Raw genomic sequence first — 56604 nt, forward strand, 5'->3', positions numbered from 1 at the left:
AATCCGCCGCCAAGGTCATTGGCGAGAAACTGGACCTGGACGCCGACGCCGTGGCCCGTCTGCAGATCATTCCGCTGCGCGGCAGCCTCTCCGGTGTTCCGACCGACCCGACCATCTACCGTTTCTACGAAATGATCCAGATCTACGGCACCACGCTCAAAGCGCTGGTTCATGAACAATTTGGCGACGGCATCATCAGCGCGATCAACTTCAAGCTCGACATGAAGAAAGTCGAAGACCCGGAAGGCGGTTCCCGCGCCGTGATTACCCTGGACGGCAAGTTCCTGCCTCTGCGTCCTTTCTAAGCCGATCCGCAGAACACGCAATCCTGTAGCAGCCGAACGCAGCCTTGCGCTGCTCGCCAGCTGCTACAGGGTAACGATCCGATTCAAAAGGAAATCACCATGAAAGCGCTCATCGAAGGTTTTTTGAAGTTCCAGAACGAAGCTTTTCCGCAACGCACCGACCTGTTCAAACACCTGGCCACCACCCAACATCCCGGCACATTGTTCATCACGTGTTCTGACAGTCGCGTGGTGCCGGAACTGCTGACCCAGCAAGAACCCGGCGAGCTGTTTGTGATCCGCAACGCCGGCAACATCGTGCCCTCCTACAGCCCGCATCCGGGTGGCGTGTCGGCCACGGTAGAATATGCCGTCGCGGTACTGGGCGTGACTGACATCGTGATTTGCGGCCATTCCGATTGCGGCGCGATGACCGCCATCGCCAAGTGTAAATGCATGGATCACTTGCCTGCCGTCAGCGGATGGTTGCAACACGCCGAGTCGGCCAAGGTTATCAACGAATCGCGCCCTCACGCCGATGACGCGGCGAAGGTGAGTTCGATGGTGCGCGAAAACGTCATCGCTCAACTGGCCAACATCCAGACCCACCCAAGCGTGCGCCTGGCCCAGGAAAAAGGTCAGTTGAACCTGCATGGCTGGGTCTATGACATCGAAACCGGTTCAATCGATGCGCTGGAAGCCAGTAGCCGCACCTTTGTGTCGCTGGCCGAACACCCAACGACCTGCGCCGTTTATGGCAAGACCGTTGAAGCGGCTTGATGGGTTTCAGAACGTGGCGAAAAGACGATCGACGCAGCGCTCCCGGTTTACGGAAGCGCTGCCTTTTAGACGATCGTGATGGTCACTTGTCGTCCGGTCTGGAGGACGATGACGACCGACGCTCAGAGGTTTCCTCGGCGTTGGGTGCCGTTGGAACGCTGCCTGGTGTGAACACGTGAGTGAGCAATTCCCTGGCATCGACCTCGACGACACCCGGCACCGAACGGGCCAGCGCAACGGCCTGCTCACATTGTTTATGGGTGATGACACGACCGCTCAACGCCACCGTTCCCGCATGGGTTTTGACATGGACCTGCATGGCAAGGCTGGGTTCGGCCAATGCCAGGGCCGACTTCACCCGGCCGGTGATCCACGTGTCGTGCACGACCGCTTCCAGATCATGAGAGTAATGCTGAAATGAATTAAGTTTCATGGCGAACCTCTCTCGAAACGCAGACGCAAACACACCTTAATTATAGTGCGCCTGGCGCCTGCGGTCGGAAAGTGATCAGCGTTTCACCGTCAGGTCCGTCTGGGTCATGCGACTGCGAACGGTGAACACCCCGTCGCCCGACAGAATGGCGCTACGGGCGAACAAACGGCCGCTCTCCCAGTTCGAAAGGCCCAGCTCCGGCTTGTTCAGCGCGTATTGGCCGTCGACCCAACGGGTGATGCCATTGCCGACAAATGGCGCGTTGACCGCATTGTAGAAACGCTCATGCGCCGCCGCATCCTCACTGATCAGCGACACGGTGAACTGCGGGCTGTAGCGATTGAACAAGGCGATGGCGCGGTCCAGGTCGTCGACGATGTTCAGGCTGACTTCCGGGGTTTCTTCCCATTCCCACTCGCGGCCCAACTGATCCTCTGGCAACGGCTCGGCCAAAGCTTCGGTCTGATAGCCTTCGGCGCGGTACACCTGGACGCTCGCGGTTTGCCATTCAGCCGGCAAGTACTGTTCGCTGCCCTCGACGATGTGCAACTTGCAGCCTTGGCCCCGAGCGGTGCCGGCCTGTTGCAGCGCGTCGAGGAACAACGGCACCAACTCCGAAGCGCGGTCACGCTGGATCAGGCAGACGTTCAGGGTGTTGCAGACCTTGCGGTCCAGGGAATTGCGCACCACGGCGGCGAAGCGCTCGGCGTCGGCGTCTTTATCGGCAATCAGCCAGGCGCCACCGGTGCCGTGCAGGCTGACGGCGGTGCCGGCCTGTTGGGCGATGCTGCCCAGTTGGCTGACTGCGCGCCCCGAACCACGGGCCACCGCCAGTGACAAGCGGCGGTCGGCAAACATCGCCCAGCCCGCCGCATGATTGACGCTTTCGACCAGCGACACCGCGCCGACCGGCAACCCGGCCTCGCTGAGTGCCGGGTTCAGTGCATGAGTGACAATCGCCTGGGCGGTGCCCAACGCATCGCTGCCAATGCGCAACACCGCGGTATTACCGGTGCGCAACACGCCAGCCGCGTCGGCGAAAACATTCGGCCGTCCTTCGAACACGAACGCGACGATGCCCAGTGGCGACACCACTTGCTCGACTTTCCAGCCGTCGTGCTCGACGCAACTGATGACCTTGCCGCGAGTGGCCGGCGCATCGCGCCAGGCTCGCAGGCCGGCGATCATGTCGCGGCGCATGCGCTCATCCGCCAGCAGCCGTGTGGTGGAACGACCACGGGATTTGGCGCGTTCGATGTCGGCCAGGTTGGCGGCCTCGATCAAGGCCCAGCAGTCCGGGTTCTCCAGACGTTGTGCAAAGAGATCGAAGAAGGTGCTGATTGCCTGATCCGGGACGCTCGACATCGCGGTGAACGCAGCTTCGGCGCGCTCGATCGCGACGGCTGCCGCTTGCTGGTCCACCACCGGGATCAGCAGCAACTCGCCGCTGACCTGCTCCACCAGCAAATGGTCCCCGGGCTGAAAGCGCGCAGCCAGTTCGGGGCTGACGACCGTGACACGATTACCGGCAAAAGGGATTGGCGTGCCAGCGACTAGACGTTCGAGCGCAAGAGACATGAAGCGGTTTCACCATGCAGGGGGCGGCTGGAAAATGTATAGGAAAATCCACGGAGCGTCATTAGCCCCGCCGCCCCGATTGCCTTAGAACACCGACCAGCCAATGCGCTGGCTCAACAACTCCAGCGCCGCCATCCCGGCCAGCGAGTTGCCGGCGGCGTTCAATTCCGGTGACCAGACGCACACCGTGAACTGACCCGGCACCACCGCGACAATTCCCCCGCCCACGCCGCTCTTGCCCGGCAAACCGACGCGATAGGCAAAGTTACCGGCCTCGTCATACAAACCGCTGGTGGCCATGATCGAATTGACCTGCTGAGTCTGGCGGGCGCTGAGAATCTGTTCGCCGCTGTGTTTGCAGAACCCGTCGTTGGCCAGGAAGCAGAACGCCCGGGCCAGGTCGACGCAATTCATGCGCAACGCGCAGTGACTGAAATAGCTGCGCAGCACCGCCTCGACGTCGTTGTGAAAGTTACCGAACGACTGCATCAGGTAAGCCATCGCCGCGTTACGCGCGCGGTGCTGGTATTCGGATTCGGCGACCTTGCCGTCCACCATCACCTGCGGATTGCCGGACAGCCGACGGACAAAATCGCGCATCGACAAGGCCGGCGCGGCAAAGCGTGACTGGTTGATGTCGCAGATCACCAGGGCACCGGCATTGATGAAGGGATTGCGTGGGCGACCGCGTTCGAATTCCAGCTGCACCAGCGAGTTGAACGGCTGGCCGGACGGCTCGTGGCCGAGGCGTTCCCAGATCGCTTCACCCGAGTGATCGATGGCCTGCACCAGGCTGAACACCTTGGAAATACTTTGCACCGAGAACGGCGTCTCGGCATCGCCCGCGCAATACAGCTCGCCATCGTTGCCATACACGGCAATGCCCAACTGATTGGCCGGGACCGTGCCGAGGGCAGGAATGTAGTCAGCCACCTTGCCCTGACCGATCAGCGGCCGGACGGCGTCAAGAATCTCGTTCAACAGCGCTTGCATGCCGGGTTCCGAAGTCTCGCCCCGAGGGATTGCGGGGACATGGAGGCTAGACGCCGTGGGTCGGCGCAGAATCACAGATTGCCCAAACACAATCTCAAAAAACACCGCGCCCCTGTGGGAGCGAGCTTGCTCGCGATGAGGCCAGATCAGTCAAATCAATGTTGACTGTCATTCCGCTATCGCGGGCAAGCTCGCTCCCACAGGAGATTGGTGTTGGCTATGTATCGGAGTGTGTACAGAGCCGCCTGCGACACACCCCATCCATAAAACCCCGCCCCCGCGACACATCGCAGATACACCCACTTGATGAACTGTGCCTGTCGATTGGCCTCGCCGATCAAAGCGCTCAACTCACTCAATGCTACGGAGTATCACCATGTTCAAGCTCTCGACTTCTTCCCTGACCCTCGGCCTCATCATCGCAGGCGGCCTGGCCCTGTCCAACGTGGCGTCGGCCTCCGAATCCGAGGCGTTCAGCATGAAACAACTGGCCCACGGCTACAGCCAGGTCCAGGCCGATACCGCGGAAAAACCCGCCGAAGGCAAATGTGGCGAAGGCAAGTGCGGCGCTGGCGAATAACCCATTGCATGGGGCAACGCGTTGCCCCGCTTCCCTGACAGAACGGAGACCCCGCCCATGACTTCTGCCATTTCATCGGCCGTGAAAGGCCTGCACCTGAACCTCGACCGGGCCGGTAACTGGCTCGCGCCATTGACGCTACGGCTGTTCATTGCCTGGGAGTTTTTCGAGTCGGGCCTGGAAAAATGGAACGGCGAAAACTGGTTCGCCGACATCCAGGACGCCTTCCCGTTTCCGTTCAACCACGTGCCGGCCACCTTGAACTGGGAACTGTCGATGTGGGCCGAGCTGATTTGCGCCCTGGCCATACTCGTCGGCCTGGGGACACGTGTTTCGGCAATCATCCTGATCATCGTTACGGTCGTCGCGACCGCTGCCGTTCACTGGCCAGCCGATTGGTCTACATTGAGTGAGCTTGCTCAGGGTTATGCCATCAGCAACAAGGGGCACGGCAACTTCAAGCTGCCGCTGATCTACCTCGCAGCCCTTATGCCGCTGTTGCTCTCGGGTGCCGGCAAGCTCAGCCTGGATGCACTGTTGGCCCGATTCATCTGGCGTCGCACTCACCCTTGACCGACCAGAGGCTCGGGCGCGTCCTCCACTCCCTGAAACAACGGAGCAATCGCCATGAGCCTTACTCTCTACGGTTTTGACGGCAGTACGTATGTGCGCACCGTGAAAATGCTGCTGTCAGAAAAAGACGCGGACTACGAACAGGTGCAAGTCAACGTGATCAAGGGCGAGCCCCACCTGCCCGAGCATTTGGTGCGTCACCCTTTCGGCAAGGTGCCGGTTATCGATCATGACGGATTCCGGGTGATCGAAACCGGCGCGATCGTCGCCTATCTGGACGAAGTCCTGCCCGGTCCGTCCATCACACCCGATAACGCCCACGACCGCGCCCGCACGCACATGGCCCAGGGCATTTACGATACCTATGGCTATGGCAACCTGGTGCAGGTGTTCGGCTATCATCTTTTTCCTGACTTTATTGGCGGGCAGAATGAAGAAGCGCGCCGCAAAGGCATCGAAAATTCAAAACGGGTGCTGCGCGAACTGATGAAATTAAAAGGCACCGATCCGTGTATTGCAGGTCTTGAACCCAGCATCGGCGACTTTTACCTCGCGCCGGGCTGCGCCTACATCGCGATGACGCCGGATGCGCCGCAGGTGTTCGCGGTGGAAGGGTTCGACGGATGGTGGAAACGCATGCAGTCTCTGCCAAGCTTCAAGGCCACACAGCCGCACTAAGCTTCACTCCACCTCACTTGCGAAAACAGGAGCCACCATGAGCGTGACCACCCAATGGATCGAGATCGACAGCGACGAAGGCACATTCGGCGCTTACCTGGCCATCCCGCATACTCGCAAAGGTCCTGGGATTGTGCTGATCCAGGAGATCTTCGGCGTGAATGAACACATCCGCTCGGTCGCCGAGCAGTACGCCGCCGACGGCTACCTGGTCATCGCACCGGACCTGTTCTGGCGCAACGGCCACCGCATCGAACTGGGCTACGACGAAGCCGGCTGGAAACGCGCCGTCGAGTTGATGAACGCCACTGACATCGACAAGGCCCAGGCCGACATCAAACTGGCCATCGACGCACTCGATGCGCAGCCAGGGCTGGACGGCGGCATTGCCTCCATCGGTTATTGCTTTGGCGGCTTGCTGTCGTACCTCACCGCCGCCAACGGCCTGGTGGAAGTGGCCGTCGCCTATTACGGCGGTGGCATCCAGAACCATCTGGACCGCGCCGACGACATCGAGGTGCCGTTGCTGATGCACTTCGGCGAACAGGACAGCCACATTTCACTGGAAGCCGTGGAGAAAATCGCCGAGCGTTTCGAGAACAACGACAACGTGGAAATTGTTGTGTATCCGGAAGCCGAACATGGCTTCAACTGCTCGCACCGTGACAGCTACAACCAGCGCGCCGCCGCTGAGGCCCACGGCAATACACTGATCTTTTTGGGTCAGGAACTGTAAAAGCAAATCAAAAAAAGGGGCTTCCATCGCTCGGTGGAAGTCCCTTTTTTTCAGCGTCTTTGATGGCCCCATCGCGAGCAAGCCCGCTCCCACAATGGATCTTCAGTGAACACAGCATTTGTGTTCGACAAAGATCAAGTGTGGGAGCGGGCTTGCTCGCGATGACGGTCGTACATTCAGCATGGCGGTGACGGGTATATCGCTTTCGCGAGCAAGCTCGCTCCCACAGGGGATTTTCAGTGAACACAGCATCTGTGTTCGACAAAGATCAAGTGTGGGAGCGGGCTTGCTCGCGATGACGGTCGTACATTCAGCATGGCGGTGACGGGTATATCGCTTTCGCGAGCAAGCCCGCTCCCACAGGGGATTTTCAGTGAACACAGCATTTGTGTTCAACAAAGATCAAGTGTGGGAGCGGGCTTGCTCGCGATGACGATCGTACATTCAGCATGGCGGTGCCTGGTATATCGCTTTCGCGAGCAAGCTCGCTCCCACAAGGGATCTTCAGTGTACACAGCATTTGTGTTCGACAAAGATCAAGTGTGGGAGCGAGCTTGCCCGCGAAAGCGGTGGCACATTCAGCATGGCAGTGCCTGGTATATCGCTTTCGCGAGCAAGCCCGCTCCCACAGGGGATTTTCAGTGAACACAGCATTTGTGTTCGACAAAGATCAACTGTGGGAGCGGGCTTGCCCGCGAAAGCGGTGGCACATTCAGCATGGCAGTGCCTGGTATATCGCTTTCGCGAGCAAGCTCGCTCCCACAAGGGATCTTCAGTGTACACAGCATTTGTGTTCGACAAAGATCAAGTGTGGGAGCGAGCCTGCTCGCGATGGGAGCGCCTCGGTCTCAAGCCGTTTTCAACGCCCGGTTTCTTCAGCAGTGTCGATCACACCCGGTTTCGGCTGGTCGTTGCGTTCGTGAACATGACGATGCGGCGTACGGTCGATGTTCAGGCTCAGTATTTCCGGACGGCTGTAGTGACCGCGGCCGTCCATCTGGCGTTTACGGATTTCGATCTGGAACAGATCGATGTCGGCAATCACTTCGCCCTCGCCTTCTGTCAGTGCGCCGACGACTTCACCCTGAGGGTCGATGATCGCGGTGTAGCAGCCGCCGGAGATCGGCCCGATCTCGCAGCCGGTGTCGGCCATGATCTGGGCCTGCTGTTCCGGGTACAACCACGCCGTCGAGTTGACCACAAAGCACGCTGACTCCAACGCGTGCATGCGGATGCTGACTTCCATCTGGCGAGTGAACAAAGGACCTGCGAACGAACCCGGGTACATCGAGGCGTGGATCTGTTCGCCGTCTTCGATCAAGGCGTAACGCGCCAGCGGATTGTAATGTTCCCAGCAGGCCAATTGACCGATGCGCCCGACCGCGCTGTCGGTGGCGCGCAGGCCAGAACCATCGCCCATGCCCCAGATCATGCGTTCGTGATAGGTCGGCGAAATCTTGCGACGCGCCTGAATCAGCGTGCCGTCGGCATCAAACAGCAACTGCGTGTTGTAGAGGGTGCTGCCATCGCGTTCATTGACGCCGATGGACACCACCATGTTGGCTTCCTTGGCTGCTTTGCCGATGGCATCGGTGGTTGCCGACGGCACGACAACGGCCTGGTCGAGCAATTTGTAGTGCTCGGAACCCATTTTGAAAGGGCTCTGCACGAAGGAAAAGTACGGGTAATACGGTACGACGGTTTCAGGGAAAACGGCGAACTGCACGCCCTTCTCGCCGAGTTCGCGAATCTTGTTAACGACCTTTTCTACCGTGCCTTCACGGCTGTAGAGAACGGGGGCGATCTGGACGGCAGCGGCTTTGACAATGGTCATGGCGGTGATCTCACTGAGGGAATGGGCTTCAACGAGATCTAAATTACGGCAATCATATTTTGTCTTAAATGTCGAATACGCCACCTTTTAGGACACAGGGAAAATCAAGCTCGATGGGCGCGCTGAATCACCTGCGGTGGTTGCCCGAATGCACGGATAAAGGCGCGACGCATACGCTCGCGGTCGCCAAACCCTGTGTCGGTCGCCACCACATCGATGGAATGCCGACCGGTTTCGATCATCAGCCGGGCCGCCTCCACCCGCAGGTTTTCGATGGCTTTGGCCGGGGTCTGGCCGGTTTCGGCATGGAACACCCGGCTGAACTGCCGGGGGCTGAGATGGGCCGCGCTGGCCAGTTCTTCCACCGACAGCGCCGATTTGAGGTGGTGTTTGGCGTAGGTCAATGCGGCCTGGATGCGATCGGTCTTGGGCTCGAGTTCGAGCATCACGGAAAACTGCGACTGGCCGCCCGCGCGCCGGTGATACACCACCAGTTGCCGGGCCACCTGGCGCGCGACTTCGGCGCCCAGGTCCTTCTCCACCAAGGCCAGCGCCAGGTCGACGCAAGCGCTCATGCCGGCAGCGGTCCAGATATTGCCATCGTTGATGAAGATACGGTCCTCTTCCACTTTCACCTTCGGGTACGCCCGTTGCAGCGCCGGGGCATGGCACCAGTGCGTGGTCGCCCGCTTGCCATCCAGCAGACCGGCTTCGGCCAGCGCGATAGCACCGGTGCAGATTGACCCCAGGCGCCGGGTGGTCTGGCGGGCGTTGCGCAGGAATTGCACCATGCCCGGCGATGTTGGCCGGATCAGGTTGTCGCCCATGACCAGCAGAGTATCGAACGCTCTCTTGTCGAACGCGTGGCTTGCCACGTCAAAACCGGCCGATGTCGGCACCGACCCACCGTGCTCGGACAGCAACGCAAGGCTGTACACCGGCTCCTCGGCGACGGTGTTGGCCAACTCGAAGGCGGCGCACATGGCGAGGCCCAAGACCTGGAAGCCGGGGTAAACGATGAGTCCTATGTTGTGCACGGGGCGTGTCCGTAAACGTGGCATGAGGGGATTCAAGTCATTGGATTGAACTCTACGCTTCTGCGCTTTCGGGTGAACAGTTCTTCGATCAGCGGATATCTATCCCCCCGTGTGTATTAGCCGCGTTACAACGTTCAGGTTCAACTGGAAGAACTAACATCGGGTCAAAAAACCAACGTGCTAATTGGGTCTATACCTAACGTGTAACTGTCGGCCATTCGAGGGAAAGGCCATGGATACCTCTAAGGATTCAGGTACTAACCTGGCCTTCTGGCTGCCTGGCAGTGCGGTCATCCTGAGTCTGGTGGTCTCGACGTTCGCCCTGACCCGCGAACCGTTCATGGAACCGCGTCCCATCGGCGCACAATTTCAGGCGCAACTGCCAATCGAAGCGCGATTGTGGCAAGACCCGTTTGATGCGCTGGAGCGTTATCGCAAAAAACTCAACGACGCCAAGAGTCCCGACGCCGGCCATTTATGCAACCCCTTGATCGCCCTGCCGCCCGAGGAATCCTCGGTTCCAGACATGATGGTGGCGCTGGTCGAGGGCGGCCCCTATGCCGATGAAGTCGAAAGGCGGCGGCGCATTCGTTACGCGTTGCTGGCAGGTTTCAAGAACTCGCACCGGGTGCCGGATCAAGAGCAATACATCCAGTGCCTGAAGCTTTCCGCTGATCTTTCAACCGACTCACCCAGCGAGACCAACTTCGCCGACATTCCCTACGAAATGTTTGTCGATAATCCCTTCGATCCACCGACCGATCCGCAAGACAAACCACTGCCGCCCAAACGCACGATCGTGTTCTGGCTGAAACAGGACGCACTCGGCACCACCCCGTTGCAAATGCTGGATAAATTGAACAAGACCCTGAGCGCCAAACTCCAGTTGGGGTGTTCCGCCCAAGCGTGTCCCCAACGGCCCGACGACGCCAATTTGAAAGTCATCGGCCCGGCCACTTCAACGGTCTTGCGCGGCATGTACCAGGATGAAGCCAACGCCCACGCAACACCGAACATCGAGATCTATTCCCCCCTGGCCACTGCCGACAACGAGACACTCGCCAAAAGCCTCCACCTCCCGGCGAAAGAACCGCCGGACAAACAGCCGATGAAACTGCTGCGCACCGTTAGTGACGACGGCACCATGACGCAATTGATGCTGGAGGAACTGAAACTGCGTCATGTCGATCCGGCAACCGGTTTGAAGTGCAACAAAGGCAGCTTGCGGCGGGTGGGTTCCGATTGCGCCCGGACCCGTTGGCCGCGCGCCGACCGCATCGCATTGATTTCCGAGTGGGACAGTTTCTACAGCCGTGCCTTGATCGAAAGCTTCAAGACCCAGGTCGCCGCGGATGCCGGCCTGCGCGAGAACAAGGAGAAGGCTGCTGTCGATCGCTGGATTCTGCGTTTCAGCTATTTGCGTGGCCTGGACGGACGCCTCCCGGAGGAAGCCGCCAGCTCTGACAAGGCAGCCAGCCCCGATGCCGGCAAAAACAAGGACGCCACGGCTATTGATCTGAGTCCGTTGGAAAAAGCCGACGGCAACTCCCAGCTGGATTATTTGCGCCGCCTCGCCGATCACATCGCCAGCGAAGACGCGACTTATCGACGAAACGGTGAAAGCGGCATCGGCGCCATCGGCATTCTGGGGGTCGATGCCTACGACAAACTGTTGGTGTTGCAGGCGCTCAAGAGCCGGATGCCGTACAAGCTGTACTTTTCCACCGACCTCGACGCCCGCATGCTGCAACGGGGCCAGGCTCAAACCACCCGCAACCTGATACTGGCAGCGCCTTACGGGCTGACGCTGACGCGAGCCCTGCAACAAGACGTTCCGCCGTTTCGCGACAGCTTGCAAAGCTCGGTGTTTGTCTCCGTCCTCGCGGCGCTGGCGCCACAGTCCTTCGACGCCAAGCGGGCGAAATTCGACTATTCGAAATCGGAGCTGCTATCGCCCGGCATCTACGAGGTCGGCATCAGCGGTTTCATTCCCTTGGCGAGTCCGGTGACCGGCATACGCCCGTTGAGTTGCGAAGCCCCGACACTGCTTTCGCGCTCGGACAGTGACTTGCGTCCACACGACTTGATGGCGTTGCGTTGCCTTCAAGACGCCTCGCCCCCGCCCTACCCGCAGGCCTCCCAGGCCGTGCGCGAGCAGTTCAAAGCCATTCAGTCGTTTTTCTGGGCCGGGCCGCTGACGTTCACCCTGCTGCTGATGGCCGGGTTCATTGCCTGGCGATGGATCTCGGGACCGAAGATCGACCCCGATACCAAGCTGGCCTGGGTGCGCGGCGTGCCCATGACGTTGTACATGGTCGCGGTGGCCTGTTCATTTATCGCCACGCGCTTCTGGCATGCCGAGTTTCTGTGGTTCACGTTCGTGCTGATCCTGCTGGGCATCATCTCGTCGAACCTGATCCGTCGTTCCCGGCAACAGGCCCACAGCAAAGACACGACGGCCAGCGCCGACAGCGGCTTTTACGACGCCTCGGCGTGGTACATCGTTGTCCCCCTCGTGGGGTTCATCCTCGCGTTGATGCTGGCGTATCAAATGCGCAGCACATTGACGGGCGAAGGCCTGGGTGAACCGATGTTTCTGTTTGAAGGCATCAGTGCCTGGCCGACCGTGGCGCTGCGCGTGGCCGCCGTACTGATATCGCTCTCGGCGCTGGCCTGGGGCTGGCGCAACCTGCGCGTCAACAGAGCCGAAATCGAAAGCGCCTACCATTTGCGCCAGTACATGCGCCGCTACCGGATCGGTGTATGCGGGCAGGTTCTGCGCTTTCTTCGCCACTGCAAGCGCTGGAACCTGCGGCGCAGGTGCAACGAACTGGGGAACGGCCTGCTGCTGATTTTTTTTCCGTTGATGAGTGCCAATGACGACTGGTCAAAACCCTGTCAGTCCGCTGAGGCCACCTGCGAGGACGGACGCAAAATGATCTCCATTGCACGCTTCTGGGGTGAACACTGCGTATGCGGATCGTTCGGTGCCCGACTGCTTCGCGCCCTGCTCGCCACCTGGGTTTTCGTCGTGGTCACCAGCGTGCTGTTCGTGGTGTGGCCCATGGAGCATTCTCCGGTGCGCGGCGATTCAATCGTGTGGATGCTCAGTTGGCTGATCCCCACCCTGGTGTTCCAGATGCTGGTGTTCTGGGTCGTGGATGCCAATCTGCTGCTGACGCGTTTCATCCGGCACCTGAGCGAACATCATGCGATCTGGCCCAAGTCGTTGCAGCTGGAACACCAGAAGATTTTCGGCATGCTCAAACACCCTTGCATCGACGAGTGGGTGGACATGCAGTTGATCGCCACCCGTACTTCGGCGGTCAGCCGCCTGATCTATGCACCAACGGTGGTCATGTTGATCCTGTTGGCGGCGCGCAGCAGCGTGTTCGATAACTGGCCGACCCCGCCCAGCGTGGTCATTTCGTTTTTAATCACGGCGCTGATCCTGCTCGCCTCCGCGCTGTCATTACGACGGGCAGCGGAAAAAGCGCGCACGGTCGCATTGCAACGGATCGATGCCTACCTGCTGCAAACGCCGAAAGCGCCAGGCCCCTACGAAAAATTCCAGATCATTCGCGAGCGCGTCGCGACGCTCAACAAAGGCTCGTTCTCGCGTTACTCCGAAGACCCGCTGATCCGCGCGCTGTTGCTGTCGCTGACCGGCATTGGCGGTTCGGCGATTGTCGATGCGTTGAACTATGCGAAGTTTTGAGCGCCCGGCACGGGCGCTGCGCGCCTACTTCGCCGACCCGTCATGCGGCTTGTAAAACTGGAACATCCCGGTTTCAGCCGTTTTGATGTACTCCTTGGCCCAGTCCGGTTTTACCGTGCGGTCATGGAAATACATGGCGCCACCGGTGTGGTCCGGCAACTGCTTATTGAGGGCCTTGCGCGCGATTTCCTTGGCGATCGCGTATTGGGTCTCATCCTGTGCCGTGTCCGGGCGCCCGTCGCACCACCAGGAGAACTGACATTTCTTGGTTTCGGAGCCTTGCTTGACCACCGCACACACCGTGTCGGGGAAACCTGCGTGACCGAGGCGGTTCATGACGACATTGGCGACCGCTTCCATGTCGGCGCTGTCCTTGCCTTTGGCTTCCCAGTAAATGGAGCGGGCCAGGCAGGTAATCGCCTCGTCCAACGGCGCAGTGCCGGACGGGTCGACTGCCTGGACCTCGGATTGGGTAATCTTCTCGGATTTGGGCACGGGCACGTTGTCGCCCTTCTCCGCCGCTTTCTGCTCAAGCACTTGAGCCTTGTCTTGAGCCACTTCTTTTTTTTGTTCCTGGTCGTCGGCGATGGCCTGACCGGCGAGCAGGGTCACGGCGAGTAATGCTGCGATCCATTTAACGGACATGGTGAAAACACTCCGAAAGTCGTCGATTCAGTGTAGTAGCCAAATTATGTCAAAGCTTAAGCAACAATCTGCAAAAAGCCATTGCCTTGAACGGGGTGAGTTCGCGCATTATGGGCGCACTCAGTCAAAGGGGATTTCCATGCGCGTTCCGTCATCCATTTTGCATCTTGTCGCGTTGCCGTTGGGCCTGGCATTTGCCGCCACCGCCGTGGCAACCGAGGATTCGCAACTGGTCGAGTCGATCAACGTTTACCGCAGCCAGGCGCAGCGCTGCGCCAATCAGGCCTCTTCGGAACTGCCACCGCTGACGAGCGACGCGCGCCTGGTCTTGTCGCCCACCGGTAACGTCGATCTGCAGCAGGCGATGGCCCGTGCGTCGTACCCGATGGTGAACGTACAGGCGATCAGCATGTCCGGACCGCGTGATGCGGCGTCCGCCATGGCGGCGATCAAAGAGAGCTTTTGCCAGGTGGTGCTCAACCCGCAATTCATCGACGTCGGTGTCAGCCATGAGGGGCGCGACTGGCGCATCGTGTTGGCGCGTCCACTGTTGACCGCACGTTTGGGCGACGCCACGGTAGAAGGCCAGAAGCTGCTGGAAATGCTCAACGCCGCTCGCAGCCAACCTCGCCAGTGTGGCGGTCAACCGTTCGCCGCAACCTCGCCGCTGGCCTGGAACGCGACATTGGCCGCTGCGTCCGAAAAACATTCGCGGGCGATGGCCAATAACAACTTCTTCGACCACAAGGACCGCGATGGCCGCACACCCGGGGACCGTGCCGAACTGGAAGGTTACAGCGGCCAGCAAGTCGGCGAGAACATTGCCGCCGGGCAAGACACCGTGCGCAAGGTCGTCGATGGCTGGCTGGCCAGCCCCGGTCATTGCGCCAACCTGATGAACCCGCAATACCGCGAGTTGGGCGCCGCCTACGCAGTCGATCCGAAGAGTGATGCCGGGATCTACTGGACAGCCATGTTCGGTGCGCAATAACGGCGATAGCGAGAGCGGTGATTCGCCGCTCTTACAACGTATGTTGTCTGTTGCCGATCTCTTTGGCTTTTTCGATGGCCCACTCCAAAGCGGCCTCCATGTCCAGCAGGTGTGGGGACGGATGCTCGTCCTCTTCAATTACCGAGCCGTCCGGCCGGTAAACGCCGATGAACATCTTCAGGGAGCCGTCCCTCAATATCTCGGCTGTCACCGCGATCCTGCATCCGTTGGAAAGCGTTTCCTTGTGTTCCTCATGGCGTTCAGTCATCGCTGTCTCCCTCTCGTCGTGGATAGCAGGGTTTGCCGTCATTCTTTCTGAGCGTAGTAGAACTTCGACCAGGATTTTCACTGGCCGCCGGCAGGCGGTTTACCGGCCACGAGCCTCACAGGACAGCGGCGCAATGCCACCTATACTCCATTCCACCAACCCCGCGCGGGGCCTGCACTACCAACAATAAAAAGCAGAGGTGGAACATGGTCTGGCAGCAAGTCTACGATCCCTTTGGTAACCCGGTGCTCTCAACCATCATGGCCGCAGTGCCGGTTGTGGTGATGCTGGCATCCCTTGCGTTTTTCCATATCAAGGCGCATCTGGCGGCATTGCTGGCCCTTGGTTCTGCCTTGTTGATCGCCATCTTCGCCTTCGGCATGCCCGCGAACATGGCCGGCACGGCGGCGCTGTTCGGCGCCGCCAACGGTCTGCTGCCGATTGGCTGGATCGTGCTCAACATTATCTTCCTGCACCGGCTGACCACCGAGAACGGCTCGTTCAAAGTGTTGCAGGATTCCCTCGCGCGCATCACCGACGACCGACGCCTGCAATTGCTGCTGATTGCTTTCTGCTTCGGTGCGTTCTTCGAAGGCGCTGCCGGGTTCGGCACGCCGGTGGCGGTGACGGGCGCAATCCTGATCGGCCTGGGCTTCTCACCCCTGGCGGCCTCCGGCCTGGCGTTGATTGCCAACACCGCGCCCGTGGCGTTCGGCGCCTTGGGCACGCCCATCATCACCCTGGCCAAGGTAACCGGGCTGGATGAAATGGAACTGTCGATGATGGTCGGCCGACAATTGCCATTCTTCTCGGTGCTGGTGCCATTCTGGCTGATCTGGGCCTTTGCCGGCTGGCGCAAGATGCTGGAAATCTGGCCGGCCATCCTGGTCGCCGGTGTCAGCTTTGCCGTGCCACAGTTCCTGGTGTCCAACTACCACGGGCCGATGCTGGTCGACGTGATCGCCGCACTGATCTCCATGGCCTGCCTGACCCTGTTCCTGAAAGTCTGGAAACCGGCCACGGTGCACACCTCCGCCGCGCTGTCGGGGCGTGTCGACACTTCAAAAATAGACGCCGAACATGAGCAAAAACCCGAAATCAGCGGCACCTTTGCCAGCGATGCAAAACCGGCGGTGATGCGTGCGTGGATGCCGTGGATCATCCTCACCGTCTTCGTTTTCGCCTGGGGCACCCAAGGCTTCAAAAACATGTTCGACACCCGCCCGGCAATCGACCCGGCCACCCAATCAGCCAAGCTCGACCCACAAGGCAAACCGCTGCGCGAAGCCAATCCGGTGTTCGCCCCGGCCGTGACCTTCACCACCTTGCACCTGCAAGTGGAAAAGGTTCCACCGGTGGTGCCTGCGCCAAAAACCGAGGAAGCGATCTATAAATTCACTTGGTTCACCAGCACTGGCAGCGGCATCCTCCTGGCGGCCATCGTCGGCGGACTGCTGATGGGTTATTCGATCCCGCAACTGGCCCGCCAATACCTGCGAACGTTGTGGGTGGTGCGCTATTCGCTGATCACCATTGCGGCGATGTTGGCCCTGGGCTTCCTCACCCGCTACTCGGGACTGGACGCGACCATGGGCCTGGCCTTCGCCGCCACCGGGATTTTCTACCCCATGTTCGGCACCCTGCTCGGCTGGCTCGGCGTCGCCTTGACCGGCTCGGACACGGCCTCCAACGTGCTGTTTGGCGGCTTGCAACGGGTGACTTCCGAACAACTGGGACTCAGCCCGGTGTTGATGGCCGCAGCCAACAGCTCCGGCGGGGTGATGGGCAAAATGGTCGACGCCCAGTCAATCGTAGTGGCGTCCACGGCGACTCGCTGGTACGGGCATGAAGGGGAAATCCTGCGCTACGTGTTCTTCCACTCCATTGTGCTGGCCATTCTGGTCGGTGGCCTGGTCACGTTGCAGGCGTATGTCGCGCCGTTCAGCCATCTGGTGGTGGGTGGGCATTGATGAGCCGAGGTCAGTGAGTGATCCACGCCCGGCGATCTGGCCGGGTTGTGGCGAACGATGCAGTGCGGTGTGGATGAGGTGTCCAATGCGCTAAATACTGCTTTACTGATTCAAAGCCTGGACCCATGGGAAGTGCACCGATGGAACGCCTGACCGCCAAAGACTTCGCACCGGAACTGCTTGAGCTCTACGACTATTACACCCATGGCAAAATCAACCGGCGCGAGTTTCTTGACCGGGCGGCGCTGTTCACCTTGGGCGGCCTGACGGCCAGCGCTCTGCTCGCCACCCTGAGCCCCAATTACGCGCTGGCCGAACAAGTGGAGTTCACTGACCCGGACATCCTCGCCGAGTACATCAGCTACCCCTCGCCCAACGGCCATGGCAATGTCCGTGGCTATCTGGTGCGTCCCGCCAAAGCCACCGGCAAAGTGCCGGCGGTGCTGGTCGTGCATGAAAACCGTGGGCTCAACCCCTACATCGAAGACGTCGCCCGGCGCGTCGCCAAAGCGGGATTTATTGCACTCGCCCCCGACGGCCTGAGTTCGGTGGGAGGTTATCCCGGCAACGATGACAAAGGCCGCGAGTTACAAGCGACGGTCGATCCTGAAAAGCTCATGAATGATTTTTTCGCCGCCATTGAATGGCTGATGAAACTGGATGGCGCCACGGGCAAGTTCGGGATTACCGGCTTCTGCTATGGCGGCGGTGTCGCCAATGCCGCTGCCGTGGCCTATCCGGAGCTGGCGGCAGCCGTGCCTTTTTATGGTCGCCAGCCCAAGTCCGAGGATGTGCCGAAAATCAAGGCGCCACTGCTGCTGCATTACGGCGAACTGGACAAGGCCATCAATGAAGGCTGGCCGGCGTATGAAAAAGCGTTGAAAGCGGCGGGCAAGACATACGAGGCGTATATCTATCCCGGCTGCAATCATGGTTTTCATAACGACTCCACACCTCGTTACGATGAAGCCGCAGCGAAACTCGCGTGGGACAGGACGGTGGCCTGGTTTCGTAAATACCTGGTGTAGAAGCATCTACGGGGAGCAACTATCAATTCCCTCGATCTTTTACATCATGAAGCCGAATTTTTTATTTTTCTGCGGCGTGTTCAAGATAGCGCGACTTCTAATAATTCGGGCGATAGCGTCATGAACATAAATTTTGCGTTTGCGTGCTTGATCGTTGTGTCCTTTGCCATCGCCCTGGGCCACGGCTGATAGCGCGTCCCTGGCTCAATCGTCCGCCTGCACCACTTCAAGGCCAAGCTTTCGATAGTCCCCGATATCGCCCGAGGCGACTTGCCGCTCGGTGATCAGCGTGTGAATACGATTGCACGGCGCCACCACAAAAGGCTCGACCGCCCCCAGTTTGTCTGCAGTTGTCACCGCCACCACCTGGGATGCGCTATCGAGCATCGCCAGTTTCACCGGCACCTCATCAAAATGCAGCGAGCTGATGCCGACTTCCGGGTGGATCGCACAGACCCCGGTGAACAGCAGATCAGCCTTTATGCTCTCGATCAGTCGCAGCGTTTCATGTCCGCTGGCAGACATCGTCGCCGGATTGAGTTGGCCACCGGCCAGGATCACCTTGATGCCCGTGTATTCGGCCAACGTGATGGCAATCATCGGCGATGCCGTCATGGCCGTGATGACAATGTCCGAGGGTAACGACCGGGCGATCTGCAGCGTCGTGCTGCCCGAATCGAACATCACAATCTGGCCGTTGTGCACTCGACTGGCCGCGAGTTGCGCCAGGCGGGTTTTCACCTCATCGGTTTCGTTTACCCGGGTAAAGAAGTCCTTGCCGGTGTCCTTTGGACGCGGCAGCGCCCCGCCGTGCACGCGCTGCACCAGGCCAGCCGCGTGCAGTTCCGCCAGGTCGCGGCGAATGGTGTCTTCGGAAACGGCAAAATGCTGGCTCAACTCCGAAGCCATGACCTTGCCGTCACGCTCCAGGAGCAGAAGGATTTTTTGCCGGCGCACCGAAGGAAGCTCGACTGTCGAATGCTGATCTTGCATGTTCATGCCTGTTTTTGCGTGTTTGTGCAAGATTAGCCAAGCAGCCCTGTAAACACAATCGCAACGAATTGTCTGGCGAGGAGGAAAAAGGCAGATGAGCGGTCGCGTAATACCCGGCGGATGGCCGATGTTGAACTAGCGTTATAAGTCCAAGCTGGCCAATCCAGCCCTTTTGCAGTGGTGAACTACATGGAAAAGATCGCCCGAAAGTTAGTCAACTCATCGGCGCCCCTTATAGCGTGCGCAGGACTTGGGTTAATGATTGGATTAGGGTATCCGGTCATTGCGCAGGCCGATGATGCAAGCGCCAAAAGCCTGCTAAAGAACATGTCCGACTATATGTCAGCGCAAAAAAACATATCGTTTAACTACGACACGGACCTTGAAGTCGTCACCCGAGAAAAACAGAAACTCACAGTGGCGGCGTCCGGCACGGTCATCATTAACCGGCCTGACAAAATCCGTTCCACGCGCACGGGCGGATTCGCCGATGTCGAGATGCTGTTCGACGGCAAGACCCTGACCCTGTTTGGCAAAAACGCAAACGCTTATACCCAGGTTGAAGCCCCTGGCACGATTGATCATTTGATTAACGAATTAAGGGACAAGTACAACCGCCCCTTACCGGGCGCCGACCTCTTTGTCGACAATCCTGCAGCGCAACTGATGGAGGGCGTCAATGACATCAAGGATTTGGGCAGCGGTGTGATTGGCGGCGTCGAATGCGACCACCTGGCGTTCAGGGCCAAGGACGTGGATTGGCAGATCTGGATCGCCCAAGGCGAGCGTCCCTACCCTTGCCGCTACGTCATTACCTCCAAGCAAGTGGCGGGCGGTCCGCAATACAGCATTGAAATCAGGGACTGGAAAAGTGGCACCGAAGTGGCCGCAGACGACTTTGCCTTCAATAACACGACAAACGCCAAGAAAATGGAGTTGAAGGACCTGCCCAACGGGGATGACTTGCCGAAAAACTTTGTGCGAGGAAAAGCCAAATGAAGCTCTTGATAAAAACAGCTGGCTTGCTGGCGGTGACGTTCGTTCTGTGCGCCGCACTCGAACTCGGAGAAACCCTGTCGATCCCAGGCATTCACAGTGTTATTTCTCCGGCCGAAGCCATCGTCGGGCGTCCTCTCACACCGGTCAGCGTGGCTGGAGTGGCAAGGCGTACGGTGCGGCGTTGCGCGGTGGGAGTTCGTTACTGCTGATGATAATTGACACTTACCGGGTCATGGGCCCGGTAAGATTTAAAAACACGTGTGCGCCTGTAACTTCAGTAATATAAAACCCGCCAGTCTCATTTTCTTATCAAACTTTGTTGCACTCGCTTAACACTGACTCAAACTTATTACACCTCTCGTAAAAAGTAACACGTGCCTGCATTGACGAGTTTCTTAAACGCGCTTTTCATTAATCCAAAGGGCCGAATAAATATCACTCGGCCGCATCGGAAAAGCGCAAGACTCGCCAAAGGACATTGATCATGCTCATTATCGACACGCCCTATAAAACGACGGCAAAACTTAGCTGCCTGGCAAAAGAAAACGTTCAAACCATCATCCGCTACTACAACTTCAGCAACTCGGTAAGTTTTCCCGACAAGTGTTTAACGCTGATGGAAGCGCAATCCATTTGTGCCCAGGGAATGAACATTGCCGTGGTGTTCCAGCAACGACAAAACAGCGCAGACGACTTCTCGGACGCCAAAGGTTATGAAGCAGGACGCAGGGCCTACCGCTATGCCAGCAACGACATCGGGCAACCTGAGGGGTCGGGGATCTATTTTTCCGTGGACTTCGATGCCAACCCCGCTGAAATCACCGGCAGCATCATTCCTTTTTTCCAGGGCATCCAACGGGCCTTCGAAGAGATATCCGGCAGCCAGCCGGCCTATCGGGTCGGCGTCTATGGCTCGGGAGCCACCGCGGCTGCGTTGTCGAAGAACAACTTGTGCTCGCTGGTCTGGCTTGCGATGTCATCGGGGTTCAGGGGGACGAAAGACGCGATCAGGAATGGCGCCTACAACATTCAGCAAAAGGCACCAGAAGCCACATTGTGCGGTTTGGGCCTCGACTACAACCTCATCAATCCTCAACAGAGTGATTTCGGCGCGTTTGTTGTCCCTGTCGAAACGTCGTCAGTCCCGACGGCTGTCTCTGCGCCCACCCATGAGGTGATATCGCGAACCAGTCTGAGACTGCGGGGTGGTCCCGGCACCGAGTACAGCGTGTTGGGTAGCCTGAAGCCCAGGCAGCTGGTCGTGGCGAAACCGGTCAATCCCGAGTGGTCGAGTATTGATCTTCAGGGTGATGGCTTGATCGATGGGTTTGCGGCTTCGGCATTTCTAAAAGAGTTGGGATAAACGGCGCAACGAGGGTCAGTTAGCGGCAACCTGCCCCCTGCTTGCGGACGTCACCAACACTTTCAGCGAAGCATCGAACTGCTTCAACGCATCGACCTGCACCACGTTTTGCTGGTCTATCTGCGCAGCGATCTCTGGAGCGGCCTTGCCATGCACCCAGACCGAAGGCATCTGTTGTTCCCGCGATCCTTCGGCCTTGCCGATGTACTGCAGGTTCGAATCGTAGAACTTGGCGAGGAAGCGTGCTTCGACCTGGTTATTGCGCTTGGACACCAGACGGCTGTAGGTGTCCAGCATCACCACGACGTCAGGATGGGCTTGCACCACAGCGTCGAGGCTATCGTAGACGGTCACCGAGGCAAATTCCTTTTGCAGCGAGCCCTTGAGCCAATTGATCGCCAGTGTCGGATCGGAGCTCTTGACGAAGGCGCTGCTGATGCGCGAATCCAGCGCAGGGTTCTTCGCGCCGTTCAGTGCCACAGCATGGTACTGCTCAAGGTATTGGATCGTGTTGAGGGTGTTCTCGCTGTACAGCACGCCCACCGATTGGGTGCGCTGCAAGCTGGCGGTGCTGTCGCCCATCGGCAGGAAATGACAGGACGGATCGGCCGCATAAGCCGGTACGGTGGCGGCAACGCCGGCGGTCAATACGGCGACAAGCGCCAACAAGGTAGAGATTCTCATCGCGCAGGTTCCTTCAGAGGCGACTTCGGTATGACGTTATCTTCCTCTCATGACAGAAAAACAGAACTCGCATTCCTTGATGGTGATTATTGATTAAACGAATGGTTGCGCGGGGTTGAACGGGTTGGCCAGTGGATATCTGCGCGAAGCCGATTATGCTTCTAGAAACCCTGCAGCGATGCGAGGCCGCCAGCCTGTGTGCAGGCTTCGCGCAATGTTTAATCCGACGACATCAGCCCAAGGGCCTGGGTGCGGCAAACGATAGTGAGGTACTCCGGCCTATAACAAGAAAGACGGAGAAGACTCATGGCCGCAATCGACAACGCAACCACGGGCAGCACGTCCAACCACGGGATCACCAAGGAGGAGCGCAAGGTCATTTTCGCCTCCTCCCTGGGCACCGTGTTCGAATGGTACGACTTCTACCTGTACGGGTCCCTCGCGGCGATTATCGCCAAGCACTTCTTCGCCGGTGTCAACGAGACAACCTCGTTCATCTTCGCGCTGCTCGCCTTCGCCGCAGGCTTCGCCGTTCGCCCTTTCGGTGCCGTGGTGTTCGGCCGGCTGGGCGACATGATCGGGCGCAAGCACACCTTCCTCATCACCATTGTCATCATGGGTCTTTCCACGGCCGTGGTGGGCTTCCTGCCCGGCTACGCGACCATCGGCGTGGCGGCACCGATCATCCTGATCACCTTGCGCCTGTTGCAAGGCCTGGCGCTGGGCGGTGAGTACGGCGGCGCGGCGACCTACGTGGCCGAACATGCACCGAAGGGCCGGCGCGGCTACTTCACCTCGTGGATTCAAACCACGGCCACCCTTGGGCTGTTTCTCTCGCTGCTGGTGATCCTCGCTTGCCGCACCGCGCTGGGCACCGAAGCCTTCGAGGCCTGGGGCTGGCGGATTCCGTTCCTGCTGTCGATCCTGCTGCTGATCGTCTCGGTGTACATCCGCCTGCAACTCAGCGAGTCGCCGGTGTTCCTGAAAATGAAAGCCGAGGGCAAGTCCTCCAAGGCGCCGCTGACCGAATCCTTCGCGCGCTGGGACAACCTCAAGATCGTGATCATGGCCCTGCTCGGCGGCACCGCCGGCCAGGCCGTCGTCTGGTACACCGGTCAGTTCTACGCGCTGTTCTTCCTGCTGCAAACACTGAAGATCGACCCGCAGACCGCCAACCTGCTGATTGCCGGTTCGCTGCTGATCGGCACGCCGTTCTTCGTCATCTTCGGCAGCCTGTCCGACCGGATCGGCCGCAAAGGGATCATCATGGCCGGCTGCATCCTGGCGGCAGTGACCTACTTCCCGATCTTCCATGCGTTGACCCAATACGGTAACCCCGACGTGTTCCTCGCCCAGGAGAAGAACCCGGTCACGGTGGTGGCCGATCCGGGGCTGTGCTCGTTCCAGTTCGACCCGGTGGGCAAGGCCAAATTCACCAGTTCCTGCGACCTCGCCAAGACCGTACTGGCGAAACGCGCCATACCCTACAAGAACCTCAAGGCTGAACCGGGCACCGTCGCGCAGGTGCGCATCGGCGACAAAGTCATTCAGAGCTTCGAGGGCACCGGCATGCCGGCCGCCGACTTCAAGACCAAGAACGACGCCTTCGCCGCGACCCTCGGCACAGCGCTCAAGGAGGCCGGCTACCCCGAAAAGGCTGATCCGGCCAAGACCAATTACCCGATGGTGCTGCTGCTCCTGACGATCCTGGTGATCTACGTGACCATGGTCTACGGCCCGATTGCCGCCTGGCTGGTGGAACTGTTCCCGGCGCGCATCCGCTACACCTCGATGTCGCTGCCCTACCACATCGGCAACGGCTGGTTCGGCGGCTTCCTGCCGACGGTGGCGTTCGCCATGGTCGCGGCCACGGGCGATATCTATTACGGGCTGTGGTACCCGATCGTCATCGCCGTGATGACGGCCATACTCGGTACCTTCTTCCTGCCGGAAACCAAGGATCGGGAAATTCATCACACCTGAAGGCAAACGGGCCCTCTCGCCCCCCGGAGAGGGCCCGGCAAACATGATCAAACGGTCTACGCTCATCTTCATTGCCTGGGGACTTCCCGGACTCCGAGAGGGGCAGCACCATGATCCGCGTCCTGTTGACCGTTTTTATGCTGGCGCTAGGCATCCCGGCCCATGCCGGGGTGACGCCATTTCCCGCCGGTTTTCGCACGCAAGACATCCCGGTCGAAGGCGCCAAAATCCATGTCCGCGTCGGCGGCAAAGGCCCTGCCGTGGTGCTGTTGCATGGTTTCGGCGACACCGGCGACATGTGGGCGCCGCTGGCAGCCGATCTGGCCCGTGACCACACCGTCGTGGTCCCGGATTTACGCGGTCTGGGCTTGTCGTCGATCCCCGACGGCGGCTACGACAAGAAAACCCAGGCCGGTGATGTTCGAGGCGTGTTGGCCGCGCTGGGTATCGAACATGCGGTGATCATCGGTCACGACATCGGCACCATGGTCGCCTTCGCCTACGCCTCGCGGTATCCGCAGCTGACTGACCGCCTGGTGGTAATGGATGCGCCCGTACCGGGCATTCCGCCTTGGAACGACATTGTCCGTTCACCAATGCTGTGGCATTTCGACTTCGGCGGAGCGGATGCCGAACGCCTGGTCGCCGGTCGTGAACGCATTTATCTGGATCGTTTCTGGAACGAGTTTGCGGGCGACCGCAGCAAAGTCGATGAAGCCACCCGCCAGCATTACGCCAAACTCTATGCCCGTCCCGGCGTCATGCATGCGGCCTTCGCCCAGTTCCGCAGCATTCGTCAGGACGCGGTGGACAACGAGGCGTCAATGAAAACGCGACTGACCATGCCGGTACTGGCTGTCGGTGGAGAGAAATCCTTCGGCAATAACGAATCCATCGTGATGCGCAACGCGGCGGACAACGTGACAGAAGTGGTGATCCCCGGTGCGGGGCATTGGCTGATGGAAGAAGCGCCGACTCAGACCATCGCGGCGATCCGTCACTTTATTGGCCAGTGACCCGGCAGATCGCCAAGCCGATTGAACCCCGGCCCTCATCGTGTTTTCGAAATCCTAAAGCGCTGATCGTCGCCACGAGCAGCGCCATTGCAGAGGAAATCCCGATGAACAGTAAATGGCTGTTTCTGCTCGCCTGCCTTTGCCCCAGCCTGGTCATGGCCGAAGGTTGCGATGTCCTGACCCACTCCCAAAGCCCTTCCGTTCCGGTCATCGAATCCCATAGTTGCTATGAGTACGAAGGCATGCCGGTCAACGCCATCGATTGGTCATGCAGCAACGAAAGCAAGGACATGCTCACCAGCACCAAGAAAAAAGTCGAACAATGCGGCGACCACTATCAAGCCACCTGCATTGCGACGCTGACTCAGGAATCGCTGGCCAATCCTCATTCCACCAGCAAGGACAAAAACAGCACCTCGTTCAACATTCCCGACAATGCTCAAGTCACCACGTATTACTACGATGCGGAACACTTGAACCAGGCCAGGATTGATTGCGAATCGGGGGGTGGTCACTGGAAAGCGCAGTGACGACGCTGTCTGATACGTCGCTGTTACATCAGTCGATCAGCCTGTTCGCGTGTTGTTACCTTAGCGGCCGTGTTGTCACTTCTGCGTCGCTCGGCAGGCCAATAAAGTATGGCCTTCGGTGTCTGGCGGGGACATGAAGTCCCATCGGCCCTGCTGTGCGCCGATCCCCCCATCACGGAAGAGGTGACACCATGAGTTTTGTAACCGTTGAAAAAAACCAGAGCAGTGCCCCATCTGAAGCCGACCTGAAAAAGGCCATGGTCGAGTCTGGCGGCAAACCGGGCGAGGTCACCGGGACCAATGCCGCGCGCAAGCTGACCTACACCGGCACGGTCAATCACACCACGTATGAGAACAAGCTGATCGAGATTGCCAAAGGCAAGCGCACCAGCTGGAACTTTGTCTGGGCCGACGCGAAGGTGAGCACACCGGCGCATTGAGGCCACGGCGGGGCGGTCGAACGGCCGCCCTGCTGTTTCGTGCCGCGACTCACTTGATACAACCTCGTTACGCTGACTGTTACCTCCAGGATTTGCACCCGGTTCATGCCCCTCCCGCCTGTAACGCCGAGATACTTCGCCGCCCTGCCCCTCCCGCCTACAGTGAAGCCGTCAATGGGTTTAGAGGGTGCTGATACGTTGCCCGCTGCGCATTGATTGCCTAACACAACCAAGGAAGAGGAAAGCCATGAGTAAGTCGAGCGCTGTAAGCAAGAAAACTCTGCAACTTCACAATGATGTGCAAGAGGCCCTCAAATCGTTCCAGAGTCTGGCCCCCACGGCCCTGAAAGCGTCGGATTACAGCAAGGTGCTGACGTCGACCCTGGCGGCCACGCAAAAGTCAGTCACGATCGAGATCGCCCCCGATGACCTGACGCTGCTCAAGCAGTCAGGCTACAAGCTGTGCTTCGCCAAGAAAGTCGGCAACGAAGCCTACAACGTCGTTTGGCAGTCCTATGACAAATACCTGAGCAACAACGGCTTCAGCTGGACACCTCAGTACCAGCTGTTCGGGTCCAATACTTTTCAGGCTGATGTGACGGTGAAGGTGTCGACCAACATCGTCACGATCGGCCTGGGGCAACAATCGATACTGAGCGCGGAAGGTTTGTTGGGGCAGGCGGTAACCGGTGGCCCTGACATTTCCATCACCCTGGACAACGAATACGGGCCGATCCACCCCGGCATCAATCAATTGTCCGTTGGCATCGACGGCAAGCAAGTCAGCACCCCGATCTACGTTGCCACCAACCAGGTGGTCACCGGCAACACCGTTCTGACCCCTGTCGAGACCATTCTCGTGTGGTTCGAGCAGAACGTGCAGACCAGCACCATGTTCAGCACTTCGCGGTCCAAGGCCATTGAAATCGACCTGACCACCGTTAACGATGCGACCCGCCTCTACGAAGACGGTAAATGGAAAACGGTGTAAAAGTCACACCAGGGGCAACCTCGCGGTTGCCCCTTTCATTCACGAAACATCACCGCCTCCCCGGGAGAAATACCCGGTCAACGAGCGACAGATCGACTCCGCCAGATCTTCCTGAGTGGCGATGCCATAAGGCCGATTGCGATCAAATTGCTCCGACCAGCGAATCCGCCCCTGAGCCACATCAATCAGGCGCACCGAGGTGCGGACACGGCTCGGCTCCACCCGCACGCTGCCTTCCAGCGAATAATTGCCGCGCCCGGCCCGCATGACGTCCGAGGCTTTGACACGGCTGCGCGCCACCTTCATCAACACGTGGTTGGTGCGGCTTTGCGTCTGTTCGAACGTCTCGAATAACCGGCAGCTCAACTCCTCGCTCAGGCCACGGGTAAAGTCATCGCCGTCGCGGGTGATGCAGGTAAACGGCTGAATTTGCAGTATTGGATGGCGAGTCGCGACGCCCTTGGGCCTGAGCCGCTGATACGCCAAGCGATAACAACCGGGCGGTATGCTCAGGTGCACCGGGTCCAGTTGACCCGTGGTGGTGTAATGCGTCGCGAGCTTGCGCCGCAATCGGCCCATTTGCACCCGCACCACCGGATCGTCGCCCGTGCAGTAAACCGCCGGATCTCGGCGAAACACCGCCAGACCGATGGCATGCTCGGTGAGCGGCGTGTTCGAACATTGAAGGTCGTGCTCGACCAGAAAGCGCAGCAGACTGCCCATTCGCCGGGACTTGGCAAACACCGGACTGGCCAGTAGCAACGCCAGCACGCGCTCCATTTCTTCACGATCGAGCGGCTCGGGAACCCCCTCGGCACTCGAATTGCCAACGTGTTTGATCACCATTGCCTGCCTCCGTGCAGGTTACCGACAATCGCTGGCCACCCCGATGGAGTGGATATGGATACTGAAGTCGTACTCCATGGCTACGCGCAACGCCCGACCCATGAGTGACTCGGGCGCTGCAAGGTCGAAGCTTAGCAGCCGTAACGCAATGTCGCGGATATTGTGATGATCGTCACACTGGCCGCTGCGCGTCGTGCATTGTTTGCCGCTGCAAATGGATTGCCCTTGCCCACTGATCCGTATTTTTGTGCGCTGGCTGCCTCTGTACCAAAACCACCCCTCGTCCAACAATGAGCTACGCACGGGCACAGTTTGTTAATATCCACGCGCTTTTTTCGTCTGACTCATCAGACGCAGTCGTTCTCAAGTCGCAACACAGGAATGCTTTTCCATGAGTACGTTGTATACCCGTCGCACGGTCCTGCGCGGCATGAGCCTGTTGAGCCTGGGTTTGCTCGCCGGCTGCGATGGCAGCAGCAAGCTGTCGTTCAAGTACGGCAAGGACCTCAGCGACAAGATCATGGGGCGTACCTTCAAGCTCAAGGACGCCCAGGGCGAAACGAAGATGCTGACCAGCTATCGCGGCCTGATGCCGATGGTGTTCTTCGGTTTCACCCAGTGCCCGGCGGTCTGCCCGACAACGCTGGCCCGGGCGGCGCAGGCGAAGAAGCTGATGGGTCGCGACGGCGAAAAGCTGCAAGTGATCTTCATCACCCTGGACCCCGAACGCGATACGCCGCAGATGCTCGACGCTTACGTCAAATCGTTCGATCCGAGTTTCGAGGCGCTGCATGGCTCGCTCGAAGAAACCGCTGAAACCGCCAAGGAGTTCGGCGTGTTCTTTGAAAAGATCCCCAGCGGTTCGAGCTACACCCTGTCCCACACCGCCACCAGCTTCGTCTTCGACTCCCGGGGCAATTTGCGCCTGGGGCTGTCCGCGTCCCTTACCGCCCAAGAGTGTGCAGACGATCTGCTCACCGTCATGGAAGTCTGCTAATGAATTCGATGTCCGCAAAAACCGCCTTCTCGCGACGCATCAAACAACTGGTCCTGGGCTGCTCCCTGATCGGCATGGCGTGGCAGGTCTGCGCGCAAACCCAGGTGCAAGACGCCTGGGTCCGCGCAACGGTTGCCGGCCAGCCGTCGACCGGCGCCTTCATGACCCTGCAAGCCGACAGCGACAGCACACTGCTCAGCGTGCAGTCGCCCGTCGCAAAAACCGTACAGATTCACCAGTCCACCATGAAAGACGACGTGATGAGCATGCGTCAGGTCGAGTCCGTCGCGCTGCCGGCCGGCAAACCGGTGAGCTTTGATCCCCACGGCTACCACATCATGCTGATTGACCTGACCGCCCAGGTTCAGGAAGGCAGCAAAGTGCCCCTGACGCTGATCGTGGAAAACGCCAAGGGCGAGAAAGAAACGATTGAAGTGCAAGCCGATGCCCGCGCACTCGGCATGGCCGATCACAGCAAGATGCATTGACGGCTGGGCGAGCGACTCTTATTTGACGAGTCGCTTTTCCTTGGAAGGCCGGTAGCCGAAATACGAGCTGTAGCACTTGCTGAAATGGCTCGGCGAGACAAAACCACACGCGACCAACACATCCACTTGCGACAGCTCGGTGTGCTGGAGCAATCGACGTGCCTCGGTGATGCGCAATTCCAAGTAATAGCGCTGCGGCGTCGTGCCCAGTTGCTCCTTGAACAAGCGTTCCAGTTGTCGCCGTGAACGCCCGGCATAAACCGCCAGTTGCTCCAGCTCCAATGGCTCTTCGAGGTTGGCGTCCATCAACTTCACCACCTCGCGCAGGGGCGCGCTCACGCAGATGTTTTCCGTCGGTTTGATACGCCGGTAGCGCGATTCCTCAAACGCCAGAATGTCTTCGATTCCTTCGACCAGCGCTTTGCCGTGCAGGCTTTTGATCCAGTCCAGCGCCATGTGGAAGGCCCCGGATGGGCTGGACGCTGTCAGTCTGTCTCGATCAATGATGTAGGGTTCGCTGCTGACCTGCGTGACCTTGCAGAAATCGGCGAGCGCGGGGCGATGTTCGGGGTGAATGGCGCAACGGTAGCCGTCAAGCAAGCCGGCCTTGCCCAGGAACCATGCACCGTTCCACAAACCGGCCAGGCTGACACCCTGGTCTGCCGCCGTGCGCAGCAGGGTGATGAAGCCCTCGCTGGCTTTCAGCTCAGTCCGGTAGCCGCCACAAACGACCAGCAGGTCCAGCTCCTTGATCGCCGCACAATCGAGACGCGCGTCGGGACGAATGACCAGGCCCAGGTCGCTGACGACCTCCCCTTCGTTGAGGCCGAAGGTGCGCGTAGAAAACGTGTCCGGCCGCAGCAGGTTCGTCGTGACCAGCGTATCCAGCGCCTGGGTAAACGCGGGCAGCGAGAAATGTTCAAGCAGCAGGAAGCCTGCCCGAACCGTTTGCCTGGTTTCGCCGGGTTGCTCGTTCAGATAGCGCAGGTTTTTCCCTTTCATGCCCCCGCTGAATTGACGTCGTTCGATCAATGTCCGATCACTCCACTGCGTTTACGAACCTATAGTTTGATGCATTCCTGATGGTTACCACCAGAAGCGCATAAAAAAGCCCCGTCCATTGCTGGCGGGGCCTTGATCATGCCTCAGATTTCATTCAAACGGGTTTGAAGCAATAGACCGCCAGCTTGTTGCCATCCAGATCCCTTGCGTAGGCGGCATAGGCATTGGGCGCCCAGTCACGCGGGCCTGGCGCGCCTTCATCGACACCACCGGCCGCCACAGCACTGGCATGGAAGGCATCAATGGCGGCGCGGTCCGGTGCTTCGAAGCTGACGGTGACGCCGTTGCCGACGCTGGCCGGGGCGCCGTTGGCCGGCTTCAAGACGAAAAACGAAGGGGCGCTCTCGCCCCAGATCGAGCCGTTCTCGCCCAGATCGGCAATGCGTTTGTGGCCGAGTTGAGCCAGAACGCTGTCGTAGAAACGGCGGGCTTTTTCCAGGTCGTTGGTGCCGACGGTGACGTGAGTGAAGATGCTCATCTTAAAGATCTCTCGGGTTCAAAAACGGTGGGTGGGGGTTTAACGATTGAAATGAACAACGGTGCGAATGCTCTGGCCTTCGTGCATCAGCTCGAAAGCCTGGTTGATCTCTTCCAGACCGAGGGTGTGCGTGATGAAGGTATCCAGCGGGATTTCACCCGTTTGCGCCTTTTCGACATAGCTGGGCAGTTCGCTGCGACCTTTCACGCCGCCAAACGCCGAGCCGCGCCAGACGCGTCCGGTGACCAACTGGAAAGGACGAGTACTGATTTCCTGACCGGCGCCGGCGACGCCAATAATCACCGACTCGCCCCAGCCCTTGTGGCAGCTCTCCAGGGCCGCACGCATGAGATTGACGTTGCCAATGCATTCGAAGGAGTAATCCACGCCCCCTTCGGTCAGCTCGACAATCACGTCCTGGATCGGCCGGTCGTAATCCTTCGGATTGATGAAGTCGGTGGCGCCGAGCTGCCTGGCGATTTCGAACTTGGCCGGGTTGATATCGATCGCGATGATTCGCCCGGCCTTGGCCATGGTCGCGCCGATGATCGCGGCCAGGCCGATCCCGCCCAGGCCGAAGATGGCGACGCTGGCGCCCTCTTCCACCTTGGCCGTGTTGAGCACCGCGCCAATGCCGGTGGTCACGCCGCAACCGAGCAGGCAAACCTTCTCCAGCGGCGCCTCCTGCGGAATTTTCGCCAGGGAAATTTCCGGCAGCACGGTGTACTCGGAAAAGGTCGAGGTCCCCATGTAGTGGAAGATGGGTTGGCCCTTGTAGGAAAAGCGGCTGGTGCCGTCCGGCATCAAGCCTTTGCCTTGGGTGGCGCGAATTTTCTGGCAGAGGTTGGTCTTGCCCGAAGTGCAGAATTTGCACTCGCCACATTCCGGGGTGTACAGCGGAATCACATGATCGCCCACCGCCACGGAGGTCACACCCTCGCCGATTGCTTCGACGATGCCGCCACCTTCGTGACCCAGAATCACCGGAAAGAGGCCTTCCGGATCGGCCCCGGACAGGGTGAATGCATCGGTATGACAGACGCCGGTGGCCACGATGCGCACCAATACTTCCCCGGCCTGCGGCGGTGCCACGTCGACTTCGACGATTTGCAAAGGCTGGTTAGCCGCGAAGGCTACGGCAGCGCGTGATTTGATCATATTCATAATTTCCGGGCGCAAAGAGACGCCGCCTCTGTGTGGAAGCAAGAAAACTCAGTCATAAGCGTGTGTTTACGCGGGTCGCGTTGAGGAGCCATACAACGGGCAAGGCATCCTTGCCTTCATTGCCGATTACAACGTTGCGTCGATTTTTTTCGCGGCTGATTCACTGACCCAAGCATGCCAAACCTCCGGGTGCTCCTTGAGGAAGATCCTCGCCAGCTTCGGTGATTCGATACGTTCCTTGGTCATCCGCGCCAGGTTCAGATTCAACAGGTCAATGGGGATGTTGACCTTCTCCAGTACCGCCACCAGTTCGGGTGCCTGCTCATGAAAAGCCTTGGAGATGCCGACTCGAGTGATGACGTTCTTGTCGACACCCGGTTTCTCTTCCAGCCTGATCGCATCGATCTGCCCCATGAGCGGCGTCGGTGACCAGTAGTAGAACAGCACCGGTTCACCACGCTTGTAGCTCGACAGCACAGCAGCATCCAATGCCGCCCCGGTGCCTGGGCGGAAGTTGGTGTAGGTGCTTTCAAGACCGTACTCTTTCAACATCTCGGTATTGTCCTGCTCGCAAATCCAACCTGCGGGGCAGTTGTAGAAGCGTCCTTTGGAAGGCTCCTCCGAATCGCGAAAAACTTCGGGATACTTGCTCAGGTCGGCCACCGACTTGAGGTCTGGAGCGCGAGCGGGCTTGTTGCGTTTTGCGTCCCCCTCAACGACGTAACGCGGGACATACCAGCCTTGAACCGCACCGACGATGGGTGCGCCAACCGCCACCACCTTTCCTGCTGCCGCAGCTTTTTTCCAGACCTCGCTGCGCTCCATCCACTCTTCGCCAAACACTTGAATGTCGTTACTGGCCAGAGCAGTCTCCAGAATGATGGTGTTACCCACCAACTGGTCGGTTTCACAGCCATAGCCATCCTTGAGCACGATCATCATGATGTCGGTGAGGAGCATCCCGCTCTCCCAGTTCAAACCGGCAAATTTCACCGACTTGCCTGAGTCACACCACCCGGACGCCTGGCTTGAAACACTACCGACGAGCAGGCCAAGGGTGACTAACGATGCCAGCAAATTCTTCTTGTACTTCATGATCAGACGCTCCAAAACAATAGTAGGGGCGCTCTTGCCTGCCACAAACGGGGCCAGCGAGTGCCATCAGATCTAACGTGGACAGGTGCCTGTACAAACACGTGAAGCGATGGAGTCAATGAATGGATTTATTGTTAATGGGGCGTCACTTAAACCAATGGGTCTACGCTGGTCCGTCCGTAAAACAACTGGCGGGCATAGGCACTGAATTCGACATTGGGCTGATCCACATAAGCAAATACCGCGTTGAGCCTCAATCGGTCGCCCACCACCGGCGTGACCCGATGCAATGAATAGCGGCCGCGAAACAACGTCAGTGTTCCAGGCACTTGAGGCAGGACTTCTATGGTCTGGGTCTGGGGATCATCAAGGAATTGCCGGACCGCGTCATAACAGTCGTCGTCCTTATTGCGAAGCATGCGTACATACTCGAAATCCCCTCCAGCGCTTGCCGCCTGGAGTGACAGCGTGACGCTGAAATCTGAACGGTCAAAGTGCCAGCCCAATTGCTGCCCCGTCGTAAAGCCCTGCAAGTTAAGCGCGGCCAACGGATCGGCATGGCGGTAGAGCGTGTCCAGACCCAAGACATCCCTGATGAACGACAGCACTTCGTCGGATTCGTAGATGTTGCGGATCACATTGTCGGCGGGAATGTCCGCGTAGGCGACGGTATCTTTCTCGGTTTTCATCAACCGCCGCAGCGGATGCCCTGAGTCGACGCCGTCCTCTTGAGGCTTGAAATAAACCGTGTGGTTTTCCCGAAAATGGAACATGCGTGGATGCAGGGCAAGCGTTTGGTCCGCCATTGTGGCGACCATCTTGTCACGGACAAATCCCGGGAAGATTGCAACGCCTTCTTTGCCCAGTAATGCCTGGCTGTCAGCGACCAACGCCAGATAAGCCGGGTTGGTTCGATCGGTAATGGGATAGCGCTCCAGGTCGATGATATCGCCCAGGGTTGCGCCGGTTGTGAGAGGAAGCAAAGTCATGATTGTTGTTCTCCGTTGGCTCTTGCTGGAGTCAGATTGCATCGGAGGCAAAAACAAGTCACGCTCATATTTTTACGCAAATTTGTGAATTCTTTTCAGGTCGCCCTCCCCTATGAGACTCACCCTGGATCACCTCGTCATGCTGCAAACCCTGTCGGAAGTCGACTCGATCACGGCGGTTGCCGAGCGTTTATGGCTGACGCCTTCAGCCGTCAGTCATCGCATGCGGGAGGCGGAACGACGACTGGGCGTGCCCCTCACGGAGCGATCCGGCGGAAAGTTGCGACTCAGCCCCGCCGGGGTGCGCCTCGAACGCGCCGCCAGAGACATCATTGCCATTCTCAACGAAGCGGAGGCCGAGGCTCGGTCGATGGCCGGCGGGGTCACCGCCTTCGTGCGCATGGGGGTCACCTCATACGGTCCGTTTCGCTGGATTCCTAAATTCATCAAACACTATTCGAGCCTGCGTCCAGACATCGAAATAACCCTGGTCACGGTGCCCCGTAACGACGTCTACGCGAGCCTGATGCAGGGAAGGATCGACGTATCGATCATTGACGACGGTATGGTGCCCAGCGGAGTCGCCAAGTTGCCGCTGTTCCGCGACGACTTGATTGCGATCATGGCCACCGATCATCCGCTGGCCGGGAGGAAAAACATCTACGCCGAAGACTTCAAGACTTACAACCTGGTGACCTACTCGACGGACCGTGCCAGCGGCTGGGAATATGACCGTTTCTTCGCGCCCGCCAGTATTCTGCCCCGGCGAATGATCACCGTGGAGTTGATCGAAGCCATTGTCGAATTGGTACGTTCAGGCTACGGAATCAGCATCTTGCAACGGGATTTGGTGACGCCCAGCCTTGAGCGCGGGGAGCTCGCCTGGGCCGCCCTGAATGAAGGCCTGGATATCGCCTGGAACGCTATCATTCGGCCCTCTGAGCCCGAATCGAGTGAGGTTCATAAAATGGTCGGGGAATTGTCCAGCTGGGTTGAAACCCTGGGTAAACCCTAGTCGAGGCAATTCCCTTCAGCGGCGGCGCGACCTGGCTAGCGCATAACGCGCAGCGCTTAGGCAAACGCTCTGCCTCAGTTATTTATACTCAAATGCCAGCTTAATAATATTTTACCGATACCAGGGTCATCCCTAGTCTTGAGCCCAAGAAATGGCAGGTCGTTCGCGACCGAACTCCAACTTCGAAGGGTATTGAGATGACCTCTGAAACAATAAAAACAGATACGCTGATTGTTGGCGCCGGTCAGGCTGGCGTGGCCATGAGTGAACACTTGAGCAAACTCGGCGTGCCGCACCTGGTGCTGGAGCGCAACCGTATTGCCGAGCGCTGGCGCACCGGGCGCTGGGATTCGCTGGTCGCCAACGGTCCGGCGTGGCATGACCGCTTTCCTGGCCTTGATTTCGACGACCTCAGCCCGGACGAATTTGCGCCCAAAGAACGCGTCGCCGATTACTTCGAAGCCTACGCTAAGAAATTCAACGCGCCGATCCGCACTGGCGTGGACGTGCTGAAAGTCGAGCGCAACGTCGGCCGCCCGGGTTTCACCATCGAAACCTCTGAAGGCGTGATCGAAGCCAACCGCGTGGTGGCGGCGACCGGGCCTTTCCAGCGGCCGGTTATCCCGCCGATTGCACCGAACGACCAGCCTTTCCTGCAGATCCACTCAGCGGACTACCGCAACCCGGCGCAACTGCCCGAAGGCGCTGTGTTGGTGGTCGGCGCGGGCTCGTCCGGCGTGCAGATCGCCGATGAATTACAGCGCGCCGGCAAGAAGGTTTACCTCTCCGTCGGCGCCCACGACCGCCCACCTCGCGCTTATCGCAACCGGGATTTCTGCTGGTGGCTGGGCGTGCTGGGCGAGTGGGACCAAGCGGCGATGAAACCGGGTCGCGAACACGTCACCATCGCGGTGAGCGGCGCCCATGGCGGTCGCACCGTGGACTTCCGAGGGCTGGCGCATCGCGGCATGACCCTGGTCGGTCTGACCCAATCGTTCAACGGCGCCGTGGCGACCTTCCAGCCCAACCTGGCCGAGAACCTGGCCCGTGGCGACGAGAACTATCTGGCGCTGCTCAATGCCGCCGATGCCTACATCGAACGCAATGGCCTGGACCTGCCGGAAGAACCGGAAGCGCGCCACACCTTTCCCGATCCAGAGTGTGTGACCCAGCCGATTCTTGAGCTCGACCTGGCCAAGGCCGGCGTGACCTCGATCATCTGGGCCACCGGTTTTGCCACCGACTACAGCTGGCTCAAGGTCAATGCCTTCGACGACAAAGGCAAGCCACAGCATCAGCGCGGCGTGTCGAGCGAGCCGGGGGTGTATTTCCTCGGGCTGCCGTGGCAGTCGCGTCGCGGGTCTTCGTTCATCTGGGGCGTTTGGCACGACGCCAAGTACGTGGCGGATCACATCGCCATCCAGCGTTCCTACCTCGACTACCACGATGCGGCGCAGCGCGCGGTGGAAGCCGTCCCGGTCGCCCATAAAACCACCGTCAGTGCTTAAGCCTTTTTCTGTCAGGAGCTAAAAATGTCCACGCCAACCCATACCCGTATTCGCATGTTCAACACCAAGGAAACCTACCCGAACCAGAGCCTGGACAACGATCTGTGCCAGGCCGTCCGGGCTGGCAACACCGTTTATGTTCGTGGCCAGGTCGGCACCGATTTCGAGGGCAGACTGGTGGGCCTGGGTGACCCGCGTGCGCAAGCCGAGCAAGCCATGCGCAACGTCAAGCAGTTGCTGGAAGAAGCCGGCAGCGACCTTAGCCACATCGTCAAAACCACGACTTACCTGATCGATCCGCGGTATCGCGAGCCGGTGTATCAGGAAGTCGGAAAGTGGCTTAAAGGCGTGTTCCCGATTTCCACCGGGCTGGTGGTGTCGGCACTCGGGCAGCCGCAGTGGTTGATGGAGATTGATGTGATTGCGGTGATTCCTGAGTAAGCAGGCAGACCGAGTCGCGGCCTTCGCGAGCAAGCCCGCTCCCACAGGGGATCTTCAGCGAACAGACAATTTGTGAGCGATACCGATCCAAATGTGGGAGCGGGCTTGCTCGCGAAGGCGCCAGAGCAGACACCACCCTCTCCAAGCCAAACCAAGGAGCAAAACCATGACCTTCTCCATCGCCGCCCGTTGCCCCGAAACCGGTCAGTTCGGCATCGCGATCAGTTCCTCCAGCATCGCCGTCGGCGCCCGTTGCCCCTGGCTGCTGCCGGGTGTCGGTGCGGTCTCCACGCAAAACATCACCCTGCCGTCATTAGGCCCGGACGTCCTCGCCCTGATGGAACAAGGCCTCGCCCCCGCCGAAGCGCTGGACAAGGTGCTCACGCGCAACGGCTACAGCCAATACCGTCAGATCACCGCCATCGACCACCTCGGCCAGACCGCGCATTTCAGCGGCGCGCAAACCCTGGGCAACCACAACGCCGTGTCCGGCGAGCAGTGCGTCGCCGCCGGCAATATGCTCGCGGACCGCTCGGTAATCGAGGCGATGGTCGAGGCATTCGAGCACGGTGAAGGCCAACTCGCTGACCGCTTGCTCGCGGCCATGAAAGCCGCCATCGCCGCCGGCGGTGAGGCCGGGCCGGTGCATTCGGCAGCGCTGGTGGTGGTCGGCGAATTGACCTGGCCGATCATCAACCTGCGGGTCGATTGGGCGGACGAAAACCCCATCGGCGCGTTGGAAAAACTCTGGGACGCGTATCGCCCACAGGTCCAGGACTACATCGACCGCGCCCTCGCGCCCGATAAATCACCGGGCTACGGCGTCGCCGGAGACGACCGATGAGCAGCAGCCGCGATTTGCTGCAAACCCTGGTGGCGTTCGACACCACGAGCCGCGAATCCAACCTGCAACTCATCGAGTTCGTGCGCGACTACCTCGCCGGCTTCGACGTGCCGTGCGAGCTGATCTACAACGAACAACGCAGCAAGGCCAATCTGTTCGCCACGATTGGCCCGGCGCAGTTGCCGGGCATCGTGCTGTCGGGACACACCGACGTGGTGCCGGTCGATGGCCAGCCTTGGACCGTGCCGCCATTCGAACTCACCGAGCGCGACGGCAAACTGTACGGTCGCGGCACGGCGGACATGAAAGGCTACATCGCCTGTGTGCTGGCCCTCGTTCCTTCCCTGGTGAAGGCATCGCTGCGGTTGCCCGTGCACATTGCGCTGTCCTACGACGAAGAAGTCGGCTGCCTCGGCGTGCGTTCGCTGCTGGCGGAACTGCAACAGCGCCCGGTCAAACCGATGCTCTGCATCATTGGCGAACCGACCGAACTGAAACCGGTGCTCGGGCATAAAGGCAAACTGGCGATGCGCTGCGACATTCACGGCCAAGCCTGCCACTCCGCCTACGCGCCGCTCGGGGTCAACGCCATCGAATACGCCGCCGAACTGATCGGTGAACTGGGACGAATCGGCACCCGGCTCAAAGCGCCCGAGCACCACGATGCGCGGTTTGATCCGCCCTTCAGCACCGTACAAACCGGCGTCATCTCCGGAGGCAAAGCGCTGAACATCGTCCCCGCCGATTGCCGCTTCGACTTCGAAATCCGCGCCCTGCCCGCGCATGATCCGAGCGAGGTCGCGCAGTCGCTGCAAGCCTATGCCGAGCAGCACGTATTGCCGCGCATGCGCGCCGTGAGTGAGCAGAGCGACATCCGCTTCAGCGAGTTGTCGGCGTACCCCGGATTGGCAACGGATGCGCGCAGTGAAGCGGCTGAATTGATTGCGACGTTCTGCGGCTCCCGAGAATTCGGCACCGTGGCGTTCGGCACCGAGGGCGGCCTGTTCGACGCGGCCGGAATCCCCACCGTCGTCTGCGGCCCCGGCAGCATGGATCAAGGCCATAAACCGGACGAATTCGTCAGCCTAGAACAACTCAACGCCTGCGACACCATGCTGCAACGGATGCTGCTATCGATCAGTTGATCCACAGTTCAACACACACCACAGATCCCCTGTGGGAGCGAGCTTGCTCGCGATGAGGGCCTGACAGTCAATATTGATTTGACCGACAGTCCGCCATCGCGAGCAAGCTCGCTCCCACAGTATCGCGTCCGTTTCGAGCCCCTGTTCTCCCCAGATTTCCAGCGTCCAAACGGCATACATTTTTTAACGTCTATACCCACAATCTTACTAATTTATCTATCCGCCCCCACCGCACATCATCCACTCCAACAAGAAAAGCGTCGCCCTCGCGTGGCGCTCACCGAAGTACGTCCACGTACTCAAATTGCCTTGGAGTCCGTCATGGTTACCCCTGCAACAACCTCCGCCCCGCTCATCGAAAAACACACCATCGGCTACGTGCCGCCCGAAGATCGCCACGGCAAAACCCGCGACCTGTTCACCCTCTGGTTCGGCGGCAACATCGCGCCGTTGCCCATCGTCACCGGCGCCCTTGGCGTGCAGATGTTTCACCTGAACCTGGTGTGGGGCATCGTCGCCATTCTTGTCGGCCACCTGGTCGGCGGCGTGTTGATGGCGCTGCACTCAGCGCAAGGCCCGCAGATGGGCATCCCGCAAATGATTCAGAGCCGTGCCCAGTTCGGCTCCCTCGGCGCCCTGCTGGTGGTGCTGATTGCCGGCATCATGTACATCGGCTTCTTCGCCTCCAACATTGTCCTTGCCGGCAAGTCCTTGCATGGCGTGGTCGACAGCGTGCCGGTGCCCGTTGGCATCGTCATCGGCGCCCTCGGTTCGGGCATCATCGGCATCATCGGCTACCGCTTCATCCACGTGCTCAACCGCATCGGCACCTGGGTCCTCGGCGCTGGCATCGTGCTCGGTTTCGGCTACATCTTCACCCACGTGCAGACCGCCGATTTCCTCACTCGCGGCAGCTTCAACATCTCCGGCTGGCTGGCCACCGTGTCCCTCGCCGCGCTCTGGCAAATCGCCTTCGCACCGTACGTGTCCGACTACTCGCGCTACCTGCCAGCCAACGTGCCCGTGGCCGCCACGTTCTGGACCACGTACCTGGGCACCGTGCTCGGCTCCAGCCTCTCGTTCATCTTCGGCGCCGTCGCCGTGCTCGCCACGCCCGTGGGCATGGACACCATGGACGCGGTCAAACTCGCCACCGGCTCCATCGGCCCGTTGATGCTGGTGCTGTTTCTGCTCAGCGTCATCAGCCACAACGCCCTCAACCTCTACGGCGCCGTGCTGTCGCTGATCACCCTGGTGCAAACCTTCGCCTACCGCTGGATCCCCACCGCCCAAAGCCGCGCCGTGCTCTCGGTCATCGTCCTCGCCGCGTGCTGCTTCGCCGCCGTCGGCGCCTCGGCCAACTTCATCGGCCACTTCGTCGACATGGTGCTGGTGCTGCTCGTGGTGCTGGTGCCGTGGACCGCGATCAACCTGATCGACTTCTATGCGATTCACAAAGGTCAGTACGACATTGGTTCGATCTTCAAGGTCGACGGCGGCATCTATGGCCGGTACAACCCGCAGGCGTTGCTGGCGTATGCGATCGGCATCGTGGTGCAGATTCCGTTCATGAACACGCCGCTGTACGTCGGGCCGATTTCGGAACACATCAATGGCGCGGACCTGTCGTGGCTGGTGGGCCTGCTGATCACCTCGCCGCTCTACTACTGGCTGGCGAACCGTGACAGCGCGTACAAGCGTCGTCTCTCGACCGGAAAACTCGCCAACAGCCTGTAAAACCCAGGACGCCGAGGGCAGACCACGCCGTGCTCTGCCCTCCCTGCCATACAAATGTCACGAAGCCATCGCCGTCTTGCTCTACGCTGAACCAGGCCAGATAACCTCGCGTCACACACTCGAGTACTTACCATGACTGATTTCATCGCAAGGACGACTGACGGATTCACCATGAAACTTTGGCGCGGCGAGCGCACGTGCATGATCGGCTTCGACGTCGAAGCCCCCGCCGCCACCTTCGTCGGGTTTGCCATTGAGTGCAAATTCCCCGGCGACGCGGACTTCACGCCCCTACCCAATCGCATCGCCTTTGAGTACGACAAACCCACCGCAGAAGCCGTCAGCGGCGCACGAAAGTTTTCGTCGCTCACTGCACCGTTCCAGAAATTTCGCTGGATTCACTTTCCCCACGAAACCGGGCACGGCACGTTCACCTACCGGGGCACCCTGATGCACATGCCCGTGGACGGCCAACTCGTTGCCGGCACGTCCATTGAACTGGCGATTGATCTGGACCCCATCAGCTACGAAGGCATCGTCGATATCGGTTTTACCCGGGGCTTCACCTCTTCCCAGGCCTTTGTTGATCGAGTGCCCAGCGGCATGAACGTCAATGAATACGGAAAGAGCCTGATTCCATCGAAGAGCGAAGACGGTCTCGACCACCCGAAGACCGACCCGGCAATCTACGAGTGGCTGGGTTTTGAAGCCGTCGACATGATCTTCGGCGTGCTCAACGAAGTCCTTGAGGACACCAACACCACGCTCGATGTGCTCGCCTATGACCTCAACGAGCCCGACATTGTCGGTTCATTCGAGAAACTCGGCAGTCGTCTGCGAATCATCATCGACGACGCTGGCGATCACCACGCACCTACCAGCTGCGAGACGAGAGCCGCCATCCGCCTGGCCGCATCCGCTGGCGCGGCCAACGTCCACCGCACTCATTTCAAGGGGCTGCAACACCATAAAGTCCTCATCGCCCGGCGCAATGGCGTGCCTTACAAAGTCCTGTGCGGCTCGACCAACTTCAGTTTTCGAGGCTGCTACGTGCAAAACAACAACGCGCTGCTGTTCTCTGAACCGGCGGTGGCCGCGCTATTCGGTCAAGTCTTCGACGCCTCTTTCAATGACCCGGACCACTTCGCCGACAGCGACCTGGCCAAGAAGTGGCACGTCATCGAAACCCAAGGCCCGCGCCTGCACTTCTGCTTTTCACCCCACGAAAGCGCAAACCTCTCGCTCAGCCCGTTAGGAGGCGCAATAGACCAGGCCACCAGTTCAGTGCTGTTCAACATCGCCTTCCTCAACCTGATCGTTTCGGGCCCCACGTTCGATTCGATCACTCGCCTCTACAAACGACCGATTTTCAGCTACGGCGTCAGCGACAAACCCTCGGGCATGGACGTAACCAAGCCCGATGGCACCTCGGCTGAAGTCGATTTCGAATACCTGGCCAAGAACGCACCGGAACCCTTCCGCAGCGAGTGGGCCGGCGGCAGCGGCGTCTCCGTGCACAACAAATTCGTGGTCACCGACTTCAACCTGCCCAGCGCCAAAGTCTTCACCGGCTCCTCGAACCTCTCCGTTGCCGGCGAACAAAACAACGGCGACCACCTGATCCTGATCGAGGATGGCCGAATTGCGCAGGCCTATGCCATTGAAGCGCTGCTGGTATTCGATCACCTGCACTTTCGCACCGACATGAAAAAGGCCTTCGAACCATCTGCTGGAGGCGTTGCCGGACACCCGCCGCCCATGACGCTGCGCAAACCCACCGCCATCACCGGCCAGCCCGCCTGGTTTGAGGATTACTACGTCCAGGGTTCACAGAAAGAACGTGACCGGCAGTTGTTCTCTCACTGACGACAGCGCTGGCTGACAACCGGAACCCTGTGGGAGCGAGCCTGCTCGCGATGACGCACTGACAGCCAATATCCGTTTGGCCGACAGCCCGCCACCGCGAGCAACGTCTCACCTCCCGAAATTTAATGAACCCTGCCGACCTCCGCCCGCCTAACGAAAGACTATCTGGAGGGTGACCCATGCAAATCGAAACAATCTGGATCGTACTGACAGCCGTTCTGTTACTGATCGAGTTGTGGGCGATCAACCGGGTGCGCAAAGCCCAGGGCAAGTCGAGCAACAAACTGTTATGGATCGTGGTGATCGTGTTCGTGCCACTGATTGGGGTGATCGCGTGGGCAGTCGCGGGACCGAAACACACCGAACACAACCCGCAAGCGCCGCAGGCTGGGCAATGACGTCGGAGCGTTTGCGCTAAAGATCTGGAAACTGCGCGTGATTCCAAACAACAAAGCCCAGACAACCTGAGCTTTGTTGTCATCCCACCACAAGCCCTCTGTAGGAGCTGTCGAGTGAAACGAGGCTGCGATCTCTTGACCTTGACGTCCGAATTTCGCGTAGGAAACAACCCTCTACACCGAAGGACCTAACCCCCCTCAACCGAAGACCGCACCCCACTCCCTACCAAGCGCTTAAACAAAACCAAAATCCCGCAACAACCAGCGAAGCCAGCGTTCGCCTGCACTGCCGCCGCAATCCCGACGCGCACGGTTCATCTGACATTAAACACGTACTGATTTCACGTCTGCGCCTCAGTTGGATACTGCCTGGGACACGAGCGGGAAACCCGGTTTTGCGTCCTACACGGCCGTTTGCAGGCGGTAAAAACGATGCCTATATTCGACCCGTCGCTGACTGTAGTTGGCGATTGGGTTTCGCAGCCCTCAATATTGACACCAAAGTACCGTCAGGCATGATGCAGCCGGCTCCAACTGCAACGTGTTATATGGCGGTTGTGCGTGGGAGACCTTCGGGTCTGCCGGGTCTTGGTGTAAATCCTCCGGTCTGCGAACCCGCGCACAGCTGCCACCACTTTGTTTCGCAGCAAAACGGTGGCAATTCTTCTCTTCTTAGGATTTACACCATGACAACTCAACAACCGCCTCGCCGCTTCACCCCCATGTCCCAACTCGCCACCGAATACCCCGTCCTGCTCATCGACTACGACGCCCCGCTGCGCGAACTCCACAACTGCGTCAGCGAACGCCTCAACGCCGTCCTCAAATACCTCAACCTCATGGCCTGCACCAGCCTCCCTGACTACGCCGAACACGACATCAACACCGTCACTAACATTGCCCGGATTTTGGTTCAGGATGTGAGCGATGTGTTTCGGGTGATTGAGCAGCGTGGGTTTGATACGCCCAACTACCAGTAATCTATTTTCATTCATAAAAAACCCGCGTTGATGCGGGTTTTTTGTTACTTGATCATGTGCTGTAGTTCCGGCTTTTGATTGGACGCTGAAGTCAGAGGATTGTGCCAGGCGACAATCGGCCGGTTGAATCCACAGCCAAAAGTAACCGTTCATGGGCGGGCACGCTTTCGAAAAACAAGTCATACATAAAAATTACCCGACTTTGTTCCCTTAACAATTGCAGGACGACTGGTCCGTGCACTAATAGGTGTAAATACTAGCATCAGATTTCATTGCCATTTACGCCTACCTTTTATGAAAAGGCAGGCGTGCCTGATAATGCTTTGGGTGATGGTTATTTGGTGCGCGTATATATATTGCAGTCTCTATAAATATTTGCGCCAAGAACTTCTCCTATTAAAGCTTGCGTGTCCTCGTCGACATCAAACCCACCCCATGCCTGGCTCAACAAATGCTGTACTGCGTTAAGAACTGAACAAGTATCCCTGTCTGGACCGTTCTGTTCTAGTTTATTAATCCAAAAAACTCCGCCGGACATATCGACTTCGAGAACTTTGTCGTCGCGTTCAAAAAAACTATAAAAATCACGAAAAAGCACCTCATCATCATCGTCATGCGTTATTGTTCCTTCGTGCAGTATGAGGATGTCGGAGTTAAGGCAGTACTGTTGAAGCTCTTCATATGTGCAAGGATTACCTCCTAGCGTTCCCAATGTCAGCGGATCATGTTCTGCTCCATATACTGCCAGCATTACTGAATCCTTAATTGAAATAGATCCTTTATTCAAACTGCTTAATATAGAAGACTGATGATTGGCCCACTTTTTAAGTTCAAGTGTAGACAGGCTAGGAATAGCAGACTGCCTTGCCAAATCGTCTTGTGGACGAACGTTTACAATACCGACAAGGCCAGGTATAAAACCGGCGAATATTCCATTGTAGACACCTATGCCGCTTACATTGGTTGCATAACTTGGATAAGAAACGGTAGCTCTCCCTACAACTTTGCCGGAGGTGTTTTCAATGTCTGTCATGCTTTTCCACGGCCCACCCTTCGACAGGTCTGCATTTACAAATTCACTTGGAGCGATTCGGTGGAGTAAATCCAGGTTGTCAATTTTCGTCCAATCGTTTGCAGTAACTATTTTATGTCGCGTTTCACCCGGGATTCGCACAAACAAGTTTATGTCCAATGCTGGAGCCAACTGAGCACAAACTTCAGGGAATGTAATTTCCACGCGACGACTAGGGGGTTTTTTTGCACACAACTCTTGCAACTTACCATCAAATAGCAATACCGATACACGAGTTCCATGACGTTTCATTTTTTCGTGTTCGAGTGGAGGGCGTAGTGTAGGCCGCTGATGTGTTCCATTGGAAAATTCCAGTAGCCATTGAGCGCTTTCACTTTCCTTAGGTTCAAAACGTCGGGTAGTAATCTTAATGTGTTCGCCAAGCATAAATATCGAAAAAAAGCCTATCCCGAACTTCCCTACTGCCTCGAATTTTTTGGATAAGAGATCTTTCCATTCACTTTGAAGGTCTGCGCTACGCCACAAAGACTTCCCAAAATCGAGAAGGACTTCCGTGAGCACATATCTACTCATTCCTACGCCTGTATCGGTCACATGTAACCACTGTCCCTGAGGAGAGTCCTCAAGCCCAATTTCTAGTTCTCCTTCATCCTCGCCCAGCCCCCCCAGGCTCCTACAGGCTCGGATTGAATCCACAGAATTTTGAATCAATTCTCTCAGGGCGGAAGATGGGTGTTGGCCATAGAGCTTTTCACCTCCAAACCTTTCCACCATATCGTTTATATTAGTGATCTTTATGCTTGTATCGACAGGATGCCAACCTTCCGTCGCAACATTTCTGGCAAAATTTTCCGGGCTGTGTGAGTTCGCTACGGATTTTACTGCAAATCTGGGCCGATGAAATTCTACAAGCAGCCTATCTGCCATTCTCAGCTCTTTATCGACCATTTTCGCTGTATCGTAAGCGAGCCACCAAGCATCTTGCTCATCAATTGGAAAACTTGAGCCAGAATAGCAAAGCTCAGCTCGTATTATATCCGGATCTCTTTTAGGACTATTAAGCTTAGTCTGGAAGTTCCAGTGCGCGAGTGAAACTCCAGTCGGATTGACTAGTGCTTGGAGAAAGCGTGGAGCTCGTTGAGAGTCTATATGTGCCGCATCCGCCGTCCGTAACAGTAGGGCAAGTTTTAGAACATCAATTGTCCATGGCGCCGGTCCTAAATAGGCGGGCGGCATGATTTTTTTCTGATGTAAATGTTCTAATTGATGATGCGAATGCCAATGACTCTCTGCAATCTCTCCTATTACCTCAGCGTATGCTCTGCGGAGATCATCTTGAGGAAGCAGGTAAATCTTTTCTTTTCCATTTGATACGCTCCATGACTGACGGGCGAGCACCCTAGCCTGCTTAGGGTGCAGCGAACGAAGAACTTCAAATAAAACTTGTTGAAACTGATCAGTACCTTTAATGAGAACGCTGCTGTTATAACCAAGGACAGAGCAGTACATTTCCCACTCAGGCAATGCCATTATCTCGTCCATACCACCAGGATACGCCGCTATGCAGTGCGCAGAGTCATGAAGTAAAAATGCTCCGCCCAATACAAACGCTTCTGCAGGATTGAGACAATAATCAGGCCCTGCAATCTCAGAAGCGGTCCACCACAGCGCATCGATATGAGTGATGTCATGGACAGTAAGTGAAGGCATATCTTTATGAATCTGCGCTACCAGCATGGACACTCGATCGCGAAAATCCATGAAAGCAGACGCAAGCATGGTCCGCTGCTTGTCGAACCCGTCGCGCGCCTCATTGAAAGCCTTACACCAAAGAGGTGACTGCTGATAATTTTCCATGTTGTTAATAGCGCTCCGATGTGTTGGGGGGGGGGCATATACGGTATACATATCGATAGAGGAATGGCCAATCGCCACTCTTGAGGGTATGCTAGTTGATTGGCATTGTCAGCATCGATCATCAATGACTTTGATTTCGTTTTGGAAGGAAAAAATTGCAAAACAAGGATGAGCACGCTGAGATGACGGACAATTAGCAGCCTGATTCGAGGCCCTTTTTTTCGTAATGATGGCACCCTAAATTACGTGGAATCAAAATCGTAGATTTGGTTATCGTGACTTCCGTGATCACCTGACCGCCCACTGCCGCTGTTTCAATCGGTCGGCGAAACTGAATTACAGTTACGGCTACTTGAAAAAAGCGATCTCTCGCAACCGCCCCTTAAGGTTGCTCCAAGTCACTCGTGAGTGACCGCTCATGGCCGTGGATTCAACCGGTCGACGCAACAGATTCGCCCACTCTCCTGCGTTATAGCGATTTTACGTCTTTATACAGTTCAGATAGATGCCCTATAGATAAGTCCAATATCGGTTCATACATAAACGAGTTTAAATGTATGTTTGAACTAACGGTTACGCTAACCTTTCTTAATGTTGGGATGGATAGGGAGTTTGAATAGTGGTTGATATATTGCCCGATTAACTTTCCAAATTGGCTATGATCAGTGCACCAGTAGTTAGGGTTGTTTAGCGCGACTCTGATCCGATCTAACATGTAAAATTCTGCTTTAAGCCGTATTGCCATCGACATCACCACCTTATCCTCAAGGTTTAAGCCTGTTTGTAAAGGACTGTCTGAGATAGCTTCGGCTTGTTCAAAAATTATGTCTTTGACGGGCTTTTCCATTCCAGGATGCTGGCAACAAAATATTGAGTTATAAATATCGATAAAGTCTTTGTGGGTTATTGTGTCGGTATCGTATTTTTGATGTAGCAGGCTTGTTAGCTTGAGGTATTCAGGGTGTGTGTCACCTTTGGTGTATTCGATAATGTTTCTAGTAAACGGAATAGCGGCGCACATTGCACGTAAATTTGTGTGAAAGTCTCTTTTCAGGATGCCCACAAAGTAATTTTGTACACCTTCAGCAGTTACCAACTCGATCCTGTCAGGGTGTTTGTTTGCCATTAGGCATCTTTTTCGATGTACGAATTTTGTGAGGCTTCTAAAGAAATCGTAATTGTGAGTTAGAATTACTTGATAGACGTTGGGTTTTTCTTCAATATCTTCAAGATATTGGATTATTGCGTGCTTGTTTTTATAGTCAAATGAGTCTGCAATGTCATCTATTATAAAAATAGTTTCGTGATTTAGCTTCGTTTTTGCTTCAACCTCAAAGATAAAATTTAGAAGATAGAGTGCTCTCTTCTCGCCTTGGCTAAGGGTTTTCAGTTCGTTGCGTCCTAACTTGACTTCCTTTCCGTCTTCATCCTTAAACATGTATGCCAATTTGGCCCGTTCTTTCCCGAGGGCAGCTTGGGCATGATTTTCTACTAAAAGTCGGAAGGGCATATCAGTGAACCGATCATTGAACAGGTTCACGGCAGCGCTCCACTCTGGCGCCAAGACTGCTGCCTCCTTTTCTATTAAATCGATTTCTTCTTTTGCAGCAGAATACAAGCTCAGGTAGCTAATGGTCTCGGGGCTATTTTCTAAGTAAAATCTCCAGAGGATTGACTTGAATACTCCTTGGTTCTCAGGTTTCAAACCGTCTAATAGTGATTCTATATCGCTCATTGGGAGATTCTCAAACAACCTTGCTATAGCCTGCGTCTGAGCGTTATTGGAAAGATTATCTTTAATGGATTTTAAGCGTTCGTCTTCTTCAATCTTTGCAAGGAGAACTTTCACCCTTTCTTCGATCTCATCAATTCCTACAGGTGAGCAGTCACCACTTAAATATAAGAGGTGGCCGCCCTCAAAATATCCTTGGCTTTTAAGGGTTGTAAATGAGCGTTCAGCCTTTATTGGATTGAAAACATCTTTCTTAAAGATGGTTCCATCTTGTGTAAAAATTTGCTGATATCTCTCACCAAACTCTTTGGCATTGCTTAAAAAATCTTCATTGTTTATAAGCTCAGTGACTTTGTCGTCAAATATAGCTGCGTAATTATAGGGAGGTGCGGTTAATATTCTTAGTTGGTCTTCTGAGAGCTTGGATAGGCATTCGAAAAAACTGCTCCAGCCAATGTCTTTCAGGATTTTTATTTCAATATCTTTTTTAGGTACGCCTGATAGCTTCTGTAACGAGCTAATGGATTTCATCTTTTGCTTATCGATATCAAGAATCAGCGAGTCGTATCTAGTTTTTTTATCAGGATTAACTAGGATGTTCGACATTTCTGGGCTTTCTTGAGATAAATCGATTTCTGACTTTAGTACATGAATGCACTGTGATGTGATGGCGGCGTTATCAATGAGTACCACGGCTTTGGCGATTCTGTTGAAACGTTCTTCTTTCGGAGCCGCGCCCGCGGCCAGATTTTCAAACGTCTTGGTGAATGATGTTTTCATCAGCCCATTAGGGGCGTAAATGGCAAAAGATTTCTTGTGCTCAGCGGCCTTGCCAAAATCAAATATATAATCTAATGACCTGATTCCGTAGCAGTTTTTCAGATCGACACATACTTCTTTCATTGTATATCCGCCTTGTCCTTGACTTGGCTTCGCGGTGTGCTGAGCCAATAGTGTTCAACACCATCATCCAACGCTGTTCAGTGTAATTATCCGTTCCCGCCATACTACGGATATACAATAGTCTGGCTGCTTTGGGGAAAGCGGTAACCTAAAACACTCCGAACAGCTTAGACTGTTTATTCAAGGTTCGACTTTAGGTCCGCACGTGAGCATGCATATGGTGGTCTGGCCGTATTCGGTCGCTTGTGAACGTCCGCTTCTGGCCGTTTTCTGCCTGTCGCGAGAGGCAGAAAACGGCCAGAAACTGCCATTGCAGCGCCAGAATTCAGGCATCGGATTATCCAGCACGCCTACACAGCAAACGCCTCAAAACATGTCGGCTCGGACAATGTGGATCAACTTAAATAGCCTATCGCTCCCAGAGCCTCAATCAAACGCAACAATGCGGGTTTTTCGGTTGGTTTTTCGCCGATGCAACACACGTCCGGGTCGCTGAGAGAGCACCAAACCGACACTGGGTCGCCTACCTTCAGCCCGTATGAGGCTTTACACAGAGTTGCAGTTGACCAAGCGTCAATGGTTTCGTTGAGAGACTTGTGAAACCACTTCCCATTGGCGCTATAACTGAAGCTCATGAACTGCGCTCCGATCCACGGCCCCTCGCTCCCTACAAAGGTTACGTAGCCTTGTACCACTTGCCCCACAGGTACATCGCCAGCGCTCATCAATTATCTCCTGAGAATGTGCCCGGCATGCCGGGACGAAGCGATCACCCAAGTTCCGCTGCAACCTGCGCAGCCAATGTAATGCCTTGAATCACTGAGGGCACGGCTCATACGAGTTCCCATTCATCCTGGACCATTGCGCGCCAGCCGGCTCCCTGGCAATCAAGGATGTGTGCGATGAGACTAATCGTCGCAGTGATACTGATGTCCAGCAGCTACGTTTACGCCATTTGCGAAAACATCCGCAATGATGACCAGCGCAATTACTGCAAAGCCCTGCAAGGCTCTGGAGGTTGCCAAAACATCAAGGACGACGGGATGCGCAATCAATGCAAGTCCTTGGCGCCCTAGTTGAATAGTGCACTGACGGAGGTGAAAAAACTTCCGTCGGTTAACGCCTGTCGCGTGCCTTTTCGAGTTTCTTGAATGAAGCCGGTATTTTCGTTTTTTTGCTTCGGTATACTCTGCTGCGCGCGCCATTTCGCACCAAGCCCCAATCTGGAAAGGACACCCGATGAGCAGCATTCCACTCTCCGAACAGTTGGGGGCAATGGCCTTTGTCGACGAGCTGCGTCATCAGCAAAGGCAGGTCCAGGAACACCTCGATCTGCCGCGGCGCCGTGCTGAAATCGCCGAGCGCATTCGCGCCTATTACCTGAGCAACACCATCGCTTTTGACGATAAACTGATCGAGCAAGGCGTTCGTCAGGTCTTTGCCCATCGTTTGAAGTTTGAAGCGCCGCCACTAAACGGCTTCGATGCCTGGCTGGTCAAGACCCTCACTCACCGTTCAAAGATGCGGTTTTGGGGTGGGTTCATTAAGACGTTCCTGGCAGCGTTCATCGTGTTCTTCGTGTGGAGCGCCTATTCGCAGAGCTCGCGCTACATAACCACCTTCTACAGTGATGACGACATCCGTAACGTCGCCCGCACTGCAGCCGAAGTGCGAAATGAACGTATAGAACTGTATAAGGAAGTGGATAAGCAGCGCAGGGAGCTGATTGCTCTTCAGAAAAGGAACGCGCAGCAGCAGGACGCGCACGTATCCCAACTGCTGGAACGTGCGCAGAAAGCGATTCCTGCAAGCGATATCCGCACAGAAGTCGGTGCCTCCGAACCGGTCAGTCGCGCCAACGTGGCTGTTATCGAACCACAGATCAATGCGCTCAAGGCAGAAAAAAACGCAATCAAAGGTGCTCTGTATACCGCCGAAACAGACATCAAGTATGCCCGCGGCATCCTCGAGATACGCGAGGGCATCAAGGAGATGTTGCAAGACCCGAAACGAGCAGCCGCCCTCGCGCAATTCAGTGACCTGGACGGACGTCTGGCCGAGCTTGATCAACAGCTGAAAAACGTCAACAGCTTTGACAGCCACATGGATGCATCCTCCACATACAGAGAACTCAGTAGTGACCTGTGGCCGGATAAAGACTTGCTTGAGCTACAGACTCAGCGTGCGTATGCGCTAAGTAAACGCCTGGAAAAAAATTCCGTCCCCGAGGAACTTCGTGAGGAATTGCAGGTGAAAATGCGCGAGATAAATGCCGAACTCAAGAACGGCGACTCAGACGCAGCCGAGCGAAAAATCAGTCATCTGACCAAACGACTCAAAGCCGCCGGTTACTGGTCCCAATAAAGACCGGTCGCGCCACGCAGTGCCGAGAACATCAAGAAAGGACACCCGATGAGCCGCATTCCACTCTCCGAACAGCTGACAGCGATGGCGTTCGTCGATGAGCTGCGTCACGAGCAGAGGCAGGTTCAGGAACACCTCGACCTGCCTCAGCGCCGCGCTGAAATTGCCGAGCGCATTCGCACCTATTACCGGAACCAGGACATCGTTTTCGACGATGATCTGATCGAGCAAGGCGTACGCCAGTTTTTTGCTCATCGCTTGATGTTCGAAGCACCGTCGCTCAACGGTCTCAACGCTTGGTTGGTCCGGACCTTGATCAATCGCCAGAGGGGTCCCCTGAATGCCGAACCATGGTTTTCCGGCCGCAGCGTATTCTTGCTTGCCGTGACACTGTGTCTCTGCCTGGCGCTCGTGCCCCTCGTCAAGTACGCGAGTTATCAGGTGAAAGTGCCGGAAATCAATCGCGAGGCTCGCCGCCTCGACAGCCTCGCCTCTGACATGAGCAGAGCGCTTGAAGTGCAGCACAAAAAGCTCGACACCTTGCGACAAAGCAACGCCGAACATCCGGACGCGAACGTCAGTCGGCTACTCAAGCGTGTACAGCAAGCGTTGCCTTCTGGCGATGACCTCAGAGGCATCAGCACAAGCGAACCTATCAATCGTGACAATGTGGATGAGATCGAACGGCAGGTGATAGCGTTCAGGAACGCACAAGACACATTCTGGCGTACCCTCCCCAAAGTCGAAGAAGACATGAAGTTTGCCGGCGGGATTATCTGGATGCGCCAGGGAATCGAAGAGCTACAGCAGAATCCGAAAAAGTCAGCCGCCATTGCGCAATCCAGCGATCTTTATCAACGACTGGCCCTTCTCGAACAGCAGCTTGGACGAATCGACAACAATACTGGCTATCAGGATGCGTTCCTCGCCTACCGCGATCTCAATAATGATTTGCTCGATACCAATGCGCTGACACTCCAGACCCGGCGCCTCAATGAACTGAAAAGTCGCCTCGATTCCCGAATAATTGCAGATGACCTGCGCGGCGAACTGGATGGAATCATTCGCGAGATCGATGCCGATCTGGAAAAGGGTGACACGGATGCTGCTGAAGGGAAGATCAATCACTTGACCCAAAAAATGAAAGCCGCCGGATATATGCTCTGGATCGGACGGATCGACACCCGCCAGCGGGTTGCCAATAACTTCGACATGATGCTGAACGGGTAATGCCATGACTCAAACCGCCGACGAATTCACGCCAACACGCAGCCCTGCGCAACTGGCGAAGGACTATGAGGATATCCGTCAGGAATGCCGGGAGAAACTAAACGAGTACAACGATAACGAGGCGTATGTGTTCCTGCGGGACCGTAGCTACGGCACTGATGATTACCGCTTCAACTTTATCCAGCGTTGGCTGGATGGTCTGGTGGCCAAGCGGATCAACTATGCCGCCAATCGCCAGAACGAATTGATGCTGCTGGCAATGAAGGCACGCAACGAGGAGTTGTACAGCAAACGGGCGCGATAAATCGCCCTGCTCCAGACAGTACACTCGCCCCCACTTCACGTTGTATTGAAATCACCACGAAAGGACCCTCGATGAGCAACTACCTCGAACGTGCCCTCACCGGCCTGCGCACTATCGGCATCAATCTTTTTCAACCTGTTCAGGATGCACCGGTACTTGTGTTGCTGGACCGGGTAGCTCAGTACGACACGACCAAGGTCACCTCCATCGCTTCCGTGCTGCAGCAGTCGACCGCCTTCAACAGCATGGTCCGCGAGCAGATCGAGGGCATGGATATTTCCACGCGTTTCATGGACATTACCCAGAGCTTCACCTCAATCCGCGAAGACGCTGCGGCGATGGCCGGCTGGATGGACGACGGTCGCCTCGACAGCATGGAAAAGCTCAAGCTGAGCTGGATGAACCTGCGCCGCGGTTCCATCCCTGATCGATTCAACGACATTCGTGAAAATTACTTGCAAGTATGTAAATCGGCCAACGACCAGATCGCCCGGGAATCCGTAATTCTGGAGGCGTACATGGACTTTCGCATGGCCATGAAAGCGGCTGAGGTCGACGCCCAGCAAGTCCTCTCCCTGGCCGGCAAAACCTTGGAGCAATGCACTCACTCGTTGAATGACGCCAACGCGCAAGTGGCTGCAGCCGAGACACAGGAGCCGGCCCAACGTGCCGCCCTGGAACTGCAACGCGACGAAGCCGTGCGCGCTCTGCAGGACGAAGACAAGCGCTACCAGATCGTCAAGGACATCGCTGACGACCTCAAGGTCGGATACAACACCGCAGAGATGGTCTTTGCCCGGATCAACCAGGTGCATGTAATCAAGGAACGCCAGTATCAGCGCATGGTTTCGTTCTTCTCCACCAACGAAGTGGTGTTGACCGGCCTTGCCGTTTCCTTCACCAGCAACAGCGGTCTGGCCGAAGCCACCCACACGTTGAACGCGACCACCGAAGGTATCAGCAAAGGCCTCGAAGCCTTGGGCGCAACCGGTAATCAGCAACTGGAAGCGGCGGTCAAAGCCAGCTACGGTTCAACCCTCAAGGTCGACTCGGTACGCGCCTTGGCCGATGCGACCCTGAGCTTTCAGACCGACATGCACGGCCTGACCGAAACCTACCGGACTGAATCGAGCAACGCAGCCCGCGATATCGCCGATGCCGTTGAAGAGGCCAAGCGTAAATTTGCGGCATTGCTGAGCAAAGCTGCCTGAGGGGCACTCTCGAGGTGTGATTGAGCGGTTCTTCGAGCGAACCAGGTAGGCGCCGAGATCAAGTTCCAGGCATTAAAACCCGCATCACTGCGGGTTTTTCATAGACTTGCACGATATCGTGCCCTGGGTGCTACAGACAGTGCACGTTTTGAGATTTAGTAGTTCGCTGGCGTGTTTGCGCTGATGATTTCCGCTTCATCCTGGCCAATATTCCGAAACCGATGCGGCCATCAAGGACGACGGTCTGCGCAATCAGTGCAAGTCCTTGGCGCCCTAGTTGAATAGCGCACCGACAGCGGCGTGATAAAGGTGACAGATCTATTTATCTGTCACCTTTTTTGTTTGCAACTGCCACAGGATAGCGTTCGTGTTGAATCAGAAGTTCGCCGGCGTGTTGGCACTGATAATTTCCGCTTCATCCTGGCCGATATTGCGAAACTTGTGCGGCAACGTCGTCGGAAAGTAATACCCATCCCCAGCATTCAGCACACTGATCTGCCCATCAACCGTCAACTCAACTGTCCCCCGCGTAACCAGCCCACACTCCTCCCCTTCCGAATGCACAATCGGCTCTTCCCCGGAACTCGCCCCAGGCGCGTATTGCTCACGCAACAAGCGCATCTGCCGACTCGGCACCGATGCGCCAATCAGCAGCAACCGCAGGCCATGTCGGCCAAGATCCGGCTGTTCATTGGCGCGGAACACATATTGGTGCTCGCGGGGCGGTTGGTCGAAGGTGAAGAAGTCCGCCAAAGACATGGGAATGCCTTCGAGCAGTTTTTTCAGTGAGCTGACGGAGGGACTGACGCGATTCTGTTCGATCAGGGAGATGGTGGCATTGGTGACGCCGCTACGCCGGGCCAGCTCGCGCTGGGAGAGTTTATAGCTTTCGCGTACTAATTTGAGTCTTGAGCCCGTGTCCATGACAGCCTTATGCGAAGAATACTTAAGGGTTATGGGGGTGGATGGCGGGCGACTTTTGGCCGCGAAAGTACCGCTTCCCTGTCCCGGAAATGTGAAAGGCGGGTATTAAATCACGTTTGGTGGTGTTGCTCAGCAGGTTCGATGAATGGGTGGGTGAAAAGGTTGATTGGGCTTGTAAACAGGGGCGTTCGGTTGGGTTGATGTTGAATATTAGGGCCTCTTCGCGAGCAAGCCCGCTCCCACAGGGGATCTTTGGCGACCACAACATCTGTGATCGACGGGGATCCCACCTGTGGGAGTGAGCCTGCTCGCGAAGGCGGTGTGTCAGGCGACATTGATGGCGACTGATCGGGCCTTATCGCGGACAAGCCCGCTCCCACGGGTTTCTGCGTCGGGTTAGATGCCGAAGCGATCGCGCAGCGCGTAGTACGCGGCGCCCATGGCGGTGAGCGGGGCCTGGAAGGTGCGGCCGCCGAGCATTGGCATGTGCGGGAGCGATGCGAAAGCATCGAAGCGTTCGGCGTCGCCGCGGATCATTTCCGAGATCAGTTTGCCGGCCAGGTGCGAGCAGGTGACGCCGTGGCCGCTGTAGCCTTGCATGTAGTAGGCGTTTTTTTCGATGCGGCCGAATTGCGGCATGCGTGACATGGTCAGCAGGAAGTTGCCGGTCCAGCGGTAGTCGATCTTCACGTCCTTGAGTTGCGGGAAGGTCTTGAGGATTTTCGGGCGGATCAGTTGTTCGATGTCGTCCGGTTCCCGCGCGCCATAGACCACGCCGCCGCCGTACAGCAGGCGGTTGTCGGCGGTGAGGCGGTAGTAGTCGAGCAGGTAGTTGCAGTCTTCGACGCAGTAGTTGTTTTTGATCAGG

General features: G+C 57.3%; 54 protein-coding genes and 1 pseudogene (2 of these 55 cut by a window edge). 34 read left to right on the forward strand and 21 right to left on the reverse strand.

The features are described from left to right. Positions 1 to 305: the 3' portion of a cyanase gene (gene cynS, locus ACM6I0_RS13300; RefSeq protein WP_201112519.1), read on the forward strand. The gene continues 163 nt to the left of window position 1, outside the view; the window shows 305 of its 468 coding nt (coding positions 164-468); the start codon falls outside the window, past its left edge; the stop codon is at positions 303 to 305. Positions 306 to 404: 99 nt separating this feature from the next. After that, positions 405 to 1064, forward strand: a complete 660-nt coding sequence (locus tag ACM6I0_RS13305) for a carbonic anhydrase (protein ID WP_222586105.1) — start codon at positions 405 to 407, stop codon at positions 1062 to 1064. Between the two features lie 82 nt (positions 1065 to 1146). On the opposite strand, the gene ACM6I0_RS13310 is transcribed toward ACM6I0_RS13305, so the two are convergent. The 3 genes from ACM6I0_RS13310 to glsB all read right to left on the reverse strand — a co-directional run bounded on the left by ACM6I0_RS13310 (position 1147) and on the right by glsB (position 4068). Further along, on the reverse strand, positions 1147 to 1497 hold the full coding sequence (locus ACM6I0_RS13310; protein WP_285436261.1) for a BON domain-containing protein: 351 nt from the start codon (positions 1495 to 1497) through the stop codon (positions 1147 to 1149). A gap of 75 nt (positions 1498 to 1572) precedes the next feature. Further along, the gene (locus tag ACM6I0_RS13315; protein WP_414922495.1) at positions 1573 to 3075 is read right to left on the reverse strand and encodes an aldehyde dehydrogenase family protein; all 1503 of its coding nucleotides are present in this window, start codon (positions 3073 to 3075) and stop codon (positions 1573 to 1575) included. An 84-nt stretch (positions 3076 to 3159) separates the two neighbouring features. Then, positions 3160 to 4068, reverse strand: a complete 909-nt coding sequence (gene glsB, locus ACM6I0_RS13320; protein ID WP_285436263.1) for a glutaminase B — start codon at positions 4066 to 4068, stop codon at positions 3160 to 3162. A gap of 376 nt (positions 4069 to 4444) precedes the next feature. On the opposite strand from glsB, the gene ACM6I0_RS13325 reads away from it, so the two are divergent. Genes ACM6I0_RS13325 through ACM6I0_RS13340 form a run of 4 tightly spaced genes read left to right on the forward strand, consistent with a single transcriptional unit; the run spans position 4445 to position 6635 of the window. Beyond that, positions 4445 to 4648: a hypothetical protein gene (locus ACM6I0_RS13325; RefSeq protein WP_059405530.1), complete on the forward strand. Its 204-nt coding sequence runs from the start codon at positions 4445 to 4447 to the stop codon at positions 4646 to 4648. Between the two features lie 57 nt (positions 4649 to 4705). Further along, complete coding sequence (locus ACM6I0_RS13330) at positions 4706 to 5221, forward strand: DoxX family protein (RefSeq protein ID WP_285436266.1); 516 nt, start codon at positions 4706 to 4708, stop codon at positions 5219 to 5221. A gap of 54 nt (positions 5222 to 5275) precedes the next feature. After that, complete coding sequence (locus ACM6I0_RS13335) at positions 5276 to 5899, forward strand: glutathione S-transferase family protein (protein WP_414922496.1); 624 nt, start codon at positions 5276 to 5278, stop codon at positions 5897 to 5899. A 37-nt stretch (positions 5900 to 5936) separates the two neighbouring features. Further along, positions 5937 to 6635, forward strand: coding sequence for a dienelactone hydrolase family protein (locus tag ACM6I0_RS13340; protein WP_414922497.1), 699 nt, complete (start codon positions 5937 to 5939; stop codon positions 6633 to 6635). An 859-nt stretch (positions 6636 to 7494) separates the two neighbouring features. On the opposite strand, the gene ACM6I0_RS13345 is transcribed toward ACM6I0_RS13340, so the two are convergent. Together ACM6I0_RS13345 and ACM6I0_RS13350 are read right to left on the reverse strand one after the other, a co-directional pair. Beyond that, positions 7495 to 8469 carry a nitrilase-related carbon-nitrogen hydrolase gene (locus ACM6I0_RS13345; RefSeq protein WP_259154363.1) on the reverse strand — a complete coding sequence of 325 codons (975 nt, stop codon included), beginning with the start codon at positions 8467 to 8469 and terminating at the stop codon, positions 7495 to 7497. A 104-nt stretch (positions 8470 to 8573) separates the two neighbouring features. Further along, a complete protein-coding gene (locus tag ACM6I0_RS13350; protein ID WP_285436272.1) occupies positions 8574 to 9506 on the reverse strand; it encodes a GlxA family transcriptional regulator in 933 nt (310 codons plus the stop codon). 232 nt (positions 9507 to 9738) lie between these two features. Between ACM6I0_RS13350 and ACM6I0_RS13355 the strand changes: the two genes are divergently transcribed. Continuing rightward, positions 9739 to 13224, forward strand: coding sequence for a hypothetical protein (locus ACM6I0_RS13355; RefSeq protein WP_285436274.1), 3486 nt, complete (start codon positions 9739 to 9741; stop codon positions 13222 to 13224). 24 nt (positions 13225 to 13248) lie between these two features. Here ACM6I0_RS13355 and ACM6I0_RS13360 read toward each other — a convergent pair whose 3' ends face one another. Next, positions 13249 to 13869 (reverse strand): cell wall hydrolase, encoded by a 621-nt coding sequence (locus ACM6I0_RS13360; protein ID WP_285436276.1) that lies wholly within the window; start codon positions 13867 to 13869, stop codon positions 13249 to 13251. 139 nt (positions 13870 to 14008) lie between these two features. Here ACM6I0_RS13360 and ACM6I0_RS13365 point away from each other — a divergent pair, with 139 nt between their 5' ends. Then, positions 14009 to 14860, forward strand: coding sequence for a CAP domain-containing protein (locus tag ACM6I0_RS13365; RefSeq protein ID WP_285436278.1), 852 nt, complete (start codon positions 14009 to 14011; stop codon positions 14858 to 14860). Between the two features lie 31 nt (positions 14861 to 14891). Here ACM6I0_RS13365 and ACM6I0_RS13370 read toward each other — a convergent pair whose 3' ends face one another. Then, the gene (locus ACM6I0_RS13370; RefSeq protein ID WP_414922498.1) at positions 14892 to 15128 is read right to left on the reverse strand and encodes a hypothetical protein; all 237 of its coding nucleotides are present in this window, start codon (positions 15126 to 15128) and stop codon (positions 14892 to 14894) included. Between the two features lie 206 nt (positions 15129 to 15334). On the opposite strand from ACM6I0_RS13370, the gene ACM6I0_RS13375 reads away from it, so the two are divergent. Both ACM6I0_RS13375 and yghX read left to right on the forward strand, forming a co-directional pair. Continuing rightward, complete coding sequence (locus ACM6I0_RS13375; protein WP_414922499.1) at positions 15335 to 17098, forward strand: L-lactate permease; 1764 nt, start codon at positions 15335 to 15337, stop codon at positions 17096 to 17098. A 140-nt stretch (positions 17099 to 17238) separates the two neighbouring features. Then, positions 17239 to 18126 carry a YghX family hydrolase gene (gene yghX, locus ACM6I0_RS13380; protein ID WP_414922500.1) on the forward strand — a complete coding sequence of 296 codons (888 nt, stop codon included), beginning with the start codon at positions 17239 to 17241 and terminating at the stop codon, positions 18124 to 18126. A gap of 204 nt (positions 18127 to 18330) precedes the next feature. On the opposite strand, the gene ACM6I0_RS13385 is transcribed toward yghX, so the two are convergent. Further along, positions 18331 to 19119 (reverse strand): DeoR/GlpR family DNA-binding transcription regulator, encoded by a 789-nt coding sequence (locus tag ACM6I0_RS13385; protein WP_414922553.1) that lies wholly within the window; start codon positions 19117 to 19119, stop codon positions 18331 to 18333. A 189-nt stretch (positions 19120 to 19308) separates the two neighbouring features. On the opposite strand from ACM6I0_RS13385, the gene ACM6I0_RS13390 reads away from it, so the two are divergent. The 3 genes from ACM6I0_RS13390 (at position 19309) to ACM6I0_RS13400 (ending at position 21481) form a co-directional block, all read left to right on the forward strand. Then, positions 19309 to 20118 carry a DUF2092 domain-containing protein gene (locus ACM6I0_RS13390; RefSeq protein WP_259154353.1) on the forward strand — a complete coding sequence of 270 codons (810 nt, stop codon included), beginning with the start codon at positions 19309 to 19311 and terminating at the stop codon, positions 20116 to 20118. Continuing rightward, a complete protein-coding gene (locus ACM6I0_RS13395; protein ID WP_259154351.1) occupies positions 20115 to 20327 on the forward strand; it encodes a hypothetical protein in 213 nt (70 codons plus the stop codon). Before ACM6I0_RS13390 ends, ACM6I0_RS13395 begins: the two co-directional genes overlap by 4 nt. 275 nt (positions 20328 to 20602) lie before the next feature. Continuing rightward, entirely contained in the window at positions 20603 to 21481 is an 879-nt protein-coding gene (locus tag ACM6I0_RS13400) for a glycoside hydrolase domain-containing protein (RefSeq protein WP_414922501.1), read from the forward strand. A gap of 15 nt (positions 21482 to 21496) precedes the next feature. Here ACM6I0_RS13400 and ACM6I0_RS13405 read toward each other — a convergent pair whose 3' ends face one another. Further along, the gene (locus ACM6I0_RS13405) at positions 21497 to 22165 is read right to left on the reverse strand and encodes an ATPase (RefSeq protein WP_414922502.1); all 669 of its coding nucleotides are present in this window, start codon (positions 22163 to 22165) and stop codon (positions 21497 to 21499) included. Positions 22166 to 22471: 306 nt separating this feature from the next. Here ACM6I0_RS13405 and ACM6I0_RS13410 point away from each other — a divergent pair, with 306 nt between their 5' ends. The 5 genes from ACM6I0_RS13410 to ACM6I0_RS13430 all read left to right on the forward strand — a co-directional run bounded on the left by ACM6I0_RS13410 (position 22472) and on the right by ACM6I0_RS13430 (position 27125). Then, the gene (locus ACM6I0_RS13410) at positions 22472 to 24148 is read left to right on the forward strand and encodes an MFS transporter (RefSeq protein WP_414922503.1); all 1677 of its coding nucleotides are present in this window, start codon (positions 22472 to 22474) and stop codon (positions 24146 to 24148) included. Positions 24149 to 24258: 110 nt separating this feature from the next. Next, positions 24259 to 25164: an alpha/beta fold hydrolase gene (locus ACM6I0_RS13415; RefSeq protein WP_414922504.1), complete on the forward strand. Its 906-nt coding sequence runs from the start codon at positions 24259 to 24261 to the stop codon at positions 25162 to 25164. Between the two features lie 104 nt (positions 25165 to 25268). After that, positions 25269 to 25694 carry a hypothetical protein gene (locus ACM6I0_RS13420; protein ID WP_414922505.1) on the forward strand — a complete coding sequence of 142 codons (426 nt, stop codon included), beginning with the start codon at positions 25269 to 25271 and terminating at the stop codon, positions 25692 to 25694. A gap of 191 nt (positions 25695 to 25885) precedes the next feature. Further along, positions 25886 to 26134: a hypothetical protein gene (locus tag ACM6I0_RS13425; protein ID WP_285436294.1), complete on the forward strand. Its 249-nt coding sequence runs from the start codon at positions 25886 to 25888 to the stop codon at positions 26132 to 26134. A gap of 247 nt (positions 26135 to 26381) precedes the next feature. Then, a complete protein-coding gene (locus tag ACM6I0_RS13430; protein ID WP_414922506.1) occupies positions 26382 to 27125 on the forward strand; it encodes a hypothetical protein in 744 nt (247 codons plus the stop codon). Between the two features lie 39 nt (positions 27126 to 27164). Here the strand turns inward: ACM6I0_RS13430 and ACM6I0_RS13435 are convergent, their stop codons facing one another. Further along, the gene (locus tag ACM6I0_RS13435; protein ID WP_414922507.1) at positions 27165 to 27971 is read right to left on the reverse strand and encodes a hypothetical protein; all 807 of its coding nucleotides are present in this window, start codon (positions 27969 to 27971) and stop codon (positions 27165 to 27167) included. Between the two features lie 391 nt (positions 27972 to 28362). Here ACM6I0_RS13435 and ACM6I0_RS13440 point away from each other — a divergent pair, with 391 nt between their 5' ends. After that, a complete protein-coding gene (locus ACM6I0_RS13440; protein WP_285436298.1) occupies positions 28363 to 28968 on the forward strand; it encodes an SCO family protein in 606 nt (201 codons plus the stop codon). After that, the gene (locus tag ACM6I0_RS13445) at positions 28968 to 29456 is read left to right on the forward strand and encodes a copper chaperone PCu(A)C (protein ID WP_285436300.1); all 489 of its coding nucleotides are present in this window, start codon (positions 28968 to 28970) and stop codon (positions 29454 to 29456) included. The genes ACM6I0_RS13440 and ACM6I0_RS13445 overlap by 1 nt, the downstream gene beginning before the upstream one ends. Before the next feature lie 18 nt (positions 29457 to 29474). On the opposite strand, the gene ACM6I0_RS13450 is transcribed toward ACM6I0_RS13445, so the two are convergent. From ACM6I0_RS13450 to ACM6I0_RS13470, 5 genes are all read right to left on the reverse strand, one after another. Further along, positions 29475 to 30458, reverse strand: a complete 984-nt coding sequence (locus ACM6I0_RS13450; RefSeq protein WP_285436351.1) for a GlxA family transcriptional regulator — start codon at positions 30456 to 30458, stop codon at positions 29475 to 29477. A gap of 154 nt (positions 30459 to 30612) precedes the next feature. Continuing rightward, the gene (locus ACM6I0_RS13455; RefSeq protein WP_285436301.1) at positions 30613 to 30996 is read right to left on the reverse strand and encodes a VOC family protein; all 384 of its coding nucleotides are present in this window, start codon (positions 30994 to 30996) and stop codon (positions 30613 to 30615) included. Between the two features lie 39 nt (positions 30997 to 31035). After that, a complete protein-coding gene (locus ACM6I0_RS13460; RefSeq protein ID WP_414922508.1) occupies positions 31036 to 32154 on the reverse strand; it encodes an S-(hydroxymethyl)glutathione dehydrogenase/class III alcohol dehydrogenase in 1119 nt (372 codons plus the stop codon). A gap of 132 nt (positions 32155 to 32286) precedes the next feature. Further along, a complete protein-coding gene (locus tag ACM6I0_RS13465; RefSeq protein ID WP_285436304.1) occupies positions 32287 to 33255 on the reverse strand; it encodes a glycine betaine ABC transporter substrate-binding protein in 969 nt (322 codons plus the stop codon). Positions 33256 to 33404: 149 nt separating this feature from the next. Continuing rightward, positions 33405 to 34244, reverse strand: coding sequence for a hypothetical protein (locus tag ACM6I0_RS13470; protein WP_414922509.1), 840 nt, complete (start codon positions 34242 to 34244; stop codon positions 33405 to 33407). A 139-nt stretch (positions 34245 to 34383) separates the two neighbouring features. Between ACM6I0_RS13470 and ACM6I0_RS13475 the strand changes: the two genes are divergently transcribed. The 9 genes from ACM6I0_RS13475 to ACM6I0_RS13515 all read left to right on the forward strand — a co-directional run bounded on the left by ACM6I0_RS13475 (position 34384) and on the right by ACM6I0_RS13515 (position 44178). Beyond that, complete coding sequence (locus tag ACM6I0_RS13475) at positions 34384 to 35259, forward strand: LysR family transcriptional regulator (protein ID WP_414922510.1); 876 nt, start codon at positions 34384 to 34386, stop codon at positions 35257 to 35259. 197 nt (positions 35260 to 35456) lie between these two features. After that, a complete protein-coding gene (locus tag ACM6I0_RS13480; RefSeq protein ID WP_285436308.1) occupies positions 35457 to 36767 on the forward strand; it encodes a flavin-containing monooxygenase in 1311 nt (436 codons plus the stop codon). 24 nt (positions 36768 to 36791) lie between these two features. Continuing rightward, complete coding sequence (locus ACM6I0_RS13485; RefSeq protein WP_017338215.1) at positions 36792 to 37208, forward strand: RidA family protein; 417 nt, start codon at positions 36792 to 36794, stop codon at positions 37206 to 37208. A gap of 166 nt (positions 37209 to 37374) precedes the next feature. Next, a complete protein-coding gene (locus tag ACM6I0_RS13490; protein ID WP_259154334.1) occupies positions 37375 to 38052 on the forward strand; it encodes a DUF1028 domain-containing protein in 678 nt (225 codons plus the stop codon). Continuing rightward, the gene (gene argE, locus ACM6I0_RS13495; protein ID WP_414922511.1) at positions 38049 to 39197 is read left to right on the forward strand and encodes an acetylornithine deacetylase; all 1149 of its coding nucleotides are present in this window, start codon (positions 38049 to 38051) and stop codon (positions 39195 to 39197) included. Before ACM6I0_RS13490 ends, argE begins: the two co-directional genes overlap by 4 nt. A gap of 321 nt (positions 39198 to 39518) precedes the next feature. Further along, entirely contained in the window at positions 39519 to 40934 is a 1416-nt protein-coding gene (locus ACM6I0_RS13500; RefSeq protein WP_222586076.1) for a purine-cytosine permease family protein, read from the forward strand. Positions 40935 to 41105: 171 nt separating this feature from the next. Next, entirely contained in the window at positions 41106 to 42800 is a 1695-nt protein-coding gene (locus ACM6I0_RS13505) for a phospholipase D-like domain-containing protein (protein ID WP_414922512.1), read from the forward strand. Between the two features lie 179 nt (positions 42801 to 42979). Then, positions 42980 to 43198: a PLD nuclease N-terminal domain-containing protein gene (locus ACM6I0_RS13510; RefSeq protein ID WP_259154328.1), complete on the forward strand. Its 219-nt coding sequence runs from the start codon at positions 42980 to 42982 to the stop codon at positions 43196 to 43198. A 686-nt stretch (positions 43199 to 43884) separates the two neighbouring features. After that, positions 43885 to 44178: a fructose-bisphosphate aldolase gene (locus ACM6I0_RS13515; protein ID WP_414922513.1), complete on the forward strand. Its 294-nt coding sequence runs from the start codon at positions 43885 to 43887 to the stop codon at positions 44176 to 44178. A 334-nt stretch (positions 44179 to 44512) separates the two neighbouring features. Here the strand turns inward: ACM6I0_RS13515 and ACM6I0_RS13520 are convergent, their stop codons facing one another. The 3 genes from ACM6I0_RS13520 to ACM6I0_RS13530 form a co-directional block, all read right to left on the reverse strand. After that, entirely contained in the window at positions 44513 to 47068 is a 2556-nt protein-coding gene (locus tag ACM6I0_RS13520) for an ATP-binding protein (protein ID WP_414922514.1), read from the reverse strand. Positions 47069 to 47537: 469 nt separating this feature from the next. Continuing rightward, on the reverse strand, positions 47538 to 49703 hold the full coding sequence (locus tag ACM6I0_RS13525; RefSeq protein ID WP_414922515.1) for an AAA family ATPase: 2166 nt from the start codon (positions 49701 to 49703) through the stop codon (positions 47538 to 47540). Between the two features lie 395 nt (positions 49704 to 50098). After that, positions 50099 to 50428 (reverse strand): hypothetical protein, encoded by a 330-nt coding sequence (locus ACM6I0_RS13530; protein ID WP_414922516.1) that lies wholly within the window; start codon positions 50426 to 50428, stop codon positions 50099 to 50101. Between the two features lie 177 nt (positions 50429 to 50605). Here ACM6I0_RS13530 and ACM6I0_RS13535 point away from each other — a divergent pair, with 177 nt between their 5' ends. The 5 genes from ACM6I0_RS13535 (at position 50606) to ACM6I0_RS13555 (ending at position 54812) form a co-directional block, all read left to right on the forward strand. After that, complete coding sequence (locus ACM6I0_RS13535) at positions 50606 to 50779, forward strand: hypothetical protein (protein ID WP_414922517.1); 174 nt, start codon at positions 50606 to 50608, stop codon at positions 50777 to 50779. Positions 50780 to 50942: 163 nt separating this feature from the next. After that, positions 50943 to 52067, forward strand: coding sequence for a DUF6384 family protein (locus tag ACM6I0_RS13540; protein WP_414922518.1), 1125 nt, complete (start codon positions 50943 to 50945; stop codon positions 52065 to 52067). Between the two features lie 48 nt (positions 52068 to 52115). Further along, complete coding sequence (locus tag ACM6I0_RS13545; protein WP_414922519.1) at positions 52116 to 53297, forward strand: DUF6384 family protein; 1182 nt, start codon at positions 52116 to 52118, stop codon at positions 53295 to 53297. Between the two features lie 4 nt (positions 53298 to 53301). Continuing rightward, positions 53302 to 53601 carry a hypothetical protein gene (locus ACM6I0_RS13550; RefSeq protein ID WP_285436333.1) on the forward strand — a complete coding sequence of 100 codons (300 nt, stop codon included), beginning with the start codon at positions 53302 to 53304 and terminating at the stop codon, positions 53599 to 53601. Positions 53602 to 53672: 71 nt separating this feature from the next. Continuing rightward, positions 53673 to 54812, forward strand: a complete 1140-nt coding sequence (locus ACM6I0_RS13555) for a merozoite surface protein 3b (protein WP_285436335.1) — start codon at positions 53673 to 53675, stop codon at positions 54810 to 54812. A gap of 155 nt (positions 54813 to 54967) precedes the next feature. Here ACM6I0_RS13555 and ACM6I0_RS13560 read toward each other — a convergent pair. The 3 genes and pseudogenes from ACM6I0_RS13560 to ACM6I0_RS13570 all read right to left on the reverse strand — a co-directional run. After that, positions 54968 to 55039: pseudogene (locus ACM6I0_RS13560) on the reverse strand (XRE family transcriptional regulator); the annotation flags it as partial. Positions 55040 to 55187: 148 nt separating this feature from the next. Continuing rightward, entirely contained in the window at positions 55188 to 55736 is a 549-nt protein-coding gene (locus ACM6I0_RS13565; protein WP_007946335.1) for a cupin domain-containing protein, read from the reverse strand. 396 nt (positions 55737 to 56132) lie between these two features. Beyond that, positions 56133 to 56604, reverse strand: partial view of an NAD(P)/FAD-dependent oxidoreductase gene (locus tag ACM6I0_RS13570; protein ID WP_285436338.1) — the end only. It continues 815 nt past the right edge of the window; 472 of the gene's 1287 nt are visible here — the last part of the coding sequence; the start codon falls outside the window, past its right edge; the stop codon is at positions 56133 to 56135.

The organism is Pseudomonas sp. IT-P294 (genome assembly GCF_949767865.1).
Lineage (GTDB): Bacteria > Pseudomonadota > Gammaproteobacteria > Pseudomonadales > Pseudomonadaceae > Aquipseudomonas.

Excerpts from the sequence above, each read along its gene's own strand:
- ACM6I0_RS13305 (WP_222586105.1), top strand. The coding sequence starts at position 405 with ATGAAAGCGCTCATCGAAGGTTTTTTGAAGTTCCAGAACGAAGCTTTT.
- ACM6I0_RS13310 (WP_285436261.1), bottom strand. The coding sequence starts at position 1,497 with ATGAAACTTAATTCATTTCAGCATTACTCTCATGATCTGGAAGCGGTC.
- ACM6I0_RS13315 (WP_414922495.1), bottom strand. The coding sequence starts at position 3,075 with ATGTCTCTTGCGCTCGAACGTCTAGTCGCTGGCACGCCAATCCCTTTT.
- glsB (WP_285436263.1), bottom strand. The coding sequence starts at position 4,068 with ATGCAAGCGCTGTTGAACGAGATTCTTGACGCCGTCCGGCCGCTGATC.
- ACM6I0_RS13325 (WP_059405530.1), top strand. The coding sequence starts at position 4,445 with ATGTTCAAGCTCTCGACTTCTTCCCTGACCCTCGGCCTCATCATCGCA.
- ACM6I0_RS13330 (WP_285436266.1), top strand. The coding sequence starts at position 4,706 with ATGACTTCTGCCATTTCATCGGCCGTGAAAGGCCTGCACCTGAACCTC.
- ACM6I0_RS13335 (WP_414922496.1), top strand. The coding sequence starts at position 5,276 with ATGAGCCTTACTCTCTACGGTTTTGACGGCAGTACGTATGTGCGCACC.
- ACM6I0_RS13340 (WP_414922497.1), top strand. The coding sequence starts at position 5,937 with ATGAGCGTGACCACCCAATGGATCGAGATCGACAGCGACGAAGGCACA.
- ACM6I0_RS13345 (WP_259154363.1), bottom strand. The coding sequence starts at position 8,469 with ATGACCATTGTCAAAGCCGCTGCCGTCCAGATCGCCCCCGTTCTCTAC.
- ACM6I0_RS13355 (WP_285436274.1), top strand. The coding sequence starts at position 9,739 with ATGGATACCTCTAAGGATTCAGGTACTAACCTGGCCTTCTGGCTGCCT.
- ACM6I0_RS13360 (WP_285436276.1), bottom strand. The coding sequence starts at position 13,869 with ATGTCCGTTAAATGGATCGCAGCATTACTCGCCGTGACCCTGCTCGCC.
- ACM6I0_RS13365 (WP_285436278.1), top strand. The coding sequence starts at position 14,009 with ATGCGCGTTCCGTCATCCATTTTGCATCTTGTCGCGTTGCCGTTGGGC.
- ACM6I0_RS13370 (WP_414922498.1), bottom strand. The coding sequence starts at position 15,128 with ATGACTGAACGCCATGAGGAACACAAGGAAACGCTTTCCAACGGATGC.
- ACM6I0_RS13375 (WP_414922499.1), top strand. The coding sequence starts at position 15,335 with ATGGTCTGGCAGCAAGTCTACGATCCCTTTGGTAACCCGGTGCTCTCA.
- yghX (WP_414922500.1), top strand. The coding sequence starts at position 17,239 with ATGGAACGCCTGACCGCCAAAGACTTCGCACCGGAACTGCTTGAGCTC.
- ACM6I0_RS13385 (WP_414922553.1), bottom strand. The coding sequence starts at position 19,119 with ATGCAAGATCAGCATTCGACAGTCGAGCTTCCTTCGGTGCGCCGGCAA.
- ACM6I0_RS13390 (WP_259154353.1), top strand. The coding sequence starts at position 19,309 with ATGGAAAAGATCGCCCGAAAGTTAGTCAACTCATCGGCGCCCCTTATA.
- ACM6I0_RS13395 (WP_259154351.1), top strand. The coding sequence starts at position 20,115 with ATGAAGCTCTTGATAAAAACAGCTGGCTTGCTGGCGGTGACGTTCGTT.
- ACM6I0_RS13400 (WP_414922501.1), top strand. The coding sequence starts at position 20,603 with ATGCTCATTATCGACACGCCCTATAAAACGACGGCAAAACTTAGCTGC.
- ACM6I0_RS13405 (WP_414922502.1), bottom strand. The coding sequence starts at position 22,165 with ATGAGAATCTCTACCTTGTTGGCGCTTGTCGCCGTATTGACCGCCGGC.
- ACM6I0_RS13410 (WP_414922503.1), top strand. The coding sequence starts at position 22,472 with ATGGCCGCAATCGACAACGCAACCACGGGCAGCACGTCCAACCACGGG.
- ACM6I0_RS13415 (WP_414922504.1), top strand. The coding sequence starts at position 24,259 with ATGATCCGCGTCCTGTTGACCGTTTTTATGCTGGCGCTAGGCATCCCG.
- ACM6I0_RS13420 (WP_414922505.1), top strand. The coding sequence starts at position 25,269 with ATGAACAGTAAATGGCTGTTTCTGCTCGCCTGCCTTTGCCCCAGCCTG.
- ACM6I0_RS13425 (WP_285436294.1), top strand. The coding sequence starts at position 25,886 with ATGAGTTTTGTAACCGTTGAAAAAAACCAGAGCAGTGCCCCATCTGAA.
- ACM6I0_RS13430 (WP_414922506.1), top strand. The coding sequence starts at position 26,382 with ATGAGTAAGTCGAGCGCTGTAAGCAAGAAAACTCTGCAACTTCACAAT.
- ACM6I0_RS13435 (WP_414922507.1), bottom strand. The coding sequence starts at position 27,971 with ATGGTGATCAAACACGTTGGCAATTCGAGTGCCGAGGGGGTTCCCGAG.
- ACM6I0_RS13440 (WP_285436298.1), top strand. The coding sequence starts at position 28,363 with ATGAGTACGTTGTATACCCGTCGCACGGTCCTGCGCGGCATGAGCCTG.
- ACM6I0_RS13445 (WP_285436300.1), top strand. The coding sequence starts at position 28,968 with ATGAATTCGATGTCCGCAAAAACCGCCTTCTCGCGACGCATCAAACAA.
- ACM6I0_RS13450 (WP_285436351.1), bottom strand. The coding sequence starts at position 30,458 with ATGAAAGGGAAAAACCTGCGCTATCTGAACGAGCAACCCGGCGAAACC.
- ACM6I0_RS13455 (WP_285436301.1), bottom strand. The coding sequence starts at position 30,996 with ATGAGCATCTTCACTCACGTCACCGTCGGCACCAACGACCTGGAAAAA.
- ACM6I0_RS13460 (WP_414922508.1), bottom strand. The coding sequence starts at position 32,154 with ATGATCAAATCACGCGCTGCCGTAGCCTTCGCGGCTAACCAGCCTTTG.
- ACM6I0_RS13465 (WP_285436304.1), bottom strand. The coding sequence starts at position 33,255 with ATGAAGTACAAGAAGAATTTGCTGGCATCGTTAGTCACCCTTGGCCTG.
- ACM6I0_RS13470 (WP_414922509.1), bottom strand. The coding sequence starts at position 34,244 with ATGACTTTGCTTCCTCTCACAACCGGCGCAACCCTGGGCGATATCATC.
- ACM6I0_RS13475 (WP_414922510.1), top strand. The coding sequence starts at position 34,384 with ATGCTGCAAACCCTGTCGGAAGTCGACTCGATCACGGCGGTTGCCGAG.
- ACM6I0_RS13480 (WP_285436308.1), top strand. The coding sequence starts at position 35,457 with ATGACCTCTGAAACAATAAAAACAGATACGCTGATTGTTGGCGCCGGT.
- ACM6I0_RS13485 (WP_017338215.1), top strand. The coding sequence starts at position 36,792 with ATGTCCACGCCAACCCATACCCGTATTCGCATGTTCAACACCAAGGAA.
- ACM6I0_RS13490 (WP_259154334.1), top strand. The coding sequence starts at position 37,375 with ATGACCTTCTCCATCGCCGCCCGTTGCCCCGAAACCGGTCAGTTCGGC.
- argE (WP_414922511.1), top strand. The coding sequence starts at position 38,049 with ATGAGCAGCAGCCGCGATTTGCTGCAAACCCTGGTGGCGTTCGACACC.
- ACM6I0_RS13500 (WP_222586076.1), top strand. The coding sequence starts at position 39,519 with ATGGTTACCCCTGCAACAACCTCCGCCCCGCTCATCGAAAAACACACC.
- ACM6I0_RS13505 (WP_414922512.1), top strand. The coding sequence starts at position 41,106 with ATGAAACTTTGGCGCGGCGAGCGCACGTGCATGATCGGCTTCGACGTC.
- ACM6I0_RS13510 (WP_259154328.1), top strand. The coding sequence starts at position 42,980 with ATGCAAATCGAAACAATCTGGATCGTACTGACAGCCGTTCTGTTACTG.
- ACM6I0_RS13515 (WP_414922513.1), top strand. The coding sequence starts at position 43,885 with ATGACAACTCAACAACCGCCTCGCCGCTTCACCCCCATGTCCCAACTC.
- ACM6I0_RS13520 (WP_414922514.1), bottom strand. The coding sequence starts at position 47,068 with ATGGAAAATTATCAGCAGTCACCTCTTTGGTGTAAGGCTTTCAATGAG.
- ACM6I0_RS13525 (WP_414922515.1), bottom strand. The coding sequence starts at position 49,703 with ATGAAAGAAGTATGTGTCGATCTGAAAAACTGCTACGGAATCAGGTCA.
- ACM6I0_RS13530 (WP_414922516.1), bottom strand. The coding sequence starts at position 50,428 with ATGAGCGCTGGCGATGTACCTGTGGGGCAAGTGGTACAAGGCTACGTA.
- ACM6I0_RS13535 (WP_414922517.1), top strand. The coding sequence starts at position 50,606 with ATGAGACTAATCGTCGCAGTGATACTGATGTCCAGCAGCTACGTTTAC.
- ACM6I0_RS13540 (WP_414922518.1), top strand. The coding sequence starts at position 50,943 with ATGAGCAGCATTCCACTCTCCGAACAGTTGGGGGCAATGGCCTTTGTC.
- ACM6I0_RS13545 (WP_414922519.1), top strand. The coding sequence starts at position 52,116 with ATGAGCCGCATTCCACTCTCCGAACAGCTGACAGCGATGGCGTTCGTC.
- ACM6I0_RS13550 (WP_285436333.1), top strand. The coding sequence starts at position 53,302 with ATGACTCAAACCGCCGACGAATTCACGCCAACACGCAGCCCTGCGCAA.
- ACM6I0_RS13555 (WP_285436335.1), top strand. The coding sequence starts at position 53,673 with ATGAGCAACTACCTCGAACGTGCCCTCACCGGCCTGCGCACTATCGGC.
- ACM6I0_RS13565 (WP_007946335.1), bottom strand. The coding sequence starts at position 55,736 with ATGGACACGGGCTCAAGACTCAAATTAGTACGCGAAAGCTATAAACTC.